Source organism: Shewanella sp. KJ2020, assembly GCF_024197625.1.
Taxonomy (GTDB): Bacteria; Pseudomonadota; Gammaproteobacteria; order Enterobacterales; family Shewanellaceae; genus Shewanella.
In genome coordinates, this window is the sequence record NZ_JAKUKD010000027.1 from 1 (window position 1) to 57,671 (window position 57,671).

Here is a 57,671-nt window from a genome sequence, read left to right on the forward strand (position 1 = left end):
CCTTTTAGAGGTTTGGAACATCTTACTTACTCGCACTGCATGTAAATGGGGCTATAGCTCAGCTGGGAGAGCGCCTGCCTTGCACGCAGGAGGTCTGCGGTTCGATCCCGCATAGCTCCACCATTTACTGCTTGTTTTAAGTTAACAAGTGACATGCATTATGGATAGAGATGCCAAAGATAAACTGAAAAATTATCTTTGGCTTTTTTAAGCCCGCTCTTTAACAATTTGGAAAGCTGATAGTATTAAACACAATGATGTCTGTCGTTGTGTTGATACGAAAAAGGTTTAATGCGAGAGCATTGAACATTGAGTTCTCAAACACTTTATTAAGTGTCTTGAATATTCAAGTCTAAGGCGAGTCCATCTTCTTGGTCGAAGATGAGACAAGTAAAACCAGCTGGTCGCAATGCGGCACAGATGAGTGAAACTCATTTGGGTTGTATGGTTAAGCGACTAAGCGTATACGGTGGATGCCTTGGCAGTCAGAGGCGATGAAGGACGTAGTAACTTGCGAAAAGCGTTGGCGAGCTAGTAACAAGCATTTGAGCTAACGATGTCCGAATGGGGGAACCCGGCCGCATAAGCGGTCATCGCAACATGAATACATAGTGTTGCGAGGCGAACGAGGGGAACTGAAACATCTAAGTACCCTTAGGAAAAGAAATCAACCGAGATTCCCCTAGTAGCGGCGAGCGAACGGGGATTAGCCCTTAAGTCAGTGGGGTGTTAGTGGAATGCGTTGGGAAGCGCAGCGGCACAGGGTGATAGCCCCGTACACGAAAACTAACCATTGATGAAAACGAGTAAGGCGGGACACGTGACATCCTGTTTGAATATGGGGGGACCATCCTCCAAGGCTAAATACTCCTGACTGACCGATAGTGAACCAGTACCGTGAGGGAAAGGCGAAAAGAACCCCTGTGAGGGGAGTGAAATAGAACCTGAAACCGTATACGTACAAGCAGTGGGAGCGGTTCTTGAGACCGTGACTGCGTACCTTTTGTATAATGGGTCAGCGACTTACATTTTGTAGCAAGGTTAAGCGAATAGCGGAGCCGTAGGGAAACCGAGTGTTAACTGCGCGTTGAGTTGCAAGGTGTAGACCCGAAACCCGGTGATCTAGCCATGGGCAGGTTGAAGGTTGAGTAACATCAACTGGAGGACCGAACCGACTAATGTTGAAAAATTAGCGGATGACTTGTGGCTGGGGGTGAAAGGCCAATCAAACCGGGAGATATCTGGTTCTCCTCGAAAGCTATTTAGGTAGCGCCTCGAGCGAATACCATTGGGGGTAGAGCACTGTTAAGGCTAGGGGGTCATCCCGACTTACCAACCCTTTGCAAACTCCGAATACCAATGAGTACTACTCGGGAGACAGACGGCGGGTGCTAACGTCCGTCGTCAAAAGGGAAACAACCCAGACCGTCAGCTAAGGTCCCAAAGTGTATGTTAAGTGGGAAACGATGTGGGAAGGCTTAGACAGCTAGGATGTTGGCTTAGAAGCAGCCATCATTTAAAGAAAGCGTAATAGCTCACTAGTCGAGTCGGCCTGCGCGGAAGATGTAACGGGGCTAAACATACCACCGAAGCTACGGGTGCAGCCCATTAGGGTTGCGCGGTAGAGGAGCGTTCTGTAAGCCGATGAAGGTGAAGGGGTAACCCACGCTGGAGGTATCAGAAGTGCGAATGCTGACATGAGTAACGATAAAGGGGGTGAAAAACCCCCTCGCCGAAAGACCAAGGGTTCCTGTCCAACGTTAATCGGGGCAGGGTGAGTCGACCCCTAAGGTGAGGCCGAAAGGCGTAATCGATGGGAAACAGATTAATATTTCTGTACTTCCGCTAACTGCGATGGAGAGACGGAGAAGGCTAGGCTAGCGCGGCGTTGGTAGTCCGCGTTTAAGGTGGTAGGCTGATTTCTTAGGCAAATCCGGGAAATCTAAAGGCCGAGAGCTGATGACGAGGTCCTACGGGACTGAAGTAGTTGATGCCATGCTTCCAGGAAAATCTTCTAAGCTTCAGGTTAGCGGGAATCGTACCCCAAACCGACACAGGTGGTCGGGTAGAGAATACCAAGGCGCTTGAGAGAACTCGGCTGAAGGAACTAGGCAAAATGGTACCGTAACTTCGGGAGAAGGTACGCTCTTGTTGGTGATGAGACTTGCTCTCTAAGCTGACGGGAGTCGCAGATACCAGGTGGCTGCAACTGTTTATCAAAAACACAGCACTGTGCAAACTCGCAAGAGGAAGTATACGGTGTGACGCCTGCCCGGTGCCGGAAGGTTAATTGATTGGGTTATCGCAAGAGAAGCTCATGATCGAAGCCCCGGTAAACGGCGGCCGTAACTATAACGGTCCTAAGGTAGCGAAATTCCTTGTCGGGTAAGTTCCGACCTGCACGAATGGCGTAATGATGGCCACGCTGTCTCCAGCCGAGACTCAGTGAAGTTGAAATTGCGGTGAAGATGCCGTATACCCGCGGCTAGACGGAAAGACCCCGTGAACCTTTACTATAGCTTGGCACTGAACATTGAACCTACATGTGTAGGATAGGTGGGAGACTATGAAGTTGGAACGCTAGTTCTGATGGAGTCGTCCTTGAAATACCACCCTTGTAGTTTTGATGTTCTAACCGAGGCCCCTAATCGGGGTTCGGGACAGTGCCTGGTGGGTAGTTTGACTGGGGCGGTCTCCTCCCAAAGAGTAACGGAGGAGCACGAAGGTTGGCTAAGTACGGTCGGACATCGTACGGTTAGTGCAATGGCATAAGCCAGCTTAACTGCGAGACAGACACGTCGAGCAGGTACGAAAGTAGGTCATAGTGATCCGGTGGTTCTGAATGGAAGGGCCATCGCTCAACGGATAAAAGGTACTCCGGGGATAACAGGCTGATACCGCCCAAGAGTTCATATCGACGGCGGTGTTTGGCACCTCGATGTCGGCTCATCACATCCTGGGGCTGAAGTCGGTCCCAAGGGTATGGCTGTTCGCCATTTAAAGTGGTACGCGAGCTGGGTTCAGAACGTCGTGAGACAGTTCGGTCCCTATCTGCCGTGGGCGTTGGATGATTGAGGGGAGTTGCTCCTAGTACGAGAGGACCGGAGTGAACGAACCGCTGGTGTTCGGGTTGTCATGCCAATGGCATTGCCCGGTAGCTACGTTCGGAATCGATAACCGCTGAAAGCATCTAAGCGGGAAGCGAGCCCCAAGATGAGTCATCCCTAGGTCTATAAGACCTCTAAAGAGCCGTTCGAGACTAGGACGTTGATAGGCATGGTGTGTAAGCGTTGTGAGGCGTTGAGCTAACATGTACTAATGACTCGAGAGGCTTAACCATACAACCCAGATGGGTTTTGCTAAGCGAACTTAGACAGAATATAAACACTTAATGAAGTGTGAACTCAAAGTAAGTCTTAACTCAATAAGACAGTCAGCTTTCCGAATTATTAAATAAGATAAGAGCAGATTTTAGTTCCTAGAATCTAGCAGCACGCAGTGAGCTCTCGAGTCTTGTTTAAAACCGAATTTGCTTGGTGACAATAGCATTGTGGTCCCACCTGATCCCATCCCGAACTCAGAAGTGAAACGCAATCGCGCCGATGGTAGTGTGGGGTCTCCCCATGTGAGAGTAGGTCATCGCCAAGCATCCAAATAAACACAAAAGCCCTAGCCTCATCGCGAGGGCTTTTTGTTTTTGTAATATAAGGCTTGGTTAACCTTAGACAATCTGTAGCGATGTGAAACTGTAATCATAAACACCATTACTGTGTGATGCTACTTGCATGGGTTGCTGCTGGATATTGTTGCCGACACGGCCGCCGCTGTTGGGCTCTCTGGCGTATAGCTGTACTTTAGCTCCTCAAAGTTCAGTGCAATGTTTTCTGTTAAGCGATCTTCTCCTCCTGAACCACCCGTAGAAAGACTCGAGACCCATACATTTGTCAGTTCGATATTAATGTATTCGCTTTGTTCTCTTCCCGCTTTACGCACTACGAGTGTAGCTTTGGGATATTTAATATGGGTGACTTGATTCATCAGGAGTTCAGGTGATGCACTGTCTACGTATTTTGTTAGGCTGATATCTTGAATACAAACTTTGCGTGAGTCGCTACTTGCGCCCCATGACCATGCGAGTATGTCAATTTCTCCACGGTGTTGGCTGTCTTGGCTTTCCCCATCTACTCCATCAATTTTTAAAAACATGTCGACTGCGGCTTGGGTATTGAGCGAGCAAATGCTCAATACACTGAGTAAAATCCATCTTTTGAACATAGTCATTCACCTTGTCGTGAGCTTGTGAGTACAACATTGAACTATCAGTTTAGTCGGTGTTTGCTATGAGTAGCGCAAAATTGCCCTGTAGCTGGGTTGATTTGTGCTCAGTGAATACTGATCCGCAGCAGTTAATTTCATTGTTTGTAGTTGCTATTCGGCGCGTGGTTACCTACCTTATGGCAAAACTTGTGATGTTTACTCAAGGGAAGATGATGAAATTAGAGATGATTTGTACTGGGGAAGAGGTGTTGGCGGGGCAGATTGTTGATACCAACGCCGCTTGGTTTGCTAGTACTATGATGGAGCATGGCATTGAAATCCAACGTCGAGTCACAGTGGGCGATCGCTTGGAGGATCTGATCGCGGTATTCCAAGAGCGTAGCTTACATGCCGATGTGATTTTAGTTAATGGTGGTCTAGGGCCGACGAGTGATGATATGTCGGCTTTAGCCATGGCGAAGGCGAAGGGCGAGTCATTGGTTGAGAATGCCGAGTGGCGTGAGCGTTTGGAGGACTGGTTTACTCGCAATAATCGTGTAATGCCCTTAAGTAATCTCAAGCAGGCCATGCTACCTGCCTCTGCGGTGATGGTCGATAACCCAGTGGGAACCGCCTGTGGTTTTAGAGTTAAGCTTAACCGTGCCTGGTTATTCTTTACCCCTGGTGTGCCTTTTGAGCTTAAGCACATGGTTACAGAACAGTTTGTGCCTTTTATCCGCGAAGAGTTTAATCTGGATGGAAAGGTTGCTTTAAAGAAGCTATTGACTATAGGCCATGGTGAATCGGCGTTAGCGGATAAGTTAGAGCCACTTGAGTTACCCGAGGGAATTACAATCGGTTATCGCTCTTCTATGCCGCATATTGAGATTAAGATTTTTGCCCGTGGCGAGAAGGCGATAGCGGTATTACCTCGCGTTGCTGGGCACATCAAAATGGTGCTGGGTACTGCGGTCGTCGCAGAAGATAAAGCCACACTTGCCGAAGAAATTCATTATAAGCTACTCAACTCAGGCTTGACCTTAAGCGTTGCCGAGTCGTGCACTGGTGGTTTGATTACCAGTCAATTGGTCGACTTTCCCGGCAGTTCATCTTACTTACAGCACGGATTAGTAACTTACAGTAATGAATCTAAAGTTCGCGTACTCGGTGTTAATCCTTCTACCTTAGATGATCACGGCGCAGTCTCAATTGCGACTGTGGAAGAAATGGCTAAGGGTGCAAGGCGAATATTGGACAGTGATTATGCGCTGGCAACCAGTGGTATTGCAGGGCCCGATGGTGGCACAGAAGATAAGCCAGTGGGTACAGTTGCCATTGCATTAGCGACCCGTAATGGCGTTTATAGTCAGATGATTAAACTACCGAGACGTTCGCGGGATCTCGTGCGCAGTTTAAGCGCAGCAGTGGCCTACGATATGTTAAGACGTGAGCTGTTAGCTGAAGCCGTCATTGTCGATTATCAATCGATTGGGCGATTTAGCAAGTAAGGGATTTGTGGGTATCTCTAGGTTAAAATTGGTAAAAAATGCTCCCGAGGGAGCATTTTTATGGAAGATTATCGATAAAACGAGCCGTTATTTAGTGAACTTAAGCACTAATTTGCCAGGGGCAACTTGAATACTCTCGGTCATTTTTGCCATTAAGGCTTGATTGCTATCTTTTGTATCAAGCACATACACAGGCTGGTTCTCTAAGAATAGTCTCAAGTAGCCCATCACCTGCGGCGTGGCGCTGCTAATGGCTTTTTCGATATCCTTTGGTGTTGACTCCACTTTGACTAATTCGAGCTGGCGCAGATAGACACTGTGGGTTGCGCTGTCATACCAAGGTTTAGCCTCGAAAGTCGTAGTGAGTTTTGCACTCAATGGAAAGATCGGATTCTTAATCGATACTTGGGTTGCGGCACTCACACTCATAGTGTCAGGTTTTTCCCCTAGCCTAACACTGATGTCGTTAATGCGCACTTCTGCGCCAACGAATTGATTGCCTTGCTTAACCTCAAAGTGAATTTCTTTACTGAGGTACTGCTCCATTTCGCGCTCGCAGATACTGTACTGGGTGACGCAGCCGCCAAGCAGTACAGTGATCCCTAAGCAGATTGTGCGGGTGATTTTGTTCATTAACCTGTGTTTCTCATCCCCGCTGCCACACCGGCAATGGTCAGCATTAGCGCTAACTGTACATGTTCGGAGGCGGGTGTTTCTGTGGTTTCCTTACGTGTCCGCGCTAATAGCTCGGTCTGTAAGAAGTTTAATGGATCGATATAGGGATTGCGTAGTTTGACTGACTCGCGATTCCACGGTGTATGCGCCATTAAACTATCCGATTTTGTCAGTTCGAGCACGACTTTAATGCCGAGATCTAAGCGTTGGCGCAGGGTTTCACCTAAATGGTGTAAGTCTTTCGGTACCAAGCAGGTTTCGTAGTAGCGAGCCAAATTAGGCTCAGCCTTAGCATAGACCATTTCCAGCATGGAAATTCGAGTGCTGAAGAAGGGCCATTCCCGCTCCATATCCTGCAGTAAACCCATTTCATCACGCTCGCAGGCGGCTTGTAAGGCTTCTCCTGCGCCGAGCCATGCCGGTAACATCAAGCGGTTTTGCGACCAAGCAAAGATCCACGGAATGGCTCGTAGACTTTCGATGCCACCATCGACACGCCGTTTGGCAGGGCGACTGCCAAGTGGTAGTTTACCCAGTTCAACCTCAGGCGTTGCCGCGCGGAAATAGGCTACAAAATCAGGCTCTTCGCGAACAATGCCCCGGTAAGCACTGACTGACTCCTGCGCGATACGTTCCATGCAGTTGCGCCATTCTTGCTTCGGCTCCGGTGGAGGTAATAAAGTGGCCTCTAATACCGCCGAGGTATAAAGGGCGAGGCTTTGAACCGCGAGTTTGGGCAGGCCAAACTTGAAGCGGATCATTTCGCCCTGCTCGGTGACACGAATGCGGCCATCGACCGAACCTGGTGGTTGCGAGAGGATTGCCTTGTGTGCTGGACCGCCTCCGCGACCAATACTGCCACCACGGCCATGGAATAAGGTGAGTTTGACGCCTGCTTGCTTACAAACTGTGACTAACTGCTCCTGCGCCCGATACTGTGCCCAAGCGGCCGCCATAACACCGGCATCTTTGGCTGAGTCAGAGTAACCAATCATCACCTCTTGCATGCCCTTGGTATAGCCACGATACCAGTCGATATCGAGTAATGCGGTAATACACTCGGCGGCGTTATTTAAGTCACTCAAGGTTTCAAACAGTGGCACCACGCGCATGGGGTGTGAGCAACCTGTCTCTTTGAGTAACAGTAACACAGTTAATACATCTGAGGGTTTGCTCGCCATCGAAATCACATAGGATCCAAGCGCTTTAGCCGGATGTTTAGCAATCAAACGGCAGGTACTAAGCACTTCTGCCACATCGGCAGAGGGTTGCCAGTTGCTGGGGATCAATGGCCGACGGTTGCTGAGTTCGCGTAATAGGAAGGCTTGCTTCTCGGTTTCATCCCAATGATTGAAATCACCCATGCCAAGGTAACGGGTTAACTCGGCGAGCACATCGCAGTGGCGGCCAGCATCTTGGCGAATGTCGAGTCTGAGCATATGAATGCCAAAACAGGCGAGACGACGGAGAATATCGAGTAATAAACCGTTGGCGATTAAGCGCATACCGCAGTCGGTTAAACTCTTATAAAGCATTTCTAATGGCGCTTTGAGATCGCTTTCTTGCCAAATTAAGCTCGACTTATCGACTTCAGGGTTGTGGCCTTCGATGCGAGCGTTTAAGTAATCTATGGTATCGCGCAGCTTTTGTCTTAATGAACGCAGCACAAAACGATAGGGTTCACAGCTGTTATTGGTATAAGCCTTTAATTCATCATTGGCCTCTTCCATCGACAGCTCGCCGACCAGCAGGACTATGTCTTTTAAGAATAATCTTGCCGCCGCATGGCGGTTGCGATCGAGCACTTCTTGGGTGACTTTAGCGGTCACAAAGGGGTTGCCGTCACGATCGCCGCCCATCCAGCTAGAAAAACGCACTGGTGCGATATCAATCGGCAATTGTTGGCCCGTGCGTTGCTGAACTTGGTCATTAAGCTGTCTTAGGAAGTCAGGCACCGCATGCCAGAGAGATTCTTCAATGGTGGATAATCCCCAGCGGGCTTCATCCACTGGGGTGGGGCGTTCGCGGCGGATCTCATTCGTGTGCCAAATCTGGGCGATTAATTGGCGTAGACGCAGATTGATTTGCTGACGTTCTCTATCCGACAGTTGGTCGTTTTCTTGCTCGGCAAGGCAGTCGACAATGGCAGCGTATTTTTGGATCAGGGTGCGACGGGATATTTCTGTTGGATGGGCGGTGAGCACCAGATCTATATCTAATGTTTTTAAGCAATCCAACATCTTAGTTTGATCTATGCGGCCATTGAGCATACGACCAAGCAATTGCTCCACGGGATCGGGAACACAAACCAGCTCATCACAGTTACGGCTAATAGTATGGAATTGCTCGGATAAGTTGGCGAGGTTGAGGAATTGGTTGAAAGCTTTCGCAAACGGGACTAACTCTTCGTCTGGCAGGGCCGTTAGCAGCTCTAGCATTTGCTCCCTAGCCGCTTCGTCACCACGGCGTGAGTCTTTTGCCAGCTTACGGATTTGCTCAACCTTCTCAAGAAAAGAATCGCCGAGGTGGGTGCGCATCGTATCGCCAAGGATTTGTCCTAACATACTCACGTTCGATCTTAATGACGCATACATATCCGTCACATTGTCTGCCTTGGTTACCACCATAGTTACTCCGAATAGAAAAACATAAAAATCCGCTTTGTATATAGTCCGCTAGCACAATACCTATCACTTGGGGCTATGGTCAACAGCGGAACATATAACTTATACGACTGGCTTATCTGATATGCAACTAATCGCAATGATCGTTGAAGAATATTCAATAGATATGCGAAGTCACGCAATATTTTGTGATGATTAGCGCGAGTGAATATGAAGTGCATCATTTTGTGCTTTGCAAGCATGTATCTTAGCTGTTAATAAAAAGGACTGATTTTGGCGCAAATTAGCTCTGGATAACTGACTTATTAACGAGTTAGCTGAATGGGTGGTAGGCGGTCGAGATCCGTATTTAAGGAATAAATACAAAAATAAATTAAAAATATATATTCACATATATTGCATAAGTAGATCTTTGTGGTAGTCTAGCCTGCAGTTGAGATGAGTCACCCTCTGTGACCTGTAGAGCGAATATCATGATGCAAAGCATTAACCTGACAGTGAATACAATAACAACCCATTACCATTTCCTGCGACGATAGTCTTGTCATCATAGAGATACGCTGTTGCGTGTACACTATTCATCTATTCTTTAAGTTTCTTTTATTCGGTTTATAAAAATACATATGAAAAACATCGCCATTATTGGTGCCAGTGGTTACACAGGCGCACAGCTCACCGCTTTAATCCATGCCGAAGCAGGATTGACGATTCAGGGCTTGTATGTTTCTGAAAACAGTTTAGATAAAGGCAAACCTTTAGCGGATTTGTATCCGGTTTATAGTCATATTTCTTTATCTCTCTCACCCTTAACCGATGAGGCTAAGGCAAAAATCGTTGCCGAAGCCGATGCCGTGGTATTAGCGACTGAGCATTCAGTAAGCTTACATTTAGCCGCTTGGTTTTATAGTCAAGGGTTAGCAGTATTCGATTTAAGCGGTGCCTATCGTTTCAGCGATGTGGCGCAATATCCTAAGTGGTATGGCTTTGAGCATGAATATCCTGAGGTTTTAGCTAAAGCCGTGTATGGCCTTGCCGAATGGAATGCGAAAGAAATTGCGGCGACTAAGATGATTGCCGTGCCAGGTTGTTACCCAACCGCATCATTGACAGCGTTAAAACCGCTAGCGAGTTTACTGACATCGGCTTATCCGGTGATCAATGCCGTGAGCGGCGTAACAGGTGCGGGCCGTAAGGCGCAGTTACACACCAGTTTTTGTGAAGTGAGCCTGACACCCTACGGTGTATTAGGCCACAGACATCAACCCGAGATCGCCACTCAACTTGGCCAAGAAGTGATATTTACCCCGCACCTTGGCAACTTTAAGCGTGGCATTTTAGCTACCATTACCGTGCAGCTAAAGCTAGGCACAACGACTGCCGATGTTGCCGCGGCCTATAGCGTGTATGACAAGGCGCCATTGGTGACCGTGAAGCACAATCAGTTCCCGAAAGTGGACGATGTAGTGCTGACACCGAACTGCCACTTAGGTTGGAAGTTTGATGAGAATAGCGGTTACTTAGTGGTTGCCAGTGCCATCGATAACTTGATGAAAGGTGCCGCCAGCCAAGCGCTGCAATGCATAAAGATTCATTTTAACCTTTAATTGTTCATCCTTATTTAAGAGAGTCGTCAAGATGTCTACAAACAACTCAGTATTAGTGCTTAAAGTGGGCGGCGCGCTGCTGCAATGCGAAATGGGGATGGCGCGGTTAATGGATACGGCCGCGGCTATGTTAGCCAATGGTCAGCAAGTGTTAATGGTTCATGGCGGCGGCTGTTTGGTGGATGAACAGTTAGCGGCTAACGGCATGGAAACCGTCAAGTTAGAAGGTTTACGGGTGACTCCGCCTGAGCAAATGCCGATTATTGCCGGTGCACTTGCGGGCACTTCGAACAAAATTCTTCAAGGTGCAGCGACTAAGGCTGGGATTGTGAGTGTGGGCATGAGCCTTGCCGATGGCAATACTGTATCGGCAAAGATTAAAGATGAACGTTTAGGCCTAGTGGGCGAAGTCACGCCAAAGGATGGCACTTATCTTAAGTTTATCCTCGAGCAAGGTTGGATGCCGATTTGTAGCTCCATCGCCATGATGGACGATGGCCAAATGCTGAACGTCAATGCAGACCAAGCGGCGACGGCCTTAGCCAAATTAGTGGGTGGCAAGTTAGTGCTGCTGTCGGATGTGTCTGGGGTGCTCGATGGTAAAGGCCAGCTCATCCATAGTTTAAATGGCAAGCAGATAGCAGACCTTGTTAAACAAGGTGTGATCGAAAAAGGAATGAAGGTCAAAGTTGAAGCTGCGCTCGAAGTCGCGCAGTGGATGGGGCAGGCGGTGCAAGTTGCCTCGTGGCGTGATGCAAGCCAATTAATCGCATTAGCAAAAGGTGAAGCCGTGGGCACACAAATCCAACCATAAACGGAGTAGGTTATGAAGCATTTACTATCGATAAAAGACTTAACCCAGCAGCAGTTACAGGATCTGATTGCCTTGGCAAAGACGATCAAAGCCAATCCGGCAGAGTATCGCCATGCGCTGGATGGCAAGAGTGTGGTGATGTTATTTGAAAAACCATCTCTGCGTACTCGTGTTAGCTTCGATATCGGTATTAATAAGCTCGGTGGCCACTGTTTATACCTAGATCAGCAAAACGGTGAGCTAGGTAAACGGGAATCGGTTGCTGACTTTGCTGCTAACCTGTCCTGTTGGGCCGATGCGATTGTGGCGAGAACCTATTCGCACAATACTATCGAACAATTAGCCGAGTTTGGCACTGTGCCTGTGATCAATGCGCTGTCGGATTTGTATCATCCTTGCCAAGCTTTAGCCGATTTTTTAACACTCGCCGAGCAGTTTGAGGATGTCAGCAAAGCCAAATTAGCTTATGTGGGTGATGGTAATAATGTCACTCACTCGCTGATGTACTGCGCGGCTATTCTCGGTGCCACCATGACAGTGATCTGCCCTGCGGGTCACTTTCCTGATGGCTACGTTGTGGCCGAAGTGCAAGAGCTCGCTAGCCGATATGGCGGTAAGATTGTACTGACCTCAGATATAGATGCGATTGAAGGCCACGATGCTATCTATACTGATACTTGGATTTCCATGGGCGACCCAACGCCGCTGTCAGATATCAAAGCGAAGTTTGCGCCATACCAAGTCAACAAAGCCTTGATGGCGAAAGCGGGCGCTAACTTCTTTATGCATTGTTTGCCCGCCCACCGTGGTGTAGAAGTAACAGATGAAGTGATGGACGGTGCAGGCTCCTTAATTCTGCAACAAGCCGAAAATCGGATGCATGCCCAAAATGCGGTACTGGTAACCTTATTTAGTTAAATTAACCCTGTTTAGCAGCCTGTTTTCTCCTAGGTGAGAAACGAGTCATAGGAATTTAAGATGTCTATCGAGATAAAAAATACTGGCGTGAAAAAAGTGGTTTTAGCCTATTCGGGTGGTCTAGATACCTCGGCCATTATTCCTTGGTTAAAAGAAAACTACGATAACTGCGAAATCATAGCATTCTGTGCCGATGTCGGCCAAGGCGAAGAGGAGCTGGTTGGCTTGACAGAAAAAGCCTTAGCTTCGGGTGCTTCTGAGTGCCATATCGTCGATCTAAAAGAAGAATTCGTTAAAGACTATATCTACCCAACGATTGCAAGCGGTGCGATTTACGAAGGCACGTATTTACTCGGTACGTCAATGGCGCGTCCTATCATTGCTAAAGCGCAGGTTGAAGTGGCCCGTAAAGTCGGCGCCGATGCCCTTTGCCACGGTTGTACCGGCAAAGGGAACGACCAAGTGCGTTTCGAAGGTTGCTTTGCCGCCTTAGCCCCTGATTTAAAAGTGATTGCACCGTGGCGTGAGTGGACCATGCAGAGCCGTGAAGATCTGCTGGCCTATCTCGCCGAGCGCAATATCAAGACGTCAGCGTCAGCGACTAAAATCTATAGCCGTGATGCCAACGCTTTCCATATTTCCCATGAAGGTGGTGAGTTAGAAGATCCATGGAACGAGCCAAGCAAAGGTGTATGGACGCTGACTGCCGATCCTGAAGATGCACCGAACAAGCCTGAATATGTGTCACTGGAAGTCGAAAATGGCCGTGTGACTAAAGTGAATGGTGAGGCATTAACACCTTACGGTGTGCTGATGACATTAAACGCCATTGCTGCGCCACACGGTGTGGGTCGTATCGACATCACCGAAAACCGCTTAGTGGGTATGAAGTCCCGTGGTTGCTACGAAACACCGGGCGGCACTGTAATGTTCGCGGCACTGCGTGCGATTGAAGAGCTGGTACTCGACAAGACCAGCCGTAATTGGCGTGAGCAGGTGGGGGCACAAATGGCGCATCTAGTGTATGACGGCCGTTGGTTCACGCCACTGTGTAAGTCACTGCTGGCGGCATCTGAATCACTGGCTGAATCAGTTAATGGTGAAGTGGTTGTTAAGCTCTACAAAGGCCAAGCGACTGCGGTGAAGAAGCGTTCACCTAACAGCTTGTACTCTGAAGCATTTGCCACTTTCGGTGAAGATCAAGTGTACGATCAAAAACATGCCGAAGGCTTTATCCGCTTGTACTCATTGGCGAGCCGCATCCGCGCACTTAACGCTAATGATGTAAAGTCTAAGTAATAGGCAGACAGAAAGGGCGCCTAGCGCCCTTTTTTATATCGTTAGTTTTGATTGGCTTTAACGAATTAAAAGCAGTGACAGAGGGGATTTAGCATGGCTTTATGGGGTGGAAGATTTCAGGGCGAAACCAGCGCGCTATTTAAATTATTCAACGATTCGCTACCCGTGGATTACCGTCTGTTTGAGCAAGATGTGGTCGGCTCTATCGCTTGGGCGGATGCGATTGCTAGCGTGGGAATTATCACTGCCACTGAATGCAGCGGCTTGAAACAAGCGCTGAATGAGCTGCTGGTGGAAGTGCAGGGCGATCCTGCGATTATTCTTGCCTCGGGCGCCGAAGATATTCACAGCTTCGTCGAGTCGGCCTTGATTGCCAAAGTGGGCGATCTGGGTAAAAAACTCCATACTGGCCGTAGCCGTAACGATCAAGTCGCCACCGATTTAAAGCTTTGGTGTCAATCCGAAGGCAAAGCATTACTCGCGCGTCTTCACAGCTTACATGCTGAATTGCTGGCCTTGGCTGAACGTGAATTTGATGCAGTCATGCCAGGTTATACTCACTTGCAGCGTGCCCAACCTGTGACCTTTGGCCACTGGTGTTTAGCCTATGTGGAAATGATTGAGCGGGATATCAGCCGTTTATCCGATGCATTAACCCGTGCGAATACCTGCCCATTAGGTTCTGGAGCCCTTGCTGGCACAGCCTATAAAATGGATCGACATGCACTGGCTGCAGCGCTGAACTTTGCTTCACCGACGCTCAATAGTTTAGACAGTGTGTCAGACAGAGATCACGTGGTAGAACTGTGTTCAACCGCATCGATCAGCATGATGCACTTAAGCCGTATGGCTGAAGATCTGATCTTCTTTAACTCGGGGGAAGCGAACTTTATTTCCCTGAGTGATGAAGTGACCTCGGGTTCATCCCTGATGCCGCAGAAGAAAAATCCCGATGCATTAGAGCTTATTCGTGGCAAAACTGGCCGGGTTTATGGCAGCTTAGTGGGCATTCTCACTACGATGAAAGCGCTGCCTTTGGCATACAACAAAGATATGCAGGAAGATAAAGAAGGCCTGTTTGATGTCGTCGATAGCTGGGCAATTTGCCTCGATATGGCGGCGTTAGTGTTGTCAGGTTTGAAAGTTAACCGTCCTAATGCGCTGTTAGCCGCGCAGCAAGGTTATGCAAATTCAACTGAGCTTGCTGATTATCTGGTGTCTAAAGGTATGCCGTTCCGTGAGGCGCACCATGTTGTGGGTGAAGTGGTAGTTGCCGCGATTGCGAAGCAAATTCCGCTGGAGGATTTCTCCTTGGCCGAATTAAAAACTTTTGCCGCCATTATTGAGGATGATGTTTATCCCAACCTCACCATTGAAGCCTGTTTAGCGAAACGCGATGTGCTCGGCGGTACAGCATTGCCACAAATTCAACAGGCAATAGCGGCGAAAAAAGCTCGCTAACTCGCTTGTTTAAGCCAATAAAAAACGCGACGTTAGGTCGCGTTTTTATTGGCTAATTACCCGTATCGGTAATGACTTTTTATCACTCGTTTACTGGAATAGGTCATCCGCTGGCGCGTCGATGAAAAGGTTATTTTCATCCTGAGTTTCGCTGATATATTCCTTCGGCTCTGTGCCCGAGATAAAGTATTCGAACGCGCTGGTGTAATCGGTTTTGCGAGTCAGTTTACCCGTCGCTAGATCGATCCGTACAGAGACAATCCCTTCAGGTGGAATCGCCGTGGTTTCCGGCGTGCCCTTTAGCACATTGTGCATAAACTCATTCCAACCCGGTCCTGCGGTTTTCGCTCCGGCTTCGGTGCCTGTGATCTGATCTTTTTCACCGTTGGCATTCCATGCGGTTCTACCAAGTTGGCGACCGTGATCGTCGAATCCGACCCAGAAAGTGCTAGTCAGTGTTGGGCTAAAACCACTGAACCAAGTATCGCGGGATTCGTTGGTCGTACCCGTTTTGCCGGCAATATCGTGTCGTTTAATTAACTGAGCCGCACGCCAAGCCGTACCTTGCCAGCCGGTGCCTTTACTCCAATCACCACCACCCCAGATCACGCTCTTTAACGCTTCGGTAATTAAGAAAGCGGTTTGCTCCGAAATAATTTGTGGTGCAAAACGCCCCGTCTGTTCAAAGCACTGCGCCACAGGCGCTTCAGCGGTTAAGTTGTTGTCACCAAAAGCCATCACTTCGTCTGAAGACTGCGCTGTAGCCCCATTGGGTTTACAGGCCAACGTCGGATTGGCTCTTTCAATCACATTGCCATAGGAGTCTTCTACACGCTCAATATAGAAGGGTTCCACTAAGAAGCCGCCATTAGCAAATGCATTAAAGGCGGTAGCGACTTGCAGAGGCGTGACCGAAGGGGAACCTAAGGCTAAAGATTCGTTACGAGGTAAGTCATTAGGATCAAAGCCAAATTTGGTGAGTTTGTCAATGGCAGCATCTAAACCAATATGGCGCATTGCCCTTACCGACATTACGTTGATCGACTGTGCTAACCCCACACGTAGGCGAGTTGGACCACCGTAGATATCGGGCGAGTTTTTAGGGCGCCATGCGGTGCCTTGGCTAATGTCGGGTTTGTTGATCGGCGCGTTGTTAATTAAGGTTGCGAGAGTAAAACCTTTTTCTAATGCCGCGGCATAGATGAAAGGCTTGATATTTGAACCTAATTGACGCTTGGCCTGAGTCACGCGGTTATATTGGCTCTGGCTAAAACTATAACCCCCCACTAAGGTACGAATGGCACCATTGTAGGGATCGAGCGATACGGTGGCACTGGCAACTTCGGGTACTTGGGACAACTGCAAATGCTGGCCGTTATCGCGGATCCAAATGCGTTCACCGACATTGAGCATATCGGCGGCGGACTTAGGCACAGCGCCCTGGCGTTTATCGGTAATAAATTTGCGCGCCCACTTAAGTCCATCCCACTTGATGATTTTTGTTTCACCTTTCGCTGTGAGTACCTTTGCCTGTTGACCGTCGATACTTAATACCGCCGCAGGTTGTAATTCCTGCACTGGGACTATCTTAGCGAGTTCGGCTTGGATTTGGGCGTTATCAGGTTTGACATCCGTCCAAAGGACCGCCGCAGGGCCGCGGTAGCCATGGCGCTCATCGTAGGCGTAGACGTTATTACGCAAAGCTTGCTGGGCGAGGAGTTGAAGGTCTGATGAAATCGTGGTGTAGACATTGTAGCCATTGGTATAGGCTGCTTCTTCACCATACTTCTGCACCATATAATCCCGTGCCATCTCTGAAATATAAGGGGCGTAGAGATCAATTTCGGCGCCATGGTATTTAGCGACTAAAGGTTCTTGCAAAGCGGCTTCATATTCAGCTTGATTGATATAGCCCACTTCATTCATCCGCATTAAAACGACATTTCGGCGAGCCAATGCGCGCGAAGGCGAAGTAATAGGGTTAAGAGTCGAAGGCGCCTTAGGCAAACCCGCAATTAGGCTCATTTCTGATAGGCTGAGATCCTGCACATTCTTACCAAAATATACCTGAGCGGCGGCGCCCACACCGTAGGCCCGTTGACCTAAGTAAATTCGGTTAACGTAGAGCTCGAGGATTTCGTCTTTGGTGAGTAATTGTTCGATGTGATAGGAAATAAAAATTTCTTTCACTTTACGAATAATCGTTTTATCCCGGGTTAGGAAGAAGTTACGCGCCACCTGCATGGTGATGGTACTCGCACCTTGCTTTTTCTCCCCCGTCGTCAGCATCACGATCGCGGCACGCAGGACGCCGACAGGATCAATACCGCCATGTTCATAGAAGCGTGCATCTTCCGTTGCAAGGAAAGCTTGCAACAGAGGTTTAGGCACTTCATCTAGTTTTAATGGAATACGGCGCTTCTCACCAAACTGAGAGATCAGTTTGCCGTCACTACTATAAATGCGCAAAGGTGTTTGTAATTGCACATTTTTTAGTGTTGAAACATCCGGTAGGTCCGGCAAAACATAAAAGTATGCTGCAACAATGGCGCCTACGCCCAGAAGGGCTAGACTGAATAGAGCTATAACAATACGTTTTAACCACTTCACCTAAATTGATCCTAATGTTCAGTTAAGTGCGACAGTATATAAGGCGCGCACGTCTTGGTGAAGTAAAAACGTGATGGCACTAAAATAGCATTTGTAAAATCCTGAAACATTCTATACAAATACGTTTAACGAGTTGATTTTGTGCTAATCTCTTTTACTGAAATACCAATAATAAAGTGACAACGGATTATGCTTTCAAATTTATGGAAGCGTCAGGCTCCGCAGATGGTTGGAATCGATATCGGTTCCCACGAAGTTAAGGCCATTTTGCTGAGTAAGACTGCTGATGGATACAAAATATTAAGTCATGCAGCGGTTCCCGTAAAAAAGGGAGCTATTAACGATCATGATATTCGTGATGCCGATGCCGTTGTCGAATGTTTAAGGCAAATAAAGCGAACTTTACCTAAATCGGTAAAATACGCTGCGGTCGCGGTATCGGGTTCGGCGGTCATGACCAAAGTGATCTACATGGACGCTTCGCTTAGCGAAGAAGAAATGGAGGCTCAGATTGAGATTGAGGCCGACAACCTTATTCCCTATTCCCTCGATGAAGTCAGCATTGATTTTGAAACCTTGAATGTTAACAGCACAGATCCTTCTAAGGTCGATGTGCTGCTCAGTGCTTGCCGTACTGATAATATCGATGTGAGGGTCGATGCCTTAGATGAGGTCGAACTCGAAACGAAAGTCGTTGATGTTGAAGGCTATGCCCTCGGACGTGCGGTCGAATTAGTGCTAGGTCAACTACCCGAAGGCGCTCGACAGAAAGCCGTTGCCATGGTCGATATCGGTGCCAACATGACCACTTTCTGTGTGGTTGAGTCCGGTGAAACCACCTTTATCCGTGAACAGGCCTTTGGTGGTGAGTTATTTACTCAGTCGATTTTATCTTTTTATGGCATGTCCTACGAGCAAGCTGAAAAAGCCAAAATTGAAGGTGATTTACCGCGTAATTACATGTTTGAAGTGTTATCCCCCTTCCAAGCTCAGTTGCTACAGCAGATTAAACGTACCTTGCAAATTTATTGTACTTCGAGTGGAAAAGATAAAGTCGATTACCTCGTATTATGTGGCGGAACATCTAAACTGGAAGGCATGGCTAATTTATTGGCCAATGAATTAGGCGTTCACACTATTATTGCGGATCCTTTTCAAGGATGTTTGCACGCAGACGAATCGGTAAAAAATATCCTGCAACCTAACATCAGCAAATATATGGTTGCTTGTGGCTTAGCGCTGAGGAGCTACGGTCAATGGCGAACATAAACCTGCTTCCCTGGCGTGAAGAGGCAAGAGAAAAACAGAAACGTGATTACATTGGTATATTGGCCGCTGTATTTTTAGGCTCTGCCATTTTAGTGTATGTGGCGCTTTCCTTACTGGAAATGATGACCGATGAGCAAAGGGGACGTAATGCTTATCTGCAATCGGAAATACAGTTACTCGAAAGGCAAATTGCCGAGATTAAAAAAATCACTGAACGTAAGAAAGACATCGAACGTCGAACGGAAATTATTCTCAACCTTCAACAATCACGTAATTTACCTACCCATGTGTTGGATGAATTAGTGCGCATTGTCCCACCTGGGATATACCTTTCAAATCTTGAGAAGAAAGGGAGTCTATTGCTGATTGAAGGCCGCAGCGAGTCCAATAATAACGTCGCAAATATGATGCGTAAGGTTAAAGCTTCCGAATGGCTAACGGATCCCAATATGCAATCTATCGTGACTCAAGAAGATGAGTTAAGGCAATTGCAACGCTTTAGTCTGAGGGTCAGCATTAAGGGCGCTATCGTTGAAGAGCCAGTGAAAACGGCAAAAGGAGCGAGTAAATGAAACTCGATCTAAGTCAGTTTAATGATATCGACTTCGAAAATATTGGCGCTTGGCCTAATCAGGTTAAAACCTTTTTCGCAATTTTATTGGCACTCTGTGTGTTTGCTGCGGGTTATTTTCTGGTTGTGTCAGATGCAATAGATGTTTATAACGCGGAACAAGATAAAGAAGTGCAGTTACGGGATGACTTTAAGAATAAGTATCAACTCGCAGCCAATTTAAAACTCTACCGTGAGCAATTAGCCATCATGGAAGAGCAGTTTGCTGAACTGCTGAAAATGCTACCCTCTGAAAATGAAATGCCGGGATTACTCGACGATTTAACCTTTGCCGCCACTGATGCGGGTTTGCGTATCAAAAGTTTAAATTGGGAGACTGAAATTGAGCGGGATTTTTACATTGAATTCCCAATTAAAATGTCAGTGACAGGGGATTATCATCAAATCGGTAATATGGTGAGTGGTGTTGCAAAGTTGCCTCGAATTGTCAGTTTGCACGATTTTACGATTAAGCGAGATGAGGCTGGTAACTTAGCTATGGACATCTTAGCTAAGACGTATCGCTTTAAAGAAGGCGCTGAGCTGCCCCCTGAAAAGCCTGCCAATCAAAAGGGGAAGAAATAATGAAACTCTTACCTTTATTGGCTTTTAGTCTTTTTTTAATGGGTTGTGTTGGCGATCGTAGTGATTTAGAGCTATTTGTTACTACAACAAAAGCGCAACATGTGGCCCATATTCCACCCTTGAAAGAGCCACCCAAGTTTGAGCATTTTGCCTATCAGGCAGAATTAATGCGTAGTCCCTTTGTTCCACCTTCTCGAGAATTAACGGAAGAAGTGATTGATACCAGTAAAAATTGCTTACAACCGGATTTGAAACGTCGTAAGGGGCGATTAGAAACCTATGCGTTAGATAACCTGAAAATGCGTGGCACCTTGAAAGACGCCGGTATGACTTGGGCACTCGTAGAGACCAATGATGGTAGCGTATATCGGATGGGGGTGGGCGAGTACTTAGGTTTATTTAATGGCCGCATAGTTAAAGTGACTTCACAGAGTGTTGAAGTAATAGAATTAATTCCAGATGGTTCTGGTTGTTGGTCCGAGCGATCAAACAGCATAGTACTTTCTGGAGAATAACGAGCGAAGGATGAGGGAATAATGAAATCTTCTGCCGCGATAAAAATCCCGTTAATATCTTCAGGCTTGGTCAAGTCTGTTATTGGGATCGCATTGGTATTTGGAGTTTTGCCATCGAGTTTTGCGGCAAATCGATTATTAGATGTCAAATACCATGCCTTGGTCGATCACCAATTAGAGGTTGAACTGGTCTTTGAAGAGGCGGTGACACCGCCAGTCATCGATTCCAATGCTGCGCCAGCAGAATTGGTATTAACCTTCGGAGATAGCATTTCTGGCTTATCTAAAGATCGCCTACCTATTAATCAAGTGGGCGTGAATGAAATAACGACTACGCAGCAAGATACAAGCCTTAAAGTCGCCTTAGGTTTATCTAAGGTAAAACCCTATCAGGGCGCTGTGGTGGGGAATTCCTATCGTTTAACTATCAATGATAATGTCGCGGGAACACAGGCGAATACGGACAATCCCTTCGTTAATAGTGTCAGTAATATCGATTTTCGGCGCAATGACAATGGGGGCGGAGAGTTATTAGTTTCTCTAAATAACCGCTCAGTGGCTGTCAACGTTGAACAAATTGGCGCTAAGTTAGAGGTACAACTCTATAACACAGACATTAAGAGTGACTTGCTCTATGTCATGGATGTGCAAGACTTCTCAACGCCAGTAAAGAGTTTCGAAACTTTCAAAGAAGATTTAACCACACGTATCTTAGTTGATGTTGCTGGCAATTATGAGTTCAACTATAAACAGGAAGATAAGCTGTTTAGGCTCTCAATCAACAAAGTTGAGCGGGTTGCGACAACGAAAGAAGACAAAAAATATAACGGTAAAACCCTATCACTTAACTTCCAAAGTATTTCCGTTCGAACGGTATTGCAGATTATTGCTGATTATAACAATTTTAACCTTGTGACCAGTGATACGGTTGAAGGAGATATCACCCTAAGACTAGACGATGTGCCATGGGATCAAGCTTTGGATTTGATTCTACAGACTAAGGGATTAGATAAGCGCATCGAAGGTAATATCTTGATGGTGGCTCCGAGTGAAGAGCTTGCTATTCGTGAGAGCCAGAACCTTAAGAATCAACAGGAAGTGAAGGAGCTTGAGCCTCTTTATTCTGAATATTTGCAGATCAATTATGCCAAAGCGATAGATATAGCTGAGCTGTTAAAGAGTGCTGATTCGAGTTTATTGTCTCCTCGAGGTTCAGTTGCGGTCGATGAGCGTACGAACACTGTGCTAGTAAAGGATACCGCTGAGACCATAGGGAATATTCATCGCTTAGTCGAAGTGCTCGATATCCCCATCCGCCAAGTGTTGATTGAATCCCGTATGGTGACGGTAAAAGATGACGTTTCGGAAGACTTAGGTATTCGCTGGGGAGTTACCGACCAGCAGGGAACCAAAGGAACTTCTGGTTCGCTTGAAGGCGCTGAAAGTATTGCCAATGGCACAGTCTCCTCCATAAATGATCGTTTGAATGTTAACTTGCCCGCCGCGGTGACGAACCCAACGAGTATTGCCTTCCATGTTGCCAAATTGGCGGACGGTACCATTCTTGATTTGGAATTAAGTGCGTTAGAGCAAGAAAATAAAGGGGAGATTATTGCTAGCCCTCGTATTACCACCTCTAACCAAAAATCGGCCTATATTGAACAGGGTGTCGAGATCCCCTACGTGCAATCCACCTCAAGTGGTGCGACGTCGGTTACCTTCAAAAAAGCGGTGCTTTCCTTAAGGGTGACACCGCAAATTACTCCCGATAATCGAGTGATTCTTGATCTTGAAATTACTCAGGATTCACAGGGTAAAACCGTAGATACTCCAACTGGGCCTGCGGTGGCGATCGACACTCAGCGTATCGGTACTCAAGTGCTCGTCGATAACGGAGAAACTATCGTTCTGGGGGGTATTTATCAACAAAACTTGATTAGCCGCGTCAGTAAAGTGCCTGTTTTGGGTGATATTCCACTGGTTGGTTTCTTGTTTCGGAGCACGACAGACAAAAATGAACGTCAGGAGCTGCTAATTTTCGTGACGCCCAAGATCGTGGATGAGAAGCTCTAATCATTTGTTGTACATTGAATAAAGCCAGCAGCCCTTGCTGGCTTTATGATGTCTGAAATACAATTCTTAGATAAATAGCGCACATGACTTGCCATAGTAGACCTTAAACTGAGATAATCCACGGTCAAGTCTCATAAGAGCAAGGTAACATATAGGTCGGCTTGATCATGAGTCGATATAGGCATACTTTTCAATAAGATTCAGACGTACAAGAAATGGCTGAAAAACGTAATATTTTTCTGGTAGGCCCTATGGGCGCAGGTAAAAGCACAATTGGTCGCCATCTGGCGCAAATGCTGCATTTAGAATTCCACGATTCAGATCAAGAGATTGAACAACGCACAGGCGCTGATATTGCTTGGGTGTTTGACGTCGAAGGTGAAGAAGGCTTCCGTCGTCGTGAAGCTCAGGTTATTGCTGATCTGTCTGAAAAACAAGGTATCGTCCTTGCCACCGGTGGTGGTTCAGTACAGAGCAAAGATATCCGTAATCATCTATCTGCGCGTGGCATTGTGGTGTATTTGGAAACCACTATCGACAAACAGGTCGCTCGTACTCAGAGGGACAAGCGACGCCCATTATTGCAAGTGGATGACCCAAGAGAAGTGTTGGAGAGTCTTGCTGAAATCCGTAACCCGTTGTACGAAGAGATTGCCGATGTGATCGTTAAAACCGATGATCAAAGTGCAAAGATCGTTGCAAATCAGATCATTGAGAAATTAGGTTTCTAAGCAGAATGATGAAGCAAATTCAGGTTGATTTAGGTATACGTAGTTATCCCATTTATATTGGCCAGAGTTTGATGAGTGATGGCGAGACTTTGTCTCGCTACCTGCTTAAAAAACGTATTCTTATCGTCACCAATGAAACTGTCGCGCCTTTGTATCTTAAACAGATACAAGAGACGATGGCTTCGTTTGGTGAGGTAGAGAGCGTAATCCTCCCCGATGGCGAACAATTCAAAGACTTAGCGCATTTAGACACTATTTTCACCGCATTATTGCAGCGAAACTATGGTCGAGATTCAGTGCTGGTGGCTTTGGGTGGCGGCGTGATTGGTGATATGACGGGATTTGCTGCCGCATGTTATCAACGCGGGGTCGATTTTATTCAAATTCCTACAACCCTATTGTCGCAGGTGGATTCTTCCGTCGGCGGTAAAACCGCGGTTAATCATCCCCTAGGCAAAAATATGATTGGGGCCTTCTATCAGCCGCAACTCGTATTGATCGATACCCTATGTTTACAGACTTTACCCGCACGTGAGTTTGCCGCAGGTATGGCTGAAGTGATTAAGTATGGCATCATGTGGGATGGTGAGTTTTTTCAATGGCTTGAGAATAATGTACAAGCCCTCAAGCGCTTAGACACTGAGGCGCTGGTATATGCGATTTCTCGCTGCTGTGAGATTAAGGCCGATGTAGTAAGCCAAGATGAGACTGAGCAGGGTGTTCGCGCGTTATTAAACCTTGGGCATACCTTTGGGCATGCCATTGAAGCTGAGATGGGCTATGGCAATTGGTTGCATGGCGAAGCCGTTGCGGCTGGCACGGTCCTTGCTGCTCAAACGGCTAGATCATTGGGATTGATTGATGAGTCAATTGTTTGTCGTATTGTGCAATTACTACAAGCCTTCGATCTTCCCGTGAGTGCGCCGGAATCTATGGGTTTCGACAGTTTCATTCAACATATGCGACGCGATAAAAAAGTGTTAGGCGGTCAGATTCGACTCGTACTCCCGACGGCAATTGGTCAAGCGGACGTATTTAGTCAAGTCCCTGAATCTACCCTCGAACAGGTTATCCGCTGCGCATAAGCATGGTGTGGTGGGCGAGTGACGTTTCAGGGTTTGGTCTTACTTCCTTCGCAGGAAGCCCTCGTACAAAGGTTGCATCATAGTGCCAGTTACAGCGATCAGCTGCTGGTGCTTTCTGGTGGCCAAGGTTCAGGTAAAACTACACTCTTAACAGCATTAGCGACCGATTTTGATGAGTCAAATGCGGCATTAGTGATCTGCCCTATGCATGCCGATAATGCTGAAATTCGCCGTAAAATTTTAGTGCAGCTGATCTCTTCCCCCATTTTTGACGACGAAATTCCCCTCGCAGAAACCTTATTGCGGGTGGCATCCACACAAACCAAGCCCTTACATATCATCATCGACGATGCCCATCTGCTTTCTAAAGAGTTGTGGGCCGAGTGCATCATTCTCAATCAGATCCAATGTGCGGGTAAGAATATTGCCGTGACCTTGGCAGTGCCACCGGCATTTTTAGCGGAGTTATTGTCACAGTTGCCTGAGTCATTAAGGCGACAGGTGCTGCCCGTGAGCATTGAGCCGCTGAGTATTCCCGAGCGTGAGGCTTTGTATCAGACCTTGCTAAGGTGTAGTGATCAAAATCCTTTTACTCCTAGGGATATAGTGCGCGCTCAACTCGAAAAACAGATGGGAACACCTCAAGAGGTGGTTAATCTGCTCGAATTGGCACTCCATGGTCAGCCAGAAAAAACATCGCTGTGGACACGATATAAAATAGTATCCCTCAGCGTTGTGAGCGTGCTGGTGGCTTTGGTGATTTGGTTTGCTGTTACTCGGCCACTTATTCCAGAACCGCAGCCTAGTCTAGTCACTTACCCCGCAATTGACTCGCCTGCATTCTTAGCTTTAGGTCAGCAGCGGTTGGCGCCTTATTTTCATCAGCGTTCAGAGTCATTTAAACTTTCTCAACAACGGCTCGATACAATCGAAGCGGATCCCCTGGAAGATTTTCATGGTGAGGAACCTCAGGCTGGAGCAGATGCGACGACTGAGCTACCCGTCGATGAGGCGAGCAGTAAAGCCGATAATGTCGAACCCGCCACAGCACTAGATTCGCCCCAGCTTGAAGGCGCTACGTTCGAAGAATCCCTGCTCGAACAAGCTAAGGCCACAAATCCGTTAGATAGCGCCGATACCGCGCCAAAAACCGATATTACGTCGTCGCAGGTTACCCCACTCCAGAAACCCTCTAAGGGTTATACCATACAGGTTGCGACGATTTCGCAATTAGATTCACTACATAAAACCCTTAAAATACTTGAAGGGGCAGAAGATGTGCGGGTCGCAAAGTATAAGCATCTTTGGGTTGTGCTTGCGGGCAACTATAGTGATAGCAAATTGGCCCATGAGGCTGCGGCTAAGTTAACCAAACAGTATCGCCTTGACTCACTTTGGGTAAGAAAATGGACCGAATTGGGGGCGTATCAGTTACAAGAAACACACCCAAATCGTGAAATCTCAGAATAAACAGAGTACAATCATGGCCTTTATTTTTGTCGGCATTCATCAAGTTAAATGATAAAAAAACATAGAGCCTTCCTTAAATGGGCTGGTGGAAAATTTAAACTGGTGGATGAGTTGGCAAACTACTTACCCGCAGGCGACCGTTTGGTTGAGCCATTTGTGGGCGCGGGTTCCGTATTCTTAAATACCGACTATCCCAGCTATTTGCTCTGCGATATCAATGAAGATCTGATTGAGCTGTACAAAATAGTGAAGGAAAGGCCTGCCGAGTATATCGACGCGGCTAAAAAGCTATTTGTCGATGAAATGAACCAAAAGGAAGCCTACTACAGAGTTCGTAGCGACTTTAACAAATGTCGCGATCCTTTCCAGCGCGCTGTATATTTCCTGTATTTAAACCGTCATGGTTTTAATGGCTTATGCCGTTATAACCGCAAGGGCGGTTTCAATGTGCCCTTCGGTTCATACAAAAAACCTTACTTTCCTGAGAAGGAAATTTGGGCCTTTTCAGAAAAAGCACAAAATGCAGAATTTAAGTGTATTGGTTACGAGCAAGCATTTGAGCAGACTCGTACTGGCGATGTTATTTATTGTGATCCACCCTATGCGCCATTATCGACAACCGCCAGCTTTACGACCTATGTCGGTGCGGGTTTTAGTTTAGATGATCAGGCGTTACTCGCCCGCCATTCCCGCCATACGGCACTGGAGCGCGGCATCCCTGTGTTGATCAGTAACCATGATATCCCCTTAACGCGGGAGTTATATCGTGGCGCCCACCTCGCAAAGATCCAAGTGCAACGTAATATCAGCCAAAATGGCAATGGCCGCAATAAAGTGGATGAGCTAATGGCCTTGTACGATGAAAACTATGATCTGCAGGATGAATGAGTTTTGTGGGTTAATCTTTGATGAAGGTTTTCAGCTAAGTATCTGACTAACAAGTAATATCAAACTGACGACTAAGGTTATCGCTAACATAATCCCCATAATGATATAGGGGATTGGCGAATGAGTTTGGAAATCCTTTTGTCGATTCTCACTGGATTGCACCCCGAAAAAAGCGGCTAAGGTGCTGTAGAAAACCTGCCAGATGCGGCTAAACATTAATAGGAAAGTTGTGAGTTGGTGGGTTTCATATCATCAATAGGTTTATCTTGATGACCGTGTAACAGCTCAAGTAGATCGACGAAATGAAACTGACTCGAGCGGTTCTTGCCCGTGAGCCAAGTTTTCCAGCTTAACGCTTGGGCTTGATTGGCACAGCGATTATTTGGGTGACTGCTAGGTAACGTATTGTTGTAACGGGCTTCGCTACTGCATGCGCAGGCAGTGTTATCAGTGCTTACTGTTAGTTTTTCAACACCAAACGCTAAGGTGGCGACTACCATTGCAGTAAACGCCAACATCATGGATGACTTAAAGGTCACCGAGCCTAAAATGTGAGAAAACCGAGTTAACCGCCCTTTCATGATACTTCCCTTGAAATCTTCTAGGTGCACACTAGCGACTCGAGTATAACAAATCCGCTTAGTTTATGAACAATAATTTATCAATCTGCGCTCATTTCTTCGCATAATTTAGCCTCGACCTTGGTCTAGTGATGACATATTCATACAAGAAGGCCCCATATGTAATGTTTTACGGGCATTTAGCGTGAGACGAATCGTCATAAATGTGGCTTCGACTATAGAGGCTTAACGCCGCTAAGGGTAAAATGAGGCACTTTTTATCCATTTGCAGCGAGTGTGTTATGCGTCCATTCTTAATTGCTCCATCAATTTTATCCGCCGATTTTGCCCGTTTAGGGGATGACGTTAAAGCCGTGTTAGATGCGGGCGCTGACGTAGTGCATTTTGATGTGATGGATAATCACTATGTGCCTAACCTGACGATTGGTCCTATGGTGTGTAAAGCCCTGCGTGATTATGGCATTACCGCCGATATCGATGTGCATCTTATGGTGAAACCCGTTGACCGTATCGTGCCTGATTTTGCTAAAGCTGGCGCGTCTATTATTACCTTCCACCCTGAAGCCTCAGAGCATGTCGATCGCACACTGCAGCTGATCAAAGAATCAGGCTGTAAGGCGGGCTTAGTGTTTAACCCTGCGACTCCGCTGCATTATCTTGACCATGTGATGGATAAACTCGATGTGATCCTATTAATGTCGGTCAATCCTGGCTTTGGTGGCCAATCTTTTATTCCTTCGACGTTAGATAAGCTGCGCCAAGTACGTGCACGTATCGATGCCAGTGGTTTCGACATTCGTTTAGAAGTCGATGGTGGCGTTAAGGTCGATAATATCGCCGAAATCGCGGCGGCGGGTGCGGATATGTTTGTCGCGGGTTCGGCCATTTTCGGCAAGCCAGATTATAAAGCCGTAGTTGATGAAATGCGTGCCGAACTGGCTAACGTTGGGGCTTAGGATATGTGGGAGCAGATTAAAGCCATCGCATTTGATCTCGATGGCACCCTTATCGATAGTGTGCCCGATCTTACCGTTGCCACCCAAGAAGCCTTAGCCGAGTTAGGCTTGGCAACTTGCTCTGAGACCCAAGTGCGCACTTGGGTTGGTAATGGCGCTGAAATGTTGATGCGCCGTGCCATGACTAACGCACTCGGTGCCGAGGTCGAGCAGGCTGCACTCGATGCGGCTATGCCAGTTTTTATGCATCATTATCAAGAGAACCTTGAGAAACACAGTGCGCTCTATAGCGACGTCCATCAAGTATTGCAAACCTTGTTTGATGCAGGCTTTAAGCTGGCCGTTGTCACCAATAAACCCTACCGTTTTACGTTACCTTTGCTCGAAGCCTTCAAGATAAATGGCTTTTTCAGCTTAGTATTAGGCGGTGATTCTCTTGCGAAGATGAAGCCTGATCCTTTACCTCTGCAGCATCTGCTGAAGGAATGGCAGTTAGATAAAGCCGAGTTATTGATGGTTGGCGACTCTAAAAATGACATTTTAGCGGCGAAAGCGGCAGGTGTTGCATCAATCGGCTTGACCTATGGCTACAACTACGGTGAAGATATTGGGCTCGCTGGCCCAGATGCCGTTTGTGAGCAATTTAACGATATTTTGAACTGGATAAATCCAACAAAGCGTTAATTTAATGGATTCTTTTTATTTATAGATAGTGGAGCAATGACGTAATGACCAAACCCATAGTACTCAGCGGTGCACAGCCGTCCGGCGAATTAACCATAGGTAACTACATGGGTGCATTGCGTCAATGGGTTGCGATGCAAGATAGCCACGACTGCCTCTATTGTGTGGTCGACTTGCATGCTATTACCGTGCGCCAAGATCCTAAGGCGCTGCGCGAAGCCTGTTTAGATACTTTAGCCCTGTATTTGGCCTGTGGCGTCGATCCTAAAAAGAGTACAGTGTTTATCCAGTCACAGGTACCGCAGCACACCCAATTAGGCTGGGCGTTAAACTGCTACACCCAAATGGGTGAACTGAGCCGCATGACGCAGTTTAAGGATAAGTCACAAAAGCATGCTAACAACATCAACGTGGGTCTGTTTGGTTACCCTGTGCTGATGGCGGCGGATATTCTGCTGTATCAAGCGAACGAAATTCCGGTTGGGCAAGATCAGAAGCAACACCTTGAGTTAACGCGTGATATCGCAACTCGCTTTAATAATGCCTACGGCGATACTTTCACTATTCCTGAGCCGTTTATTCCTGAACATGGCGCTAAGGTGATGTCGTTGCAGGAGCCGCTGAAGAAGATGTCTAAGTCGGACGAAAATCGTAACAACGTTATCGGCCTGCTAGAAGATCCCAAATCCGTGCTGAAAAAGCTGAAAAAAGCCATGACAGATAGCGATGAGCCGCCAGTGGTGCGTTTCGATTTTGACAATAAGCCGGGCGTTTCTAACCTGCTGAGCCTAATGTCGGGTGTGACAGGCCAAAGCATTTCCAGCCTAGAAGCCGAGTTTGAAGGCAAGATGTACGGCCATTTGAAGGTTGCCGCCGGTGAAGCGGTTGTGGGCATGTTAGAGCCACTGCAAGAGCGTTACCGCGCAATTCGTGCCGATCGTGCATACTTAGACCAAGTGATGAAAGCGGGCGCCGAGAATGCACAGGCACGCGCCGAAGTGACGCTGAAGAAAGTCTACGAGAAGATAGGTTTACTCGTCTAATCAATCGATATCGATAAACGAAGCCGACGTTCGCGTCGGCTTTTTTGTGCCTGTAAGTTGTTATTAGGCCTGGGATTTTAGCCAAGAGGAGAAGGCGGCAATCGCAGGTTCAGATAGGCGGCGTTGTTTACAGAAGAAGGTAAATTCAAACCCGGTATGCACATCGGGTAGATTCACTGCAACTAGTCGCCCGGTTGCAATATCTCCCGCCACCATAAAATCGGGGGCGAGCGCGACACCTTGGCCCGCGATCGCGGCTTCAATCGCCATCACTATGTGGCTAAATATATGTTGCTGTTCATTATTGAGTGGAATCGTATGGGCCGATGACCACTTGCGCCAGTCGAGTCCGAGCGGTCCTTCATCCACAACCAGTAAAGCTTGTTGCTGAAAATTAGCTAGGCTGATATCACGCCATTTAGGGTAAAGAGTGGGGCTACAGACGGGGATTAAACGCTCCTTATGCAGTAGTTGTTGCCAATATCCCCGTAGATTCAGTTTGCTGGCGATAAAGATATCCGCAGAGCTAGTGCTTAAGTCGGGATCTTGGGTGATCATTTCGAGGCGGATTTTCACACTCGGATATTGGCGACGAAAATCGGTTAGGCGCGGTATCAACCACTTGACCGCAAATGAGCTATATACGGCTAAACAGAGTTGCTGGTTGGGCGTATCACGCAGCTTAAGATTGAGATCGCCCAACTCATTGAAAATGCGCTCTAACTCAATAAATAGACTCTGGCCCTTTGGGGTGAGTTGTAGCTTACGGCCTTGGCGATCAAAGAGTTGTTCAGCAAAATATTCTTCCAGTACTCGCACTTGGTGGGATACCGCGCTTTGGGTGATGCACAGTTCATCCGCCGCTTTAGAGAAGTGGGCCTGTCTCGCTGCGGCCTCAAAGACCTGTAATGCGCGTAATGGAGGAAGTTTTCTCATGTTTTTCAATATATAAAAAATTTAGTATGAATTTAATTCATTCAGCATGAGAAAGCATCATTTCAGCTTACCTTTTGTGGGCTCTATCATGCAGCCATTGAAATTTATGGATGTTATAAAATGCAGCGCCCTATAGTTATCGGTTTGATTTTATTGATAGTGGGTAATCTATTTAGCGCGTTCTACGATGTATCGATCAAGTGGTTACCGGACGATGCTAATGCCGCCACTTTTCTGCTCGTAAGGCAAATCTGTTCAGTATTCATGTTGTTGCCCGTGTGGCTATATGCGCAAAGGCCAATGACCACACATATTTCAGTTCACCTTTGGCGTGCCAACATAGGCTCAGTTGGCGCGCTATTTTTAATTATCGGTTTAATGGCGCTGCCGCTCGCCACTGTGAGTTCGTTGTTTTACTCTGCGCCCTTGATGATTATGCTAATGGGCTATTGGTTTCTTAAGGAGCGTATTACCACTGGGCAGGTCATCTGCGCCTTATTGGGCTTCGTTGGGATCTTGATTATCCTGCGCCCAAGCGAGATGAATTGGTTTGGTCTGGCGGTATTGTTTTCGGCTTTTACCTTTGCGGTGAATCAACTTACCTTAAAAAAGGTGCCAAATACTGAGCATCCGGTGCTTACCCTTATGCTTTATAACTTGCTCGGTATTCCGGCCACATTACTGATCGCCGCCTTCCAAGGCTTACAGGGGATGAGTTGGGGATTACTCGGTATAGCCTTACTCAGCAACGCATTTTTATTAATTTACCATTGGTTTTGCGTGCTTGCTTACCGTAAGGCGCAGGCGAGTGATATTGCGATAGCGGAATATACTGGGTTGTTATTTATCGTATTTTTGGGTTGGTTGCTGTTCGATGAATGGTTGGATAGCTTGAGTTGGGTCGGTGCCGCGTTAATTGTATTACCGTCGTTATTTTTACCTTGGATAGGGATGCTATTGGCCCAGCAGCCTAAGGTTATCGAGCATTTGCGAGCCGAACCCTTAGCGATTGAGGGCGTAGAGGGCGAGCCTAAGCGTTAACCGCTTAGGCTTAACCGACATTATTCGACGTATTCGAAGACTTTAACCACTTTACGCACGCCCGCAGTATTACGGGCGATATCGACGGCTAAATCTGCCTGTGAGCGGTGGATAAGCCCAAGCAGGAAGACCTCCCCATTTTCAGTGATCACTTTGATGCGGGTAACATCCAACTGTTTCTCGTTGAGCATGCGCCCCTTTACCTTAGTCGTGACCCAAGTGTCATTGCTGCGGGTAGTAAAGGAGGTGGGATTACCAATACGGATTTGATTGTGGATCTTGCCGCCAAGCTTAAGATCCTGCACGACTTTAATCGCCTTATCCCTGAGCATAGAGTTCGGGGCTTGGCCAATCATAAGCACATTGCCATTCACCGATACACCCGTGATATTGGTTAGTTTTTTAAGATCTTCTTGCTCCAGCAGTGCGCTAGTGATCTTAAAATCCGTGTTGGTGTCATCGAGCTGAGTTTTTACGGTACGCTCATCATTGGCCATCATAGCGCCACTCACTGCGCCCACCATAACGGCACCAGCGCAGCCCTGCAGCAGCAAGCAAACCATTAATAACGGGGCAGCGTGCCTCATTGTTGCTCATCCTGTGGGAAAAGCGTGCGGTCGATATTGTCACACAGACAATGGATCACTAGCAGATGCACTTCTTGAATTCGGGCCGTAACATTGGAAGGCACACGGATTTCTACATCGCCAACACTCAATAAACCCGCCATCGCGCCGCCATCTTTACCCGTGAGGGCGACTATGGTCATATCGCGGCTGAGGGCCGCTTCCATGGCTTTGATCACGTTGCCAGAATTACCGCTGGTGGAAATGGCTAACAGGATATCACCAGGTTGGCCTAAGGCTAAGATTTGCTTTGAGAAAATCTCATTATAGCTATAGTCATTTGCAATGGCCGTGATGGTCGATGTGTCGGTTGACAGGGCAATGGCTGGCAATGGTGGACGCTCAATCTCATAGCGGTTTAATAGCTCGGCCGAGAAGTGCTGCGCATCGCCGGCACTGCCGCCGTTGCCACAGGCGAGGATTTTATTGCCGCCCAAAAGACAGTGCACCATCATTTCGGCCGCTTTGGCGATGGATTCTGGCAGTGCTTCGGCTGCATCGATTTTAGTCTGGATAGATTCAGTAAAGCTGTCTTTAATGCGTTCTAACATGGATACATCCTTTTGGGATAAAGTGTTGCTATCATGCCATATTTCCATCGGGGAGTTGAGGCATAAGCGTTAAAAATTATTCGATTAGCTGAGTCGAAGACCTCGTTTAAAAGGCATCGACTAGCCAGTGGATTTGCGCGTCCTCGATGGCGACAACGTCGAACCGGCACGGCACATCCAGTTTATGCGTCTGTAAATAGTGGCTGGCCGCCATGCGGATCCTGCCGATTTGTGCTTTGCTAAGTGCTTGTATTGCGCCGCCAAATTGATTTGCCGAGCGGTATTTCACTTCAACAAATACCCAATACTTCTGATGGCGCATCACTAAATCAATTTCACCGAAGGGATAGCGGACATTGCGTTCGACAAAGGTTAACCCTTGTTGTTCAAGGTAACGTTGGGCGAGTGTTTCTGCCTGCTGTCCAGGTGTCATAGTTGACGAAAACTACCTCTCTGATACCGTCCCCAGCTCAATTGGCGGTTGAGAACTCCATCGGGACTAACCGATAAGACACCACTACGGCCATTAAACTGGAAGCCAGGGAATGAGCGCATTTGGGCGAGTTTGCTGATCAAGTCCATTGCGTCATAACCCATGATAAACAAGCGTTTTTGACCGTTATTCCAGCCTGACCATAGGGTATTAACCATCAGGTTTTCTTCGCCATTTTGCATTAGCCAGGGGGCATCGCTCATGGTTAAGTTATTTAAATCCTGCGCAGTTTGGCTCGATTCATTATCGATACGGCTACGGCTAGATGTGTACAAAGGTACTGGCTGAGTAAAGACGCTGAAGTTGACATCGATAAAGGCTTTTAGCAGGGTTAGCTCCTGCGGCGTCGAGATCATATAAATAGCATCTATATCTTGGCGCGAGCGAAAATCGGATTGTACTGAGCTCCCTAAGAGTTCCTTAATACGGGCAATACGGGCTTGGCTATCGCTGACGCCAAGGGCATCTTGTACTGTGGTTCGCATTTTGTCACCGCCATCGTAGTAATAGACTTCGATGGGGGTGTCACTCTTTTTCTTCCACGCTTGAATGAAGCTCTCGGCCATACGTTTACCTATGGCATCGTTGCTGGCGAGCAATAGTGGCATCGTCACGCCATCTTGGTACATGCGAGTGGCGGCGTCGGCCGCTTCCTGTGCGGGGGAGAGTGAAAAGTAAAACTTATTGATATCAGGTACGAACTTGTCGGTCTGATTTAAAAATAGCTGTGGAATTGGTGCAGTCGGCGCTGTGGTTGTCGCCCCTGTTGCCGCTGTTGTCACGGTACTTGTCGTGGTGTTCAGTGCCAATAGCTGATCGATTTCATTCGGCAATAGCGGGCCAATGATAAATTCAGCGCCCGCATTTACCGCTTGTTGATAGGCGGAAACGGCATCGTTGGCTGTGTCGTAAAAATTCACTGAAACCTGCTCATTGGGTTTCGCTAAGTAACTGGCCAAAATACCTTGGCGAATCGCATTGGCGGCGGTGGCTCTCGAGCCTGTCAATGGCAAGAGTACGGCAATATTCTTGGGCGTAAATGGCTTAGCGTTTAACGCTCGATCTAAATCGGCGGGCAGTTTGGCTGCGGCAGGATGGTAAGGGTTTTGTTTCTGCCATTCGCCTAAATAGCGCACCAGCTGCGAGGGATCGACGGCATAATGTTTGGCAATATAAGCCAGCTGCAACCAACCGGCAAAGACTGGACTCTTAGTATCTTGGGTAAAGGTCTGCAGGGTTTGCTCATGCATAGGTTGTAACACTTGCCAAATTTGGTTATTGACCTCATTTGCCTCGGCGGGAGGTAAATAGCTGGTCAATAAACTTAGCTCGCGTACTTGCTCAATCGGCTGTTTATTTAACTGATATAAGTGAGCTTTAAATTGATGATAGGTGGCCATTTGCCAGCCGGGTAACACCCAAGTGCTTGGGTAGCTCAGGGTTTTGAGCGCCTCGACATAGGTCGATGTATGCTCAAGCACCCGGGCCGTAAGGTATTTATGCTCGGCCAATAGGGTTGGACTTTGAGTTAAACTGGGCAACATAGACTTCAGCAGCTTTTGCGCGGCAGCATAATCGTTGGCATTGATATAGGCATGTGCCGCCAACAGCAGGTTAGTATCGCGCTGCTGTGGATCTTTGCTGTTGCTTGCCTGTGCTAAATACACATTGGGCGCCAAAGGAGCAGAAGCTAACGAGGTGGCCGCTGTGGGGGCAGTACTCGTCGAGGTTGTTGGCGCTTGAGTGCCACAACCTGCCAAAACTGCCGATAAAATGGCCACGGAAATAAACTTAGTTGTATTCAGGCTTTTTAACACTGGGCTTCACTCTGGTAAGATGCTGCCTCTAGTTTAACCTTCTCTCGCGCTTGACGAAAGTCTTGGCACTGTCATTACAGAGGTATATATGGACCAAAGCGTCGCACTCTACATAGTTCCCACTCCCATAGGTAATTTGGGCGACATGAGTTCACGGGCCATAGAGGTGCTAAATCAGGTTTCGTTGATCGCTTGTGAAGATACGCGCCACAGCGGTAAGTTATTGAGCCATTTTGGTATCACGACAAAAACTATTGCACTTCACGACCATAACGAGCGTGCTCGTGCCCAGTGGATTGTGGATCAACTGGCTGCGGGGCAGTCAATCGCGCTGATTTCCGATGCGGGTACACCGCTGATCTCCGATCCCGGTTATCATCTCGTGTCCCATGTGCGTCAATCGGGCTTTAATGTTATTCCGCTACCCGGTCCCTGCGCCGCAATTACCGCATTGAGCGCTTCCGGTTTGCCATCGGATCGCTTCTCCTTCGAAGGATTTTTACCCTCAAAGGAAAAAGCCCGCGCAGACAAGTTATTAGAACTAAAAGAAGATCCACGCACGCTGATTTTTTACGAATCACCACACCGTATCGAGCACAGTTTAACGACTATGGTCGAGGTACTCGGCGGTGATCGCCATGTGGTGATGGCGCGGGAAGTGACCAAAACCTTTGAAACTTTTTTATCGGGTCCCGTTTCAGAAGTGCTGGCCACAGTGAGTACCGATCCCAATCAGCAGAAGGGAGAAATAGTACTGATGGTGCACGGTTATCATCTCAATGACGATGAAGCCATTCCCACGGTCGCCATTAACACCCTAAAACTTCTTTGCGAAGAATTGCCCCTTAAAAAAGCCGCCGCGATTGCCGCGCAAATCCACGGTCTTAAAAAGAACGCCTTGTATAAATACGGTTTAGAGTCTGATTTATAAGCGCTGACACTCGGTACTTGGATTAACTGTGGTACATAAAGGAGGCTTAGGCTATAATCCGCGCCGAGTTGGCCAGACAGTCGCCGCGTTCGCAAGAACGGGGAGGAAAGTCCGGGCTTCAAAGAGCGGGGTGCCAGGTAACGCCTGGGCGGTGTGAACCGACGACAAGTGCAACAGAGAGGAGACCGCCATCATAGCCTCGGCTAAGGTGGTAAGGGTGAAAGGGTGCGGTAAGAGCGCACCGTGCGGCTAGCAATAGTCCGTAGCAAGGTAAACTCCACCCGAAGCAAGACCAAATAGGGTTCCATATGACGTGGCTCGCGTTGGAACCGGGTAGGTCGCTTGAGCCTGTGAGCGATTGCAGGCCTAGATGAATGACTGTCCAAGACAGGACCCGGCTTATCGGCCAACTCAAACCTTTCGAAGTAAAAGGCCTCGCAGCGATGCGAGGCCTTTTATTTTTCTGGCTGTGCGATTAATTGATGCATAAAGAAGAGAAGGAGCTGAACCCTTTCTAGGTTTTCTACGAAGCTGTTTTACGCTGGTTTTTGGTCAAGGAAAACAAAGTATTGTTACACCTTACTGTATTTCTTTATTGAGTGGAATAATCCTGTGTCATCAACATGGAAGATTACGATTTTGCTATTCATCAAACCTAGCCAAATCACTATCAAAAGCTTCTCGACTTCTTCAAAAAACACCTAATTTCATAAAAAAATAAAGTTTTTTGATTTAGATGCTGTCCCACCAAAGTTCCCGGCATTAAAAGTTATCGTTTTTGTTAAACCGAACCGAATTGTATTTTGAGCTTAATAAATGCTAACTTGCTGACATAATTAATTTACTCATCCAAGCTCAGTAAGCCCTATCCCAGCAGGATTTAAACGAACAATCTGGATGAAAAACAGTCAGACGCAAGGAGCAAGAAAATATGGCAGAACTATTCACGGCGTATGGTAAAGCGGCAATGTATGCTGCCTGCCTAGAAAATAGTTTAATCCTTCTTATAGCTCTAGCTCGAAGCTCTTCTCTGTGTGATGGTTTTTCTTTTGAACACAACAAGTTAAAACAAAAAACACTCGGTGCTCTTATAAATGAAGCGAAAAAGTCTTCAATTTTCAGCTCCGAGTCAAATAAAAACCTAGATCTGATTTTGAAATATAGAAACTGGATGGTTCATGATATTGCCCGAGATGCTTTAGGGTTCATCTTACAAAAAGATGGTAATGCTATCTTAGCGAATACTCTTTGCGAACTAAGCGAATTTTTCCATGAAACGTCAGAAATGGTTTATGCAAAAATAGCTGAGCTTTGTGAGCTGCGTGGAATTAATCAAGCGGATATTGATAATCTAGTGAAATCAGTTTTTGAAGCGCAAATCGAGCCTGACAAATCAAACAATCAGAACGCCAGTAAAACAGATAGCTTTGTTTGAGGCATTAACTTATGTGAGGTAACAATGTGAGTAACCTGACTGAATATGAATGCGCCGCGTGTGGTATAAAAAAGCTGCACGACTCTACAAAGAGGAGTGCCCCATTTGATTGGTGCTTTCGGGATATTGAAAACACAATATATTTACTATGCAACTCCTGTGGTATCGAAGGGGCACACGCTTCAGATATTTCTCCTAGCTTATGTAGAAAATTCGCAAGTAAAGGTATTTATTTCAAAGGTTGCGAGCAGTGGGGAATAAAACAGCTAATCAGTGATGATATTTAACAAGCGCTTTAGGCATAGTGGCCTGTGACCCGCTGGACTTCAAGCATGTAGCTTGCCCTCTAAACGGACGAACAATGCAATAGGAGACAACATGACCGATGAGAACTTGAAATTAGTAGTCGAAAAACTCGCTATTCCAGTTTATGAAGAAGCTCTAAGTCCTTTTGCTAAAGAATTATCAAAGGGTTTAGTCTCCATAGCAAAAATCGTAAACTCTGGAGTTTTCTTAGTAGAAGACAGCGTTCACGCGATCACAAGCGTATTACGGATGACAGCTGAAAGTCTAACATTTTTGCCACCCGAACAAATTTCATTCGACCGCCCAAGAGTTGCCCTTCAGGCTCTTAACGAGGTTAAATTCGCAATCAATGAAGATGAAATACAGCGTCTTTTTTCTAATCTAATATCAGCAAGTCTAGACAAAAGGACTTCGGGAAATGCTCATCCAGCGTATATCGAAATAATCAAACAACTACAGCCGGATGAAGCCAAAATACTTCGATTTATGTTTAATAAAGAACAGCATAGAAAAGGCCATGCACCTACGATTGATGTAGTCCAAGAGAACTTGGATGGCAAACACTTTCGGATGGCATCAACTACAGCAGAGGTAAACCTAATCTGTGAAGACGCTTATTGCGATAATCCTGAAAGCTCAGTCATGTATTTTTCCAACTTAAAACGGTTAGGCCTGTTATCAGCAACGTCAGGAACTTCTTTCTCGAAAGAAGAACATGAAAGAATTTTCTTGTCAGATAAAGTAAAAGAAATATGTAGTGTAAATTCGCATCTAGAAAAAGTTTCGTATAAAAGCGGACAATATAGCTTTACAGACTTTGGCCGAGGTTTTGCCAATTCATGTATAGGAATAAATAGCATTTAACAAGTAAGTTAACTCAGCCCCCCTTGCGCTGAACGGTTCAACGTAAAACAGCTCATATCAAGCGCTAAAAAATGCTATTAGCGTCCAGATATATCATTATCAAGTTAATGGTGACTATCTATTTAGCATTCAACTAGCAACACAAATAAGGTCAGCGTGTATGCTTCAATAAATGCCGCGGATATAGCCTAGGAATGCGGCTCACTGAGCCAAATAAATACACTTCAATTGCATTGGATGTGATACCAGATCCTAAATACACTTAACTTCAGGATCCTAGCCTACCTCTGAGACCCATTAAGGAAGCTTTGGAGGGCGATATTCTGATAATCAAACCGCTTAAAAGCTTTGTTTGACTAAGAAGCGCCATTCCCAGCTATTCACTGAATCGCCGCTGGTATAGGGGATGGAAAGATCGATATGGGCGACGTTGCCGTAGCTGGAGCGCGAGGAGTAAATGCGGGCGCCAATGCCGATGCTACCGAGCGGGCCGCTGACTTCGTTGTTTTCGGCCAGTGGTCCGCCCGAGGCTTGGCCTAGGTCGGTAAAGACGGCCCAGCCGAGTTCTGCCAACTGATACAGATTAATATTGGGATAATTGCGGATTTCGGCGGTCAGTAACCATTGGTTGTCACCCAATTGGTAATCGTTGGGATAACCGCGCACGCCGGTTTCATCCCCCAGTCCGGTTGTCAGATCCAGATAGGTATTGTTGGATATGCTACCCCATGCCTTACCATAGGCCGTCCATTTGGGATTGATTTGATAGAAGTATTCGGCTTGGACATTGACTTGGTAGGTATCTGCTTGAGTCGTCCCAAGCGTACTGGAACCGCCCATTTCGAGTAACCACAGTTGATCGTCAAACTTGTAGCCAGCGCTACTTTGCCACTTAAGGTGGTAGCCTAGGGGGCTGTTATCGGCTATATCTTTGGTTTCTATGCCAAATTGTACGTAGTGATGCCAACCTAAATTAAAGTCCTCGTTATTAGTGATCAGATGGACATTGTTCAGTACATGAAAATCATCTTGGATAAACTCATAGGCCACCCAAGGGTACATAAAGTCCCTGTCCTGAGGCAGCTCGGAGTTGGGGTAGGTGTTTAAGTTGGCAAACTCATGTTTATCTTGGGTAAAACCTGTGATGACGCGGGAGAGATTGTCAGTATTTCTATCGATTAACCAGCCGTATTTCAGGTTGAGGTAGTCGATACTGTGCGCAAACTCATTCATATCTTGGCCGTTCTGCCTCAGGGTATCGATACGGCTATCATCTAAATATTCTGCCGAGTACATGGTTTGCGTATTAAGGGCATAGAAGGGTTTGCTTACATACACATGTTTGGCTTGGCCATCGCTGTTATCGTAAAATTCGGCCGCGACTATGCCATGTTCGATAATGCTGATGGGGGCTTCGAAGGCAAATTTGTAACCCGTACGCGACTCATCGGATTTATACTTTAAGCGTGTGCGTATCCCTGTGCCGAACAGGTTATCTTCCTTGATCCCAAAGGAATATTGGGTGTCGCCCCCCGAGCTACTAAAACTCGCCGTGGGTAATAATGACCAGTTATCCCAAGTCTCAATGACGATGGATTCATCCTCGGGGTTAGTGTCGGATTGCGGATCTTTTTCGGCAATATAAATCTTAGCGTCACGAATATAGGATTCGGCGCGTAGCAGACGCTGGGATTCGTCGAGATCTTTTTGAGTGACTTGATCATTTTCACTGAAGGTGAGTCTATCTCGAACGACATATTCTTTGGTGTTGATATGCAGGTAGTTTGCCCAGCGGTGGATAAAAAAGGCATCGGGAGCGGATTCATCGAAGATGGGATTACTTACGACCACAATCTTGCCGACGTTTTTAGTCTCTTTGGCTTGGGTTTTAATTTGGGCTTGGGCCGTTGCAGCGCCAGCGGCATCATCTGCTCTGGCGGCACACATTAGGCTGCCAATGCAACAGGGTAGGATGCATACACACTGGATGAATTTCTGCATAAAAGCTCACTCCCGTGGAATTGACGACTGCAGCGGTATAAAACTCACTCTGCAATTCACAATTTAATAACACACAGGAACTGGCCGTTAGTCAAGGAAACATTTTAATAAGATAATGATTTTACTTAAGGTTAACTTAAGAATGAGGCTGGGCAAGGGCTCCAGCCAGATCCTCATTTTTTAGAGTGTTCGCCTTGGCGGGACGACAACGTTAGCGAAGATAAGCCCAGCGACCAGCGACATAAAGATTAAAAAAATCTGCGAGCCAATATGGGACTGGTTAAGCATAGTCTCGCCGGAAATAAGCGTATTGAGACCGATATAGGTTTTACTGCCGGGCACTAAGATGACTATCCCCTGTAGCAGGGCGATAGAGGCGGGTGCCTTCATCCAACGGGCATAAAGATTGGAGTAAATCCCTACCGCGAGGGCGCCGAAGAAAATCCCCACAGAGTCGCCAAAAAAATGCCCGCCCAGCATGGCGGAGAAAAAGGCGACAATCCCCGCGAGCACGCCCCAAGGGGAATCCTGCATACGGGCCTTGAAGATAAATACCAGAGCCATGGATAAAATGGGTACCGCCGACCAAATTGCCCAGCGGGGCAGGCCCTCGGGTTCGATATGAATCGCTTCGCCAAAGAAGGCTTTACCAATTGCCATGCCGAGCACCGCACCAAAGTACAGCTTAAACAACAGCATACTCGCGTCCATAATCCGTGCCGTGCCCGAGATTAAATCCCGTGCGGCCAGTTCTGCTAGGCCTAAGGTTAAGGCTAAACCAGGAATAAAGATGATGATCGAGGAGAGGATCACCACGGGAATATTGATATTGGGGTCGATGCGAGCAATGGCGCAGGCGGCAATGGCACAGGTGATAGTGGCAAAGGGCTCAAGCACTTCGGTCATGCGGGCCGAACGCTCTGCACGGTAAACAAAGCCGTAAACGAACATACCCAACAGGCCTGACCAAAACACATCGTTCCAACCTGTGCCCATTAACATGGCAAAGGCCGCCGCCGAGGTGCCAAAGGAAAAACAGGTTAAGGCTGGACCATAGGGGTTGGGTTTATTGGCGATTTCTTCGAGCCTGTCTAAGGCTTCGGCTAAGGTGCGCTTGCCCGAGGTGAGCTCATCGACTAACTCATCGGTGCGGGCGAGTGAGCCTAAATCGAGTTCGCCGGGTTTAACCCTAGCCACATGGTTATATTCTTGATCTGTATCGTGCTGTAAAACAAAGGTCATCGACGTTGGCGAGATCAGGAAATACCCCTCGATACCTAAGGTGCGCGCAACGGTTTGTAAGTGGGTTTCAAGGCGGTAAGCGGGTGTGCCAAACTTATGCAAGGCTTTGCCTAGCTTTATGATAAATTTACGCTTTTTGATAAACTCTTCGTTATCCAATCGGGGTATTCACTGTTTCTAAAGTTGTTAGGGAGCACGGGCGCATATTAACCTATCTTGTCGCGTAAAGGTTAATGGCTTTTAACCTGAATACAAATAAATTGCTGATTTTTTGCGGTTCGGGCTATAGTCAATTTTTTCAATGGGGAAATGGAACATGCCTTTGATGGTTACCGGTTTGTACGCCAGCTTGACTGGCCTGTTGATAGTGGCGTTGGCCTATCGGGTGGTGAAATTAAGACGCAGCCAAAAAATTGGTTTGGGTGATGGCGGTAATAACGCCCTTGTATTGGCGGGGCGTGTCCATGCAAATCTGATTGAAAATGCGCCTATCGCTTTGATTTTAATGATACTGGCAGAAACGGGCGGTTTAGCTCCATTCTATTTACACTGTTTTGGTACTGTGTGGATTGTGGCGCGTTTACTCCATGCCATCGGCCTGACTCAAGGCAAGGGCGGTTATCATTTTGGCCGTTTCTGGGGCGTGTTACTGACCTGGATAGTGATCATCGCGTTGGCTTTAGTGAATCTCGTGCATTTTGCCAAGACCTTATAAGCCTGCCGGGTTGCTCACTCGCCCCTAAGCCATATCCATAGCCGATTTAAGGGTATTACTGCCGAGGTTGAAATACCCTGAAAAACGCCCTGATTGGTGTTTTTTTAATCGCACATAACCTAGGTTGCCTGCTATACTCCGCGTCCCTAAATCGGCGCGGCGCTTTTTTGCTTCGCCTTTGTTTGACATTACGCTTTCGGGTCAAAATCAATGCAAGTTGAATCCACACTTTTTAGTCATCCCAAATATTGGGCCGAGTGCTATGGCACTGCGCCTTTCTTACCTATGTCCCGCAGGGAGATGGATAAGCTCGGCTGGGATAGCTGCGACATTATTATTGTCACAGGTGATGCTTATGTGGACCATCCCAGCTTTGGTATGGCGGTCATCGGCCGTATGTTAGAAGCCCAAGGCTATCGCGTGGGGATTATTGCCCAGCCCGATTGGTCGAGCAAAGACGCCTTTATGCAGTTAGGTCGTCCCAATCTGTTTTTTGGCGTCACCGCCGGTAATATGGATTCGATGATCAACCGCTATACCGCTGACCGCCGTATCCGTACCGACGATGCCTATACCCCTGACGATATCGGTGGCAAGCGCCCCGACCGCGCCGTGACTGTGTACACCCAGCGTTGTAAAGAAGCCTTTAAGGATGTGCCGGTGGTTATCGGCGGCATTGAGGCGAGCCTGCGCCGTATCGCCCATTACGATTATTGGTCGGACAAAGTGCGCCGCAGTGTGATTTTCGATGCTAAGGCCGACATTTTAATGTACGGCAATGCCGAGCGGCCATTGGCCGAAGTGGCTCGCCGTTTAGCGGCGGGTGAGTCGATTAACGATCTGCACGATGTGCGCGGTACTGCGGTTATTCGTCGCGAACCTTTGCCTGAATGGCGCGGTATGGATTCTCGCAAAATCGATCAGCTACATAAAATCGATCCTATTCCTAATCCCTATGGTGCCGATGATGTCGGCTGCGCCAATTTATCAGGCCCTTCGGATGTAAAGATTTTCGATAACGAGGCGCCAAAAGCCATCAGTGTACAGCCGCCTCGTCCTAAGCCTTGGGATAAAACCTATGTGCTGCTGCCCGCCTTTGAAAAGGTGTCAGAGGACAAATACTTATACGCCCATGCCTCACGGATTTTGCACCAAGAGCAAAACCCCGGCTGCGCGCGAGCGCTGTTCCAGCCCCACGGTGATCGTGGTGTATGGGTTAATCCGCCCGCTTGGCCGCTCAATACCGACGAGATGGATGCCGTGTTCGACTTACCCTATAAAAGGGTGCCGCATCCCGCCTATGGCAAGGCGAAAATCCCCGCCTATGACATGATCAAAACCTCGATCAATATTATGCGCGGTTGCTTTGGTGGCTGTTCTTTCTGCTCGATTACCGAACACGAAGGACGGATTATCCAGAGCCGTTCGCAAGAATCGATTATCAAAGAAATCAAAGATATTCAGGATAAAGTGCCCGGCTTTACTGGGGTGATTTCTGACCTTGGCGGCCCAACCGCCAACATGTATCGCCTCGGCTGTACCAGCGAAAAAGCGGAGAAAACCTGCCGCCGTTTATCCTGTGTGTTCCCTTCGATTTGCGGCCATTTAGGCACAGATCATAAACATACGATCGACTTGTACCGCGCCGCCCGCGCCGTGCCCGGCATTAAGAAGATTTTGATCGCCTCGGGTGTGCGTTACGATTTAGCGATTGAAGATCCGGCCTATGTCAAAGAGTTAGTGCAACACCATGTGGGTGGCTACTTAAAAATCGCCCCTGAGCACACCGAAGAAGGCCCGCTCAGCAAGATGATGAAACCCGGCATGGGCGCCTACGATAAGTTTAAAGAGCTATTCGATAAGTTTTCCAAGGAAGCGGGTAAAGAGCAGTTCTTGATCCCTTATTTTATTTCGGCGCATCCGGGCACGACCGACGAAGACATGGTGAATTTAGCCCTGTGGTTGAAGGAACGTAAGTTTAAGCTCGACCAAGTGCAAAACTTCTATCCCTCACCGATGGCGAATGCGACGACCATTTACCACACTGAGCTTAACTCGCTTAAAAACGTCAAGCACACCAGCGAAGTAGTGCCTGTGCCGAAGAAGGGCCGCCAGCGCCGCCTGCATAAGGCGCTGCTGCGTTACCATGACCCAGCAGGTTGGCCGATTATCCGCGAAGGCCTGATTGCCATGGGGCGTGAAGACTTGATTGGCAATAGTCCCAACCAATTAGTGCCGCCTGAAGGGCGCAATGAGCGCGGCCCGAAATGGATGAAGGATGCCAATCAAGGCCAAAAAGCCTTTACGCGTTTCTCGGGTAATCAGTTCGATGACCGTAAGAGTGAGGGTAAATCTAAAGCTTCGGCCAAAGGCGCTGCTCAAGGGCAGGGGAATGCCGAGTCAAAGGCCGGCGCTAAAGGGGGCAAGCCCACCTCTGCTAAGCCAAATGCACCTAAGTCGAGCCGCCCAGGAGCCAAGGCGCCATTTGGGCAGTCAAGTGCTAAGGCGGGCGGGCAAACTAAAGCTGGTGGCCAAGCTAAGGGTGGCGCTCAATCTCGGGCTTCGGGACGCCAGCAAGCCAAGTAACGGGTGAGTTTGCAACGTGTGTAAAAAAAGCCACTCCATTATTGTTGAACTGGAGTGGCATAGAGGTGATGGCAAACCAGCGGGACCATCCAATGAGTGTGCGGTGGGCGTTTGTAGACGGAACGTGCACCGCACCCCAGTCTCAAAAAGGCTCACGGATATGAGTAACGTGAGCCGTTATTCCCCAACATCTAACTAGCTTTAGCCCTAGAAGAAGTAGTTAATCCCTACGGCAAAGCCGTTGTCTTGCAGTGTTTCTTGGGCGGCATCATCCATATTGCTAAAATCCAGCTTCATTTCGGCAAACATCACAGTGTCGTTACTGTAACGATAGTGCAGGCCAAGCATAGCGAATTGGCGGGTCCATTTACCTTGGATAGGTGTGCTGGCATCTGTGTCTAAGTCCAAATAGCTGAGGACTACCATAGGCACAAAACCGTTATCGAATTGATAGGCCGTCATCAACTCGGCTCCCGTGGCATCGTAGAGGTTGCCGTCAACTAATTCATTTTTCTTACTCTGATGGGCGTTAAAGCCGACATAGAGGCCACTCGCTTCGCGATTATCCGCATAGTGGTAATAGTCACCATACATAGCGCCAATACCGACAATCTCATTGGTTTCATCAACTTGAGTATTAGCTAAGTGGCCTTCAAAATCGCCACGGTTAAAGCCAGCGAGCAGTTTAAATTTATCCGTTACCGAATAGGTGATGCTGGCGCCGTAGCTGCTATCGAAACTCAGTTCAGAGTCAGCCATTTCGCTGCCATCAGCATTTTTAAGGATCACATCGCCGTTGGTTTTGGCGGCGTATTGCAGGGCAATTTGCACTGGGCCAAAGCTATTGCGGTAAATAAAGGCGGAATCGGCACGCCCAGTTCCCGTGAGGCCACCATCGCTAAAGGCGTAGGCGCCAACGCTATAGCCCGCAAAGACATTGGGGAGATCTGTAGTGCCAGCGACATCATAGTAGGCACCCCATTGTTTACCGAAAATCAAACTGCCCCAGTCATCGTGGGACATGCCGACATAGCCTAAGCGGTTATAGAGGAAATCCTCGGTCTTTTCGGCGGCGAGTTTGCCACCTTGCATCACTAGGCTGTCGTCGCTCGAAACCATATTGATGCCCCATTCCGTGGTGGCAAAGGCGGTCCAGCCATTTTTTTCACTGCGCTCAAAGCTAAAGCGTACCCGGGATGAATCGTCGATCACTGAGGTATCGTGGCTGTCATTTAGGGCGGCAAAACCAAACCAACCACTTAAATCTAATGTGTTTTTTGAATCTTTATAGAGCTCAACTGCCTGGCTGCTGGTGGCCGCCAATAGTATGGGAAGCAGTAACGCGATGCGGGTCTTATTCATAATTCCACCAAAATGAGCAAGTATCAGCACAGGCCCTAGCATTGGCTCACTAGGGCTCAGGCTGTGTGTTTTAAGGACGGAGATCCAGTGCTAGCCAGCCGTGTTCACGCTGGGCGAGCATTGGTAACGGGGGTTTTATTGGAGATCACCCCGTAAATCGTCCAGCCGAAGAAGGTGGCTATCGCACCAAGCATCACGGCGGTTTCACCCGAGCTATAGAGGGCGTAGAAGCTGTATAGGGCGCCAATCACAGCAATGACGTTGGCCACACGCGCCTTATTAGCGGGCACTTTCAGCTGTTTCTGCATCACGCCTAGGGCGGCCATCGACAGGATATAGGGCACAATATTGGTCACTACGGCGAGGTTAACTAGGGCTTCGAACTGTTTGCTGAGTGATGGGCTAATAGTCATCAACGACAGGAAGGTTTGGATAGAGACAATAATTGTCATCCCCCAAATAGGTGCATCGGCTTTGCTGACCTTAGAGAAGATTTTTGGGAAGAAGCCTTCATCGGCCGAGGCTTTAAATACTTGGGCAATAGTGAACTGCCAACCGAGCAGCGAACCGGTACAGGAGATAATGGCGCAGGCCATTACGATTTTGCCGACCACAGGATTAAACATTTGCGCGAAGGCTAAACCAAAGGGAGCGTTAGATGAGGCAAGATCGGCGTTAGGCACGATACCGGCAATCACGTTAGTCGAAACAATGTAGATAAGCGCCGCACCTAAGGTGCCACCCATTACGGCGATAGGCACGTTTTTCTCTGGATTATCAACCGCCTCAGAGTTAGCACAGGCAGATTCTAAGCCAAGAAACGCCCATAGGGTCATCGCAATTGAGCCACCTAGAGCTTTAAAAAATGGCATATCATGCGGGTTCCAAGCACCTTTGTAGAGGTCAATATCAAACCAGAACCAACCAATTAACGACACACCAATCACGGGGATGATGATGCCCCACACAGTTACGCTACTCACGCGACCTGTGATGCGGGCGCCGCCAAAGTTAGCAATCGTTGCCAACCAAAGCACGCCAATAGTGGCAAGACAGATGGCCATAGGGCTTAAATTGACTTCAAGCAATACGGCGGCATAACCCACAGCCGAGATGGCAATGGCCACGTTGGCAATGAGTAGCGACACCGCATAGGTGTAGTTGGCCATAAAGTTGCCCGAGCGACCAAAGGCATACTCGGCATAACCGCCCATGCCACCGGATTTTTTACTGAACATACCGCATTTAGCAAAGGCAAAGGCCAGCGCAGTAGAACCTGCGGCAGTCACCAGCCAAGATAAAATCGAAATAGTACCCACTTGGGCTAATTGGGTAGGCAACATGATAATGCCTGAACCCATCATATTCACTATGGTGATAATCGTTAATTGGACAACGCCAATTTTATTCTCTGATTTACTCATAATAACGACCTAATTTATGTGACTCATAATAAAGTGTGAAACTGGCTGCGACGCGGGGTTATTTAACGTCGCAGCCAATATTCGTTATTTAGCTAATACATAACCTAAGGCTTGGATTTTTCCGTCTGGGGTATTTTCGAGATAAACCCCCTGTAATTCGGGTGAGAATCCGGGTAATAAATTGATACCTTCTTCTAGGGCTAAGAAATAACGCTGCACCGCGCCACCCCAAATTTCCCCTGGTACCATACAAAGCACTCCAGGTGGGTATGGCAGTGCACCTTCGGCGGCAATTCTGCCCTCAATTTGCGATAGTGGGACTAATTCCACTTTGCCGCGGATAAACTCGAGATTCGCTTCCTGTGGGTCCATCACTTTTCTTGGGAAATGGGCTTGGCGGAACATTTCTTTCTGCAGTTGTTTTACGTCATGGCTGACATAAAGGTTGTGCATTTCTTGGCAGAGTTGGCGGATGGTGTAGTCTTTATAACGGGCTTTATTGGCGTTATAGACATTAGGTAAGACTTCGGATAATGGCGCATCCTCATCGACTAATTTCTCGAAGCGAGCGATTTGCGAGACCAGATGTTGCATCTTGGCCATATCTTCCGCTGGCGTCATCAGGAATAAAATCGAGTTTAAGTCGCACTTCTCGGGGATAATATTATTTTCCCGTAGGAAGTTAGCCAAAATAGTCGCAGGGATACCAAACTCAGTATATTTACCCGTTTCGGCATCAATACCTGGAGTGGTTAATAGGAATTTACAAGGGTCGACGAAATATTGGCCCTTTTCATAACCGTCGAAGGAGTGCCATTTTTGACCGGGTTCGAATTCGAAGAAGCGTAAATCGTCGGCCATTTGTTCGGTTTCATACTCTTGCCATAGGCGGCCATCGATCATAGTTGGAACGAATGGTTTGATATATTTACACTTTTTAAGCAATAACTTACGTGCTTCAATCCCAGCTTTTACGGCTTCACGCCATAGATAGCGACCGCTGGCACCCTCATGCATTTTGGCGTTCACATCCAGCGCCGCAAACAGAGGATAGAAGGGGCTGGTTGAGGCGTGCATCATAAAGGCGTTATTGAAACGCTTATGGTTACAGTATCTCGCTTGGCCTTTGATATGCTTATCTTTTTTATGGATTTGCGATGTTTGTGAGAAACCCGCCTGCTGTTTATGTACCGACTGAGTCACGATAATACCGGGATCTTCAGGCGTGAGTTCCAGTAGCAGTGGTGAGCAGTCATTCATCATGGGAATAAACTGTTCATAGCCTACCCAAGCCGAATCAAACAAAATGTAGTCACAGAGATGGCCAATACGATCAACCACTTGGCGAGCGTTATAAATAGTGCCGTCGTAGGTGCCGAGTTGGATAATGGCTAAACGGAAGGGGCGTTTTTCATCGGCACGTTCTGGGGCTACTTCGCGGATTTGTTCCCGTAAATAGGATTCTTGGAAGCAATGGGCGTCGATACCGCCAATAAAGCCGAAGGGGTTACGCGCCGTTTCTAAATAAATCGGTGTTGCGCCCGCTTGAATTAGTGCGCCGTGGTGGTTCGATTTATGGTTATTGCGGTCGAATAAGACTAAATCACCTTTTGCTAACAGCGCATTGGTCGCCACTTTATTAGATGATGAAGTGCCGTTCAGCACGAAATAGGTTTTATCGGCATTAAATACCTTAGCTGCATATTTTTGGGCGTCGAGTGGTGCGCCTTCATGGATCAGCAAATCACCTAATTTGACGTCGGCATTACACATATCTGCACGGAAAATAGTTTCGCCGAAGAAGTCGAAAAATTGGCGACCGACTGGGTGTTTACGGAAGAATTGTCCACCCTGATGCCCAGGGCAAGCAAAGGTGGAGTTACCCATTTCAACGTATTTTTTCAAGGTGCCGAAGAAGGGCGGTAATAGCGCTTGTTCATATTTATTGATTGCCGTTTCAACCTGTTTTCCGTAGAAGTCAGTATTATCACCGCAGAGTTCAAATACCCCAGTAATAGATGAACACACATCATCAGGGAAAGTTTCTTCGCAACAAACTGAAACAAAAATCGGTAGTTTCAATCCGGTGTTTTTAATTTTTTCAACAATACCATTTCTAACGTCACTAACTGAGACTACGGCCGCCCCCACATCACAAAAATCTGTAGTTAATACATTGACTACTTCTCTGTCGATATCAAAACAAGATCTTACAGATAAGCTTGCGGCAACTTTTAATAATTTCATTGTTAATTTCCTTTTACTTTAAATAATTTTGGATACAACAGTGCCTATACCTAATTAATTACGTTAGAGGCATGAAAATTAGATATAGCAATTCCGTGTGCCGAATAGTTGTGGCTATGCTTAAACCGCTAAATAAAATAGAAGTATAATATTCTATTGGATAAGCGGGTTGCTTAGCCGCAGTTAAACTGCACTAACAAAAGAATGCTTTGATAGCGATGCGAGATAGTAAGACTATAAATAACAGTAATGTAAGTGCTTGGTAATGCTATGCTAATACCATGGCTTAACTGTCGTTTGGCCTACCACCTGCGCAGGATTAGCGGAGGAAGATAAATGAGTGATCGAAATAGTCACGTTGGCTAGGCATCATGATATGTCGTGTGCGCCTAATATGTGCCATGATTTTAGATTTCCTCTTCATATACAACTCCATTATGACTTAGAGAAAATGACTGGGTTTTTATTACGGAGTGGAGTTTATATGTCGGTTATAAATAAAAGCATGACCTATGTCTTATTTTTTAATAGTCACGACTTAAATTTAACTTGGTTTACCAATATTAAAATGAATTATTCATACTTAAGTATGGTTAGCTAAATTATGAAAATGAATATTGTCAGTATTATTTAAATAATATTATTTGCATAAAATATCTAATGCTATTTTGCTAATCTTAATTAAAAGGCTATTACAATAGACATCTTGATTTATACCGCACGCCACCTTTGCATTTTTATGCAGATAATTCCTTTACAAAATCACTGGCATGCTTAAAAATTGCAAAAATGACAGTTTTTTTCTCACATTTGAGCATTTGGGGCAGAAAGTTGCCGTTTTAGGGCAGATGTTATTTTTTGGATTGACGTAGATTAGTTAGGTCGAAACATCAATGGGAGATAGATATGAATAAATGGTGGCTAGGGGCAGGTTTAGTGCTGGGCTTATGTGGTCAGGCAAATGCGATGACATTAACCAGCAAAGATATGAGCGAGGGCAATAAACTCTCCTCGCAATTAGTATTTAATGGCTTTGGTTGCCAAGGTGAAAATATTTCGCCGCAACTGATTTGGACCCAAGTGCCAGCGGGAACGCAAACCTTTGCGGTAACGGCCTATGATCCCGATGCGCCAACGGGCAGCGGTTGGTGGCATTGGGCCCTGTATAACCTACCCGCAGCGCAAACGTCGCTGGCGCAGGGTGCCGGTTCCCATGCCGATGGTCTGCCCAAAGGCGCTATCGCCTTGAAAAACGACTTCGGCACTACAAATTTTGGTGGTGCCTGTCCGCCCGCAGGCCATGGTGTGCATAGGTATGAATTTATTGTATGGGCATTGCCCAGTGCGCTAGAGCTGCCAAAGGATGCTAGCCCTGCATTATTAGGCTTTATGCTCAGGGCACAGGCCTTAGGCAGTGCCAAGTTGACTGCGGTATATAACAGATAATCCATTAATAACTAGGCTGGTGTCATGATCAAAATGTTTGAGTATGATTCGAAACAGGCACAATCTTTATCCCAAGTCCCTGTGCATCAGCCGTCGATTATTCGGGTTATTCATGGTGAAAAGTCTTTGCTGTGGCAGGATGAATCCGTTTTAGTGGGCCAAGGTCAGTTGCTATTAATTCCTGCGGGTTCGCATATCAGCTTTGTTAATCGGCCTTTCCTTGGGCGCTATCGGGCGGTGCAGTTACTGCTTCCCCACGATTTACCCCAAGGTGTTTTATCGGGTCATGCCGATTGGCGCGATCCTATGCCGGTCCAAAATGTATCGCGCGCAGTCGACTTAGCTTGGAATGCGTTATTACAGAGTTTGACTTTGTCGCTCTCTGAGTCTGTTCAATTGCATTATTTGGCCGCATTACTGCTGAGTTTGTCCGATAAAGGCTGTGTGAATTGGTTGTACGGGCATAGGCAATATAGCGTGACTCAAGCGGTTTTGGCCTTGATGGGCGTCAGCCCCTCGGCGCCATGGCAGCAGGAGGAGATTGCCGACAAATTACATATGAGTACGGCCAGCCTGAGGCGTAAATTGACTCAAGAAGACACGAGTTTCAGGCGGTTATTAGTCGAAGTTCGACTTAGCCATGGTTTGGCTATGTTGCAAAATTCGGCTGAGCCATTATTGCAGGTGGCTTTAGCCTGTGGTTATCAGTCTGCGGAAAAGTTTTCCTTACGTTTTAAGCAACAATTTGGCCTGACCCCTGCGGCTTATCGTCGTACACTGTGAATGGAAGCGGGTTATACCCAAACAATCTCAAGCGACAGGAGAGATATGATGGCGGATGAGCAATTTACCGATAGCGGATTTTGGAACAAGATCAAACTCTTTGGCCGTCAGGCGGGCAGGGAGGTGATCGAGCGGGCCCTGTGGCTCTATTATGCGGCGCAACAACCTAATACCCCTAAGTGGGCTAAATCTGTCATCCTCGGCGCCTTGGCCTATTTTATTTCCCCTCTAGATGCCATTCCCGATCTTACGCCCTTAGTGGGCTTTACCGACGATCTTGGCGCCTTGGCTGCGGCGCTGACTATGGTGACACTCTATATTGATGATGGGGTGAAGGCGCTCGCCGCCGATAAGCTGGCCAGTTGGTTTGGAGAAGAGCCTACGGCTCCCAAGGATTGATGATTTTAGTTGGGGATTCACTGCGGGGATAAATCAACATTTTGATGCTAAAAATATGATTTTATTAGTAGTCACTGATTTGGTTTTTCCTTAGCTTTTTTAAGGGAAAAATATTTTTTTGCAAACGTTTCACTATTGCTTGATTGCGCTATATGCTAGCGCTGTTTTGTGAACCCATTGTGTGTGTTTAGGCAAATAAATGAAAAATATTATGGTGGTGATCCTATGGTTTCTAGGTGTCTCCGCCGCTACCCCAGCGCTCGCCGATAAGGCATCTCCGGAACAACTCGCCCGTTTGTACCTCGATTACATGACTCAAAATAGTCGCCGTAGTGAAGCCCTGTGGCCAGGGTTTCGCCTCGACGATAAAGTGCATCTCTTTAGTTATGGCGGTAACGTCTGGCTGCGCCAGCCTGGTGGCGAAATCATTCAAGATAATAGTGTTTTAGAGTCGGTCAATTTGCACTCAGGCTTGTCCGTTAATTTTGGTTTTCCCCAGTATCAGGGACAACCTGGGATGTTAATCCAACTCGAAGCCCCAAATATTCAATTTGCCAGTGACACTAAACCCACAGATTTACCCTTTTTGGTGTGGGCGGGTAATAGTCTGCATGAGGCGTTTCATTTTTATGCTCAGTCCGAATGGCGAGTGTTAGAGGAAGGCCGTCGCTACGAAGGCGAAGTCTTTCCGCTTAATCTGGATGCGCGCTTTTATCGTTTACAGCTATTCAATGCCTTGATGGCGGCATTAGAGCCTGAGCAGCAAACGGTGCAGTTGGGCTATGCGGCCTACTGGTTGCAAGTGTGGCGCCAGGCCGCGCCGAATGAGGATAGCGTCGGCTATTTAAACGACTTAGTCGAAGGCAGCGCCAAATATGTGGAGTTAGTCGCTGGGGCGCGCTTTTTGAGTCAAAACCAAAGCTATTTGGAATATCAGCAGATACTGTTGCAGTATGTTCACAACTACTATCAACAGCAGCAGATGTTAGGCGGTTGGGCCGCCGAAGCCGAAAATATCGGGGCGTTGGCGGGAATATTGCTGGATTTAACCCAAGACCCCTATGTTTGGAAAGAGTCGGTGATATCGGGCATGCTCCCCGTGGATATATTACTCAATCGGGTTAAACCTATTACGCCACCCGTTGGGCCACATAATGCGCAAAAGAAACGCTTGCAGGAGATGTTGGCTTATTACCCCGCGACTGAGCAAAAGTTATCGCAATTACTCCAAGAGGTGCAGGACTCTAAGGTGCCGCTATTAGTCATGCCGAGTGTGAGTGATAGCAGCAGTTTTATCGATGTGGGCGAAGTCCGCTCTGGCTTTTATGTGGTGCCTTATCAGGGTGACATAACCCAGGCCTATCTAGGGATGAGTTCACAATTCAGTAACTTAAATGTGAGTGGCAGTGCGTTACTCGATGTGCCGATACAAAATTTTTGTGAGGGCATTGAGGCGGCAACTCTGTTACCTTTGGCATTCCCCTTCCAACGTGAGGGGCAGTATCTAGTATTTAATGAGCCGGAAGTCCATGGCACGATAAGGGTTTCTGCGAGTGTTGTTGAGGGACGAACCCTCTACTGTGCGATGAATTAATATGAGAAAAAATCAGCTCGAATTTACCTACATGCGTGGCATTGCGATTATTTTTATCGTACTTGGCCACAGTATTTATAACTCTGGAGAAGGGTTCCCACTGCTGCTGGAGAACTTACTCAGGGGAGGCACGGCTTTGTTCGTGTTTATCTCGGGGTACTTTTTCCACCGGATTTTTTACAAGGATTTCGACTTCGGTAAATTTATGAAGAATAAAGTACAAAATGTGCTTTATCCCTTCTTGGTCGTCTCCGTAGTGGGGCTATTTTTCCTGTGCCTGCGCTGGATTTTTATGGAGCAGCTACCACCTAGTCAGGTGCTACTCAGCATTTTTTATACGGTGCGCAACGGTTATATCCTGTATCCGCATTGGTATATTCCCTTCATCATGGCGGTATTTTTATTTTCGCCCGTGTTTTTGTGGTTTATCCGCTGTTCGCAGCAGATGCGTTGGACCTTATTTATCGTCAGTTGCCTAGTCGCTATTCTGCTCCACAGACCCATAGGCAACGTTAATTTTATCCACTCTGTGGTGTATTTTATGCCTTTCTATTTGATTGGTATTTTATATTCCCAAGATGAACGCCTTGTGACACGTTTCGGGGGGATGATTACGGGATTGGCCATCGTTTTTTTAATAGTGAGTTTGGTCGAGCAGAGTTACGTAGTACAACATATTGGTAATTACCATAAAGCGCCGTTTGAGTATAACGGTATCGATTGGCAATTTATTCAGAAACTTTGCCTGTGTGTACTGACATTGAATTTTTGTGAATGGCTGTCGGAACGCAGCCGCTTGCCTTGGTTAGTTGAAATTGCCGAGATGAGTTTTGCGATTTTCTTTATCCATCCACTGTTTGATATGTTATTTAACACAACGGCAACCGTATTCCGTTTCCGTTTTCCCCCTGGTTCTGTGATAACGAGTGTGCTCTTCTCAGCAGCTATTTTCATGTTCATGATGGTCGGCAGTATTATCACGGCTCGCTTTATCAAGAAGTGTTTAGGTAACCGTTCCCGAACCTATATTGGTTGGTAATAGTCTGCATTAATGCCAAGACAAGCATAGGGGGATAATTCAGTTTGAATTTATCCCCCTATGCTAAGTTGTTTTCTAATAAATAAAATGGAGAACACAATGAAGTCCATGCCTACCCTACAAGCTTCAGGGCTTGCCGCTCTGTGCTTGTTCGCCATGCCTGTTAGCGCCACTCAAGCCGAATCTCAACCTAAGTTAACGCAACCGCAGCAAAGCTTTTTTGCGCAAATTGCTAGTCACTGCGGCCAAGCTTTTGCTGGCAAAGTGGTTTCTGATGATAGTGCGGATTCAGCGTTTAGTGGTAAAGCCTTGATTATGCATGTGCGTGAATGCAGTGATACCGAGCTTAAGATCCCATTCCATGTGGGGGATGACCATTCCCGCACTTGGGTGATAACTAAGACCTCGCAGGGGCTTAGGTTGAAGCATGACCATCGCCATCAGGATGGCAGCGAAGATGCCGTGACTATGTATGGCGGCGATACGGCAAGTGCCGGGACGGATCAGCGGCAGTCTTTTCCTATTGATAAAGCGTCCATCGATAATTTCATTAAAAATGGCCTAACTCAGTCGGTCACGAATGTGTGGCATGTGGCTATTACGCCAACGACTTTTAGTTACCAACTCACCCGCGAAAATCGTAATTTTAAAGTCGATTTTGATCTAACCCAGCCAGTTGCCTTACCGCCAACCCCTTGGGGCCACGACTAATGTTTGTTGAGCTTTCGAACATCAATTTGGCCAAACGCACCCTTAGGGCTGCGTTTGGCTGATTTTCTTCTGCGTTAGTGTCCATTTAAGGTGAATAACCAGCTTTGATTGTCTTGGTTTTACCTTGTTCTTACACCTCATTCCCACTTTTCTGCATTGGCTTCCTGAAAAAAACATCTGTTTTGATATCTGTGCGCTGCTTTAGTGACCGACGCATCGCCCCTTACCAGATATATAACAATTCCAATACAAACAACATCCCCAGTACCACCTCTGTATCCCAGTCTGGGCGGCGGTACACTTTTGCACAGTTAATTTCTTGTTGCATTGTTGTTTGTTTGTTAAAAGTTAGGCGCGTTTTTTTAAAGCTCAATTTTGCATCAAAAAATCGCACGGCAGGCAATGGGATTGATTTCTTGTTGTTTGGAACTTAGAACCGCTGTGTCGGTAATTGCGCTGAAGACTCAGTGCCGCTAACTCCAACAGGCTGTCAGCTAAATAAGACCAGAATACAAGACGATGCATAATAATATGTTTACCCGAAGGAGGTAACAATGAATCTTAAAACAGTCAGTATAGCCATACTGTCTGCACTCTATGGTGCAACTGTGGCTGCAGCAGCTCAATCCGGTAGTCCGGTGCTATTGAAGCAGCTCAATCCCATGCCTGCAAGTCCACAGCAGCAACTACAACAACAGCAAAAAGCTGCAACGCAAGGTATCAATGCAGGTGCGCGTCAGGGGGTATATCCTGGTGGCCGCAACATGCAAATAGCCCCTGCTTCTGTCAAAGATAAATTTAAACCAGAAGCTGGCCATACTGGCGAAGACGTTTACATTGTGCGGTTACGTGACTTACCAGT

The 57,671-nt window shown here is 47.2% G+C and carries 48 protein-coding genes, 1 tRNA gene, 2 rRNA genes and 1 other RNA gene (1 of these 52 running past the window's edge); 35 read left to right on the plus strand and 17 right to left on the minus strand.

The window, feature by feature from the left end:
• The first annotated feature begins 47 nt into the window (after window positions 1-47).
• The 3 genes from MJO46_RS14125 to rrf all read left to right on the plus strand — a co-directional run bounded on the left by MJO46_RS14125 (window position 48) and on the right by rrf (window position 3,648).
• Window positions 48-123, plus strand: a tRNA-Ala gene (locus MJO46_RS14125).
• A 323-nt stretch (window positions 124-446) separates the two neighbouring features.
• Window positions 447-3,340: ribosomal RNA gene (locus tag MJO46_RS14130) — 23S ribosomal RNA — on the plus strand.
• Window positions 3,341-3,532: 192 nt separating this feature from the next.
• A 5S ribosomal RNA gene (rrf, locus tag MJO46_RS14135) occupies window positions 3,533-3,648 on the plus strand.
• Window positions 3,649-3,777: 129 nt separating this feature from the next.
• Here the strand turns inward: rrf and MJO46_RS14140 are convergent.
• Complete coding sequence (locus tag MJO46_RS14140; protein WP_253989856.1) at window positions 3,778-4,275, minus strand: type VI secretion system tube protein Hcp; 498 nt, start codon at window positions 4,273-4,275, stop codon at window positions 3,778-3,780.
• Between the two features lie 215 nt (window positions 4,276-4,490).
• Between MJO46_RS14140 and MJO46_RS14145 the strand changes: the two genes are divergently transcribed.
• Window positions 4,491-5,765 (plus strand): CinA family nicotinamide mononucleotide deamidase-related protein, encoded by a 1,275-nt coding sequence (locus tag MJO46_RS14145; RefSeq protein ID WP_253989938.1) that lies wholly within the window; start codon window positions 4,491-4,493, stop codon window positions 5,763-5,765.
• Between the two features lie 87 nt (window positions 5,766-5,852).
• On the opposite strand, the gene MJO46_RS14150 is transcribed toward MJO46_RS14145, so the two are convergent.
• On the minus strand, window positions 5,853-6,398 hold the full coding sequence (locus MJO46_RS14150) for a DUF1439 domain-containing protein (protein ID WP_253989857.1): 546 nt from the start codon (window positions 6,396-6,398) through the stop codon (window positions 5,853-5,855).
• Window positions 6,398-9,067, minus strand: a complete 2,670-nt coding sequence (gene ppc, locus MJO46_RS14155; protein WP_253989858.1) for a phosphoenolpyruvate carboxylase — start codon at window positions 9,065-9,067, stop codon at window positions 6,398-6,400. Before ppc ends, MJO46_RS14150 begins: the two co-directional genes overlap by 1 nt.
• Window positions 9,068-9,687: 620 nt before the next feature.
• Between ppc and argC the strand changes: the two genes are divergently transcribed.
• The 5 genes from argC (at window position 9,688) to argH (ending at window position 15,160) form a co-directional block, all read left to right on the plus strand.
• Entirely contained in the window at window positions 9,688-10,668 is a 981-nt protein-coding gene (argC, locus tag MJO46_RS14160) for an N-acetyl-gamma-glutamyl-phosphate reductase (protein ID WP_253989859.1), read from the plus strand.
• A gap of 31 nt (window positions 10,669-10,699) precedes the next feature.
• Entirely contained in the window at window positions 10,700-11,482 is a 783-nt protein-coding gene (gene argB, locus MJO46_RS14165; protein WP_007644494.1) for an acetylglutamate kinase, read from the plus strand.
• Window positions 11,483-11,494: 12 nt separating this feature from the next.
• Window positions 11,495-12,400, plus strand: coding sequence for an ornithine carbamoyltransferase (locus MJO46_RS14170; protein ID WP_253989860.1), 906 nt, complete (start codon window positions 11,495-11,497; stop codon window positions 12,398-12,400).
• 60 nt (window positions 12,401-12,460) lie between these two features.
• Window positions 12,461-13,699, plus strand: coding sequence for an argininosuccinate synthase (locus MJO46_RS14175; RefSeq protein ID WP_253989861.1), 1,239 nt, complete (start codon window positions 12,461-12,463; stop codon window positions 13,697-13,699).
• Window positions 13,700-13,792: 93 nt separating this feature from the next.
• On the plus strand, window positions 13,793-15,160 hold the full coding sequence (gene argH / locus MJO46_RS14180) for an argininosuccinate lyase (RefSeq protein WP_253989862.1): 1,368 nt from the start codon (window positions 13,793-13,795) through the stop codon (window positions 15,158-15,160).
• Between the two features lie 90 nt (window positions 15,161-15,250).
• Here argH and MJO46_RS14185 read toward each other — a convergent pair whose 3' ends face one another.
• Complete coding sequence (locus MJO46_RS14185; RefSeq protein WP_253989863.1) at window positions 15,251-17,770, minus strand: PBP1A family penicillin-binding protein; 2,520 nt, start codon at window positions 17,768-17,770, stop codon at window positions 15,251-15,253.
• A gap of 189 nt (window positions 17,771-17,959) precedes the next feature.
• Here MJO46_RS14185 and MJO46_RS14190 point away from each other — a divergent pair, with 189 nt between their 5' ends.
• The 9 genes from MJO46_RS14190 to MJO46_RS14230 all read left to right on the plus strand — a co-directional run bounded on the left by MJO46_RS14190 (window position 17,960) and on the right by MJO46_RS14230 (window position 26,996).
• Window positions 17,960-19,039, plus strand: coding sequence for a pilus assembly protein PilM (locus MJO46_RS14190; protein WP_037459539.1), 1,080 nt, complete (start codon window positions 17,960-17,962; stop codon window positions 19,037-19,039).
• A complete protein-coding gene (locus tag MJO46_RS14195) occupies window positions 19,027-19,611 on the plus strand; it encodes a PilN domain-containing protein (protein WP_253989864.1) in 585 nt (194 codons plus the stop codon). Before MJO46_RS14190 ends, MJO46_RS14195 begins: the two co-directional genes overlap by 13 nt.
• The gene (locus MJO46_RS14200) at window positions 19,608-20,234 is read left to right on the plus strand and encodes a type 4a pilus biogenesis protein PilO (RefSeq protein ID WP_253989865.1); all 627 of its coding nucleotides are present in this window, start codon (window positions 19,608-19,610) and stop codon (window positions 20,232-20,234) included. Before MJO46_RS14195 ends, MJO46_RS14200 begins: the two co-directional genes overlap by 4 nt.
• The gene (locus MJO46_RS14205) at window positions 20,234-20,749 is read left to right on the plus strand and encodes a pilus assembly protein PilP (RefSeq protein WP_253989866.1); all 516 of its coding nucleotides are present in this window, start codon (window positions 20,234-20,236) and stop codon (window positions 20,747-20,749) included. Before MJO46_RS14200 ends, MJO46_RS14205 begins: the two co-directional genes overlap by 1 nt.
• Window positions 20,750-20,770: 21 nt before the next feature.
• Entirely contained in the window at window positions 20,771-22,822 is a 2,052-nt protein-coding gene (locus MJO46_RS14210) for a type IV pilus secretin PilQ (RefSeq protein ID WP_253989867.1), read from the plus strand.
• Between the two features lie 215 nt (window positions 22,823-23,037).
• Window positions 23,038-23,553, plus strand: a complete 516-nt coding sequence (gene aroK, locus MJO46_RS14215; RefSeq protein WP_011791077.1) for a shikimate kinase AroK — start codon at window positions 23,038-23,040, stop codon at window positions 23,551-23,553.
• A gap of 8 nt (window positions 23,554-23,561) precedes the next feature.
• A complete protein-coding gene (gene aroB / locus MJO46_RS14220; RefSeq protein ID WP_253989939.1) occupies window positions 23,562-24,638 on the plus strand; it encodes a 3-dehydroquinate synthase in 1,077 nt (358 codons plus the stop codon).
• Window positions 24,639-24,656: 18 nt separating this feature from the next.
• On the plus strand, window positions 24,657-26,108 hold the full coding sequence (locus tag MJO46_RS14225; RefSeq protein WP_253989868.1) for an AAA family ATPase: 1,452 nt from the start codon (window positions 24,657-24,659) through the stop codon (window positions 26,106-26,108).
• A gap of 48 nt (window positions 26,109-26,156) precedes the next feature.
• Window positions 26,157-26,996 carry a Dam family site-specific DNA-(adenine-N6)-methyltransferase gene (locus tag MJO46_RS14230; RefSeq protein WP_198781953.1) on the plus strand — a complete coding sequence of 280 codons (840 nt, stop codon included), beginning with the start codon at window positions 26,157-26,159 and terminating at the stop codon, window positions 26,994-26,996.
• 30 nt (window positions 26,997-27,026) lie between these two features.
• Here the strand turns inward: MJO46_RS14230 and MJO46_RS14235 are convergent, their stop codons facing one another.
• Both MJO46_RS14235 and MJO46_RS14240 read right to left on the minus strand, forming a co-directional pair.
• Complete coding sequence (locus tag MJO46_RS14235) at window positions 27,027-27,212, minus strand: DUF2970 domain-containing protein (RefSeq protein ID WP_253989869.1); 186 nt, start codon at window positions 27,210-27,212, stop codon at window positions 27,027-27,029.
• Window positions 27,212-27,577, minus strand: coding sequence for a hypothetical protein (locus tag MJO46_RS14240; protein WP_253989870.1), 366 nt, complete (start codon window positions 27,575-27,577; stop codon window positions 27,212-27,214). The genes MJO46_RS14235 and MJO46_RS14240 overlap by 1 nt, the downstream gene beginning before the upstream one ends.
• A gap of 281 nt (window positions 27,578-27,858) precedes the next feature.
• Here MJO46_RS14240 and rpe point away from each other — a divergent pair, with 281 nt between their 5' ends.
• The 3 genes from rpe to trpS are packed head-to-tail and all read left to right on the plus strand — an operon-like array spanning window position 27,859 to window position 30,260.
• The gene (gene rpe, locus MJO46_RS14245) at window positions 27,859-28,533 is read left to right on the plus strand and encodes a ribulose-phosphate 3-epimerase (RefSeq protein ID WP_253989871.1); all 675 of its coding nucleotides are present in this window, start codon (window positions 27,859-27,861) and stop codon (window positions 28,531-28,533) included.
• Between the two features lie 3 nt (window positions 28,534-28,536).
• Window positions 28,537-29,217: a phosphoglycolate phosphatase gene (locus tag MJO46_RS14250; RefSeq protein WP_253989872.1), complete on the plus strand. Its 681-nt coding sequence runs from the start codon at window positions 28,537-28,539 to the stop codon at window positions 29,215-29,217.
• A 44-nt stretch (window positions 29,218-29,261) separates the two neighbouring features.
• A complete protein-coding gene (gene trpS / locus MJO46_RS14255) occupies window positions 29,262-30,260 on the plus strand; it encodes a tryptophan--tRNA ligase (protein WP_253989873.1) in 999 nt (332 codons plus the stop codon).
• 63 nt (window positions 30,261-30,323) lie between these two features.
• Here the strand turns inward: trpS and MJO46_RS14260 are convergent, their stop codons facing one another.
• Entirely contained in the window at window positions 30,324-31,196 is an 873-nt protein-coding gene (locus MJO46_RS14260) for a LysR substrate-binding domain-containing protein (RefSeq protein WP_253989874.1), read from the minus strand.
• Window positions 31,197-31,316: 120 nt separating this feature from the next.
• On the opposite strand from MJO46_RS14260, the gene MJO46_RS14265 reads away from it, so the two are divergent.
• The gene (locus MJO46_RS14265) at window positions 31,317-32,237 is read left to right on the plus strand and encodes a DMT family transporter (protein WP_253989875.1); all 921 of its coding nucleotides are present in this window, start codon (window positions 31,317-31,319) and stop codon (window positions 32,235-32,237) included.
• A gap of 20 nt (window positions 32,238-32,257) precedes the next feature.
• Here the strand turns inward: MJO46_RS14265 and dolP are convergent, their stop codons facing one another.
• The 4 genes from dolP to MJO46_RS14285 all read right to left on the minus strand — a co-directional run bounded on the left by dolP (window position 32,258) and on the right by MJO46_RS14285 (window position 35,724).
• Window positions 32,258-32,824, minus strand: coding sequence for a division/outer membrane stress-associated lipid-binding lipoprotein (dolP, locus tag MJO46_RS14270; RefSeq protein WP_253989876.1), 567 nt, complete (start codon window positions 32,822-32,824; stop codon window positions 32,258-32,260).
• The gene (locus tag MJO46_RS14275; protein ID WP_007651521.1) at window positions 32,821-33,414 is read right to left on the minus strand and encodes a phosphoheptose isomerase; all 594 of its coding nucleotides are present in this window, start codon (window positions 33,412-33,414) and stop codon (window positions 32,821-32,823) included. Before MJO46_RS14275 ends, dolP begins: the two co-directional genes overlap by 4 nt.
• A 106-nt stretch (window positions 33,415-33,520) precedes the next feature.
• Complete coding sequence (locus MJO46_RS14280; RefSeq protein WP_253989877.1) at window positions 33,521-33,847, minus strand: YraN family protein; 327 nt, start codon at window positions 33,845-33,847, stop codon at window positions 33,521-33,523.
• A complete protein-coding gene (locus tag MJO46_RS14285) occupies window positions 33,844-35,724 on the minus strand; it encodes a penicillin-binding protein activator (RefSeq protein ID WP_253989878.1) in 1,881 nt (626 codons plus the stop codon). Before MJO46_RS14285 ends, MJO46_RS14280 begins: the two co-directional genes overlap by 4 nt.
• Before the next feature lie 88 nt (window positions 35,725-35,812).
• Between MJO46_RS14285 and rsmI the strand changes: the two genes are divergently transcribed.
• The 4 genes from rsmI (at window position 35,813) to MJO46_RS14305 (ending at window position 39,260) form a co-directional block, all read left to right on the plus strand.
• Complete coding sequence (gene rsmI, locus MJO46_RS14290; RefSeq protein ID WP_253989879.1) at window positions 35,813-36,655, plus strand: 16S rRNA (cytidine(1402)-2'-O)-methyltransferase; 843 nt, start codon at window positions 35,813-35,815, stop codon at window positions 36,653-36,655.
• A gap of 64 nt (window positions 36,656-36,719) precedes the next feature.
• Window positions 36,720-37,073, plus strand: an RNA gene (gene rnpB, locus MJO46_RS14295) — RNase P RNA component class A.
• Between the two features lie 513 nt (window positions 37,074-37,586).
• Window positions 37,587-38,090 carry a hypothetical protein gene (locus tag MJO46_RS14300; protein WP_253989880.1) on the plus strand — a complete coding sequence of 168 codons (504 nt, stop codon included), beginning with the start codon at window positions 37,587-37,589 and terminating at the stop codon, window positions 38,088-38,090.
• Window positions 38,091-38,468: 378 nt separating this feature from the next.
• Window positions 38,469-39,260, plus strand: a complete 792-nt coding sequence (locus tag MJO46_RS14305; protein WP_253989881.1) for a DUF4393 domain-containing protein — start codon at window positions 38,469-38,471, stop codon at window positions 39,258-39,260.
• A gap of 339 nt (window positions 39,261-39,599) precedes the next feature.
• Here MJO46_RS14305 and MJO46_RS14310 read toward each other — a convergent pair whose 3' ends face one another.
• Entirely contained in the window at window positions 39,600-41,261 is a 1,662-nt protein-coding gene (locus MJO46_RS14310; protein WP_253989882.1) for a hypothetical protein, read from the minus strand.
• Between the two features lie 180 nt (window positions 41,262-41,441).
• Window positions 41,442-42,662, minus strand: coding sequence for a threonine/serine exporter ThrE family protein (locus MJO46_RS14315; RefSeq protein ID WP_253989883.1), 1,221 nt, complete (start codon window positions 42,660-42,662; stop codon window positions 41,442-41,444).
• Window positions 42,663-42,819: 157 nt separating this feature from the next.
• Between MJO46_RS14315 and MJO46_RS14320 the strand changes: the two genes are divergently transcribed.
• Window positions 42,820-43,218, plus strand: a complete 399-nt coding sequence (locus MJO46_RS14320; RefSeq protein ID WP_253989884.1) for an MAPEG family protein — start codon at window positions 42,820-42,822, stop codon at window positions 43,216-43,218.
• A 210-nt stretch (window positions 43,219-43,428) separates the two neighbouring features.
• Window positions 43,429-45,804, plus strand: a complete 2,376-nt coding sequence (locus MJO46_RS14325; RefSeq protein ID WP_253989885.1) for a YgiQ family radical SAM protein — start codon at window positions 43,429-43,431, stop codon at window positions 45,802-45,804.
• Window positions 45,805-46,011: 207 nt separating this feature from the next.
• Here MJO46_RS14325 and MJO46_RS14330 read toward each other — a convergent pair whose 3' ends face one another.
• The 4 genes from MJO46_RS14330 to speFL form a co-directional block, all read right to left on the minus strand.
• A complete protein-coding gene (locus tag MJO46_RS14330; protein WP_253989886.1) occupies window positions 46,012-47,166 on the minus strand; it encodes a porin in 1,155 nt (384 codons plus the stop codon).
• Between the two features lie 104 nt (window positions 47,167-47,270).
• Window positions 47,271-48,590 carry a putrescine-ornithine antiporter gene (potE, locus tag MJO46_RS14335; RefSeq protein ID WP_253989887.1) on the minus strand — a complete coding sequence of 440 codons (1,320 nt, stop codon included), beginning with the start codon at window positions 48,588-48,590 and terminating at the stop codon, window positions 47,271-47,273.
• An 84-nt stretch (window positions 48,591-48,674) separates the two neighbouring features.
• Window positions 48,675-50,837, minus strand: a complete 2,163-nt coding sequence (speF, locus tag MJO46_RS14340; RefSeq protein ID WP_253989888.1) for an ornithine decarboxylase SpeF — start codon at window positions 50,835-50,837, stop codon at window positions 48,675-48,677.
• 319 nt (window positions 50,838-51,156) lie between these two features.
• Window positions 51,157-51,273, minus strand: a complete 117-nt coding sequence (gene speFL / locus MJO46_RS20010; protein WP_367303096.1) for a leader peptide SpeFL — start codon at window positions 51,271-51,273, stop codon at window positions 51,157-51,159.
• Window positions 51,274-51,743: 470 nt separating this feature from the next.
• Here speFL and MJO46_RS14345 point away from each other — a divergent pair, with 470 nt between their 5' ends.
• From MJO46_RS14345 to MJO46_RS19920, 7 genes are all read left to right on the plus strand, one after another.
• Complete coding sequence (locus MJO46_RS14345) at window positions 51,744-52,283, plus strand: YbhB/YbcL family Raf kinase inhibitor-like protein (RefSeq protein WP_253989889.1); 540 nt, start codon at window positions 51,744-51,746, stop codon at window positions 52,281-52,283.
• 24 nt (window positions 52,284-52,307) lie between these two features.
• Entirely contained in the window at window positions 52,308-53,066 is a 759-nt protein-coding gene (locus tag MJO46_RS14350; RefSeq protein WP_253989890.1) for a helix-turn-helix transcriptional regulator, read from the plus strand.
• 48 nt (window positions 53,067-53,114) lie between these two features.
• The gene (locus tag MJO46_RS14355) at window positions 53,115-53,465 is read left to right on the plus strand and encodes a YkvA family protein (protein ID WP_253989940.1); all 351 of its coding nucleotides are present in this window, start codon (window positions 53,115-53,117) and stop codon (window positions 53,463-53,465) included.
• A gap of 199 nt (window positions 53,466-53,664) precedes the next feature.
• Window positions 53,665-55,059, plus strand: coding sequence for a hypothetical protein (locus tag MJO46_RS14360; protein ID WP_253989891.1), 1,395 nt, complete (start codon window positions 53,665-53,667; stop codon window positions 55,057-55,059).
• Between the two features lies 1 nt (window position 55,060).
• The gene (locus tag MJO46_RS14365) at window positions 55,061-56,098 is read left to right on the plus strand and encodes an acyltransferase (RefSeq protein WP_253989892.1); all 1,038 of its coding nucleotides are present in this window, start codon (window positions 55,061-55,063) and stop codon (window positions 56,096-56,098) included.
• A gap of 99 nt (window positions 56,099-56,197) precedes the next feature.
• Window positions 56,198-56,809 (plus strand): hypothetical protein, encoded by a 612-nt coding sequence (locus MJO46_RS14370; RefSeq protein WP_253989893.1) that lies wholly within the window; start codon window positions 56,198-56,200, stop codon window positions 56,807-56,809.
• A 554-nt stretch (window positions 56,810-57,363) separates the two neighbouring features.
• Window positions 57,364-57,671 carry the 5' end (the start) of a S8 family serine peptidase gene (locus MJO46_RS19920; protein ID WP_301541994.1) on the plus strand. The gene runs 4,849 nt beyond the window's last position, so 308 of the gene's 5,157 nt are visible here — the first part of the coding sequence; its start codon is at window positions 57,364-57,366; its stop codon lies off the right edge, out of view.

Bases quoted from the DNA above. Each gene is read 5' to 3' on its own strand.
- MJO46_RS14140 (WP_253989856.1), bottom strand. From the start codon at position 4,275: ATGTTCAAAAGATGGATTTTACTCAGTGTATTGAGCATTTGCTCGCTC.
- MJO46_RS14145 (WP_253989938.1), top strand. From the start codon at position 4,491: ATGAAATTAGAGATGATTTGTACTGGGGAAGAGGTGTTGGCGGGGCAG.
- MJO46_RS14150 (WP_253989857.1), bottom strand. From the start codon at position 6,398: ATGAACAAAATCACCCGCACAATCTGCTTAGGGATCACTGTACTGCTT.
- ppc (WP_253989858.1), bottom strand. From the start codon at position 9,067: ATGGTGGTAACCAAGGCAGACAATGTGACGGATATGTATGCGTCATTA.
- argC (WP_253989859.1), top strand. From the start codon at position 9,688: ATGAAAAACATCGCCATTATTGGTGCCAGTGGTTACACAGGCGCACAG.
- argB (WP_007644494.1), top strand. From the start codon at position 10,700: ATGTCTACAAACAACTCAGTATTAGTGCTTAAAGTGGGCGGCGCGCTG.
- MJO46_RS14170 (WP_253989860.1), top strand. From the start codon at position 11,495: ATGAAGCATTTACTATCGATAAAAGACTTAACCCAGCAGCAGTTACAG.
- MJO46_RS14175 (WP_253989861.1), top strand. From the start codon at position 12,461: ATGTCTATCGAGATAAAAAATACTGGCGTGAAAAAAGTGGTTTTAGCC.
- argH (WP_253989862.1), top strand. From the start codon at position 13,793: ATGGCTTTATGGGGTGGAAGATTTCAGGGCGAAACCAGCGCGCTATTT.
- MJO46_RS14190 (WP_037459539.1), top strand. From the start codon at position 17,960: ATGCTTTCAAATTTATGGAAGCGTCAGGCTCCGCAGATGGTTGGAATC.
- MJO46_RS14195 (WP_253989864.1), top strand. From the start codon at position 19,027: ATGGCGAACATAAACCTGCTTCCCTGGCGTGAAGAGGCAAGAGAAAAA.
- MJO46_RS14200 (WP_253989865.1), top strand. From the start codon at position 19,608: ATGAAACTCGATCTAAGTCAGTTTAATGATATCGACTTCGAAAATATT.
- MJO46_RS14205 (WP_253989866.1), top strand. From the start codon at position 20,234: ATGAAACTCTTACCTTTATTGGCTTTTAGTCTTTTTTTAATGGGTTGT.
- MJO46_RS14210 (WP_253989867.1), top strand. From the start codon at position 20,771: ATGAAATCTTCTGCCGCGATAAAAATCCCGTTAATATCTTCAGGCTTG.
- aroK (WP_011791077.1), top strand. From the start codon at position 23,038: ATGGCTGAAAAACGTAATATTTTTCTGGTAGGCCCTATGGGCGCAGGT.
- aroB (WP_253989939.1), top strand. From the start codon at position 23,562: ATGAAGCAAATTCAGGTTGATTTAGGTATACGTAGTTATCCCATTTAT.
- MJO46_RS14230 (WP_198781953.1), top strand. From the start codon at position 26,157: ATGATAAAAAAACATAGAGCCTTCCTTAAATGGGCTGGTGGAAAATTT.
- MJO46_RS14235 (WP_253989869.1), bottom strand. From the start codon at position 27,212: ATGTTTAGCCGCATCTGGCAGGTTTTCTACAGCACCTTAGCCGCTTTT.
- MJO46_RS14240 (WP_253989870.1), bottom strand. From the start codon at position 27,577: ATGAAAGGGCGGTTAACTCGGTTTTCTCACATTTTAGGCTCGGTGACC.
- rpe (WP_253989871.1), top strand. From the start codon at position 27,859: ATGCGTCCATTCTTAATTGCTCCATCAATTTTATCCGCCGATTTTGCC.
- MJO46_RS14250 (WP_253989872.1), top strand. From the start codon at position 28,537: ATGTGGGAGCAGATTAAAGCCATCGCATTTGATCTCGATGGCACCCTT.
- trpS (WP_253989873.1), top strand. From the start codon at position 29,262: ATGACCAAACCCATAGTACTCAGCGGTGCACAGCCGTCCGGCGAATTA.
- MJO46_RS14260 (WP_253989874.1), bottom strand. From the start codon at position 31,196: ATGAGAAAACTTCCTCCATTACGCGCATTACAGGTCTTTGAGGCCGCA.
- MJO46_RS14265 (WP_253989875.1), top strand. From the start codon at position 31,317: ATGCAGCGCCCTATAGTTATCGGTTTGATTTTATTGATAGTGGGTAAT.
- dolP (WP_253989876.1), bottom strand. From the start codon at position 32,824: ATGAGGCACGCTGCCCCGTTATTAATGGTTTGCTTGCTGCTGCAGGGC.
- MJO46_RS14275 (WP_007651521.1), bottom strand. From the start codon at position 33,414: ATGTTAGAACGCATTAAAGACAGCTTTACTGAATCTATCCAGACTAAA.
- MJO46_RS14280 (WP_253989877.1), bottom strand. From the start codon at position 33,847: ATGACACCTGGACAGCAGGCAGAAACACTCGCCCAACGTTACCTTGAA.
- rsmI (WP_253989879.1), top strand. From the start codon at position 35,813: ATGGACCAAAGCGTCGCACTCTACATAGTTCCCACTCCCATAGGTAAT.
- MJO46_RS14300 (WP_253989880.1), top strand. From the start codon at position 37,587: ATGGCAGAACTATTCACGGCGTATGGTAAAGCGGCAATGTATGCTGCC.
- MJO46_RS14305 (WP_253989881.1), top strand. From the start codon at position 38,469: ATGACCGATGAGAACTTGAAATTAGTAGTCGAAAAACTCGCTATTCCA.
- MJO46_RS14310 (WP_253989882.1), bottom strand. From the start codon at position 41,261: ATGCAGAAATTCATCCAGTGTGTATGCATCCTACCCTGTTGCATTGGC.
- MJO46_RS14320 (WP_253989884.1), top strand. From the start codon at position 42,820: ATGCCTTTGATGGTTACCGGTTTGTACGCCAGCTTGACTGGCCTGTTG.
- MJO46_RS14325 (WP_253989885.1), top strand. From the start codon at position 43,429: ATGCAAGTTGAATCCACACTTTTTAGTCATCCCAAATATTGGGCCGAG.
- MJO46_RS14330 (WP_253989886.1), bottom strand. From the start codon at position 47,166: ATGAATAAGACCCGCATCGCGTTACTGCTTCCCATACTATTGGCGGCC.
- potE (WP_253989887.1), bottom strand. From the start codon at position 48,590: ATGAGTAAATCAGAGAATAAAATTGGCGTTGTCCAATTAACGATTATC.
- speF (WP_253989888.1), bottom strand. From the start codon at position 50,837: ATGAAATTATTAAAAGTTGCCGCAAGCTTATCTGTAAGATCTTGTTTT.
- speFL (WP_367303096.1), bottom strand. From the start codon at position 51,273: ATGGAGTTGTATATGAAGAGGAAATCTAAAATCATGGCACATATTAGG.
- MJO46_RS14345 (WP_253989889.1), top strand. From the start codon at position 51,744: ATGAATAAATGGTGGCTAGGGGCAGGTTTAGTGCTGGGCTTATGTGGT.
- MJO46_RS14350 (WP_253989890.1), top strand. From the start codon at position 52,308: ATGATCAAAATGTTTGAGTATGATTCGAAACAGGCACAATCTTTATCC.
- MJO46_RS14355 (WP_253989940.1), top strand. From the start codon at position 53,115: ATGGCGGATGAGCAATTTACCGATAGCGGATTTTGGAACAAGATCAAA.
- MJO46_RS14360 (WP_253989891.1), top strand. From the start codon at position 53,665: ATGAAAAATATTATGGTGGTGATCCTATGGTTTCTAGGTGTCTCCGCC.
- MJO46_RS14365 (WP_253989892.1), top strand. From the start codon at position 55,061: ATGAGAAAAAATCAGCTCGAATTTACCTACATGCGTGGCATTGCGATT.
- MJO46_RS14370 (WP_253989893.1), top strand. From the start codon at position 56,198: ATGAAGTCCATGCCTACCCTACAAGCTTCAGGGCTTGCCGCTCTGTGC.